We start from the raw sequence: 44,328 nt of genomic DNA, 5'->3' as shown, positions 1-44,328 counted from the left end.
ATGGCAAAAGGCAAGTTTGAACGGACCAAGCCGCACGTGAACGTCGGCACCATCGGTCACGTTGACCACGGCAAGACCACCCTGACCGCTGCAATCGCAACCGTTCTGTCGAAGAAGTTCGGCGGCGAAGCGAAGGCCTACGACCAGATCGACGCAGCGCCTGAAGAAAAGGCACGCGGCATCACCATCAACACCGCGCACGTCGAATACGAAACCGCAAACCGCCACTACGCGCACGTTGACTGCCCAGGCCACGCCGACTATGTGAAGAACATGATCACCGGCGCAGCCCAGATGGACGGCGCGATCCTGGTGTGCTCGGCCGCTGACGGCCCGATGCCCCAGACCCGCGAACACATCCTGCTGTCGCGTCAGGTTGGCGTTCCTTACATCATCGTCTTCCTGAACAAGGCTGACATGGTGGACGACGCTGAACTGCTGGAACTGGTGGAAATGGAAGTCCGCGAACTGCTGTCGAAGTACGAGTTCCCTGGCGACGACCTGCCCATCGTGAAGGGTTCGGCCAAGCTGGCGCTGGAAGGCGACACTGGTCCCCTGGGCGAGCAAGCGATCATGGCCCTGGCTGAAGCCCTGGACACCTACATCCCGACCCCGGAACGTGCCGTTGACGGTACCTTCCTGATGCCGGTGGAAGACGTGTTCTCGATCTCCGGCCGTGGCACCGTGGTGACCGGTCGCGTTGAGCGCGGCATCATCAAGGTCGGCGAAGAAATCGAAATCGTCGGTATCGCTGACACCCAGAAGACCACCTGCACCGGCGTGGAAATGTTCCGCAAGCTGCTGGACCAAGGTCAAGCTGGCGACAACGTTGGCGTGCTGCTGCGCGGCACCAAGCGTGAAGACGTCCAGCGTGGCCAGGTTCTGGCCAAGCCGGGTTCGATCAAGCCGCACAAGCACTTCACCGGCGAGATCTATGTTCTGTCGAAGGATGAAGGCGGCCGTCACACCCCGTTCTTCAACAACTACCGTCCGCAGTTCTACTTCCGTACCACCGACGTGACCGGTGCGATCGAACTGCCGAAGGACAAGGAAATGGTCATGCCGGGCGACAACGTGTCGATCACCGTGCAACTGATCAACCCGATCGCCATGGAAGAAGGTCTGCGCTTCGCTATCCGTGAAGGCGGCCGTACCGTCGGCGCCGGCGTGGTTGCCAAGATCTTCGACTAATCGTCGGATCAGCAGTAGCAGTACCCCAGTAACACTAGTCGCATTTTTAACATCGCCGGGGATGATCCCCATCCCCGGTTCGTTCTTTAAAGGAAAATCATGTCGGTTCCTAGCCAAAAAATCCGTATCCGTCTGAAAGCTTTCGACTATCGTCTGATCGACCAGTCCGCACTGGAAATCGTTGACACCGCCAAGCGCACCGGCGCTGTCGTCAAGGGCCCGGTTCCCCTGCCGACCCGCATCCAGCGCTTCGACGTCCTGCGTTCGCCGCACGTCAACAAGACCTCCCGCGATCAGTTCGAAATCCGTACCCATCAGCGCCTGATGGATATCGTCGATCCGACCGACAAGACGGTTGACGCATTGATGAAGCTGGACCTGCCCGCTGGCGTTGATGTTGAAATCAAGCTGCAGTAATCAGCTGGCATAGTGTTGGAAAAGCGCACAACCTCGGTTGTGCGCTTTTGTTTTACGGGCTATAATGCTCGGCTTCGATGTGGGTTTTGCGTTTGCAAAGCCCATAATTTATGGTAGTACGAACATCAGCCCCGCCCAATCGCAGGCGGGAATGGAGAAAACAATGAGCCTGGGCCTTGTTGGTCGCAAGGTTGGTATGATGCGCATCTTCACGGAAGATGGGGATTCGATCCCTGTGACCGTGCTGGACGTGTCCAACAACCGCGTGACTCAAATCAAAACGCCTGAAGTGGATGGTTATTCCGCTGTTCAGGTGACCTTCGGTCAACGCCGCGCTTCGCGCGTGGTGAAAGCCGCCGCCGGCCACTTCGCCAAAGCTGGCGTCGAGGCAGGTACTGTCCTCAAAGAATTCCGTGTTGACGCTTCCAAGGCTGCCGAACTGAAGGCTGGCGACGTCGTTGGCATCGGCATGTTTGAAGCTGGCCAGAAAGTCGACGTGCAAGGCGTGTCGATCGGTAAGGGCTACGCCGGTACCATCAAGCGTTACAACTTCTCGTCGGGTCGCGCGACCCACGGTAACTCCCGCTCGCACAACGTTCCTGGCTCCATCGGTATGGCGCAGGATCCGGGTCGCGTGTTCCCCGGCAAGCGCATGACCGGTCATCTGGGTGATGTCAAGACCACCGTCCAGAACCTGGAAATCGCCCGTGTGGACGCAGAGCGTCAGTTGCTGCTGGTGAAGGGTGCCGTTCCTGGCGCCAAGAACGGTCAAGTGATCGTTTCGCCGGCAGTCAAAGTCAAAGCGAAGAAGGGGGCTTAATAATGGAACTGAAGCTCCTGAATGACCAAGGTCAAGCTGCTTCGAACGTCGCCGCACCGGATACCATTTTCGGTCGTGACTACAACGAAGCCCTGATCCACCAGGTCGTGGTTGCCTACCAAGCCAACGCTCGTAGCGGCAACCGCAAGCAAAAGGATCGTGAAGAAGTCAGCCACACCACCAAGAAGCCTTGGCGTCAAAAGGGTACTGGCCGTGCACGTGCCGGTATGTCCTCGTCGCCTCTGTGGCGCGGTGGTGGCCGTATCTTCCCGAACTCGCCTGACGAAAACTTCACCCACAAGGTCAACAAGAAGATGTATCGCGCAGGTGTCTGCTCGATCCTGTCCCAGTTGGCTCGTGAAGGCCGCCTGTCGGTCGTCGAAGAGTTCGCCGTCGAAGCCCCGAAGACCAAGCTGCTGGCCCAGAAGTTGAAGGGTATGGGCATGGAATCGGTGCTGGTTATTACCGACAGCCTGGACGAAAAGCTGCTGCTGGCCTCGCGCAACCTGCCGGGCGTGCTGGTGGTCGAGCCGCGTCAAGCTGATCCCGTGTCGCTGGTGTACTTCAAGAATGTCTTGATCACCAAGCCGGCTCTGGCAAAGATTGAGGAGTTGCTGGCATGAACGCAATCGTGAAACATAGCGAAGAGCGCCTGATGAAGGTGCTGCTGGCACCGGTGATCTCCGAAAAGGCAACCTTTGTCGCCGAGAAGAACGAGCAAGTCGTCTTCCTGGTCGCCAAGGATGCTACCAAGCTGGAAGTCAAGGCCGCCGTCGAACTGCTGTTCAAGGTGGAAGTGGAATCGGTGCAAGTCGCCAACCGTCAGGGCAAGCAGAAGCGCTCGCGCAACGGTATGGGCCGCCGCAACCACACCCGCCGTGCTTTCGTCAGCCTGAAGCCGGGTCAAGAAATCAACTTCACCGAGGAGGCTAAATAATGGCACTCGTAAAAGTGAAGCCGACCTCGCCCGGTCGGCGCGGCATGGTCAAGGTCGTCAATCCCGACCTGTACAAGGGCCGTCCGCTGGCATCGCTGGTCGAAAAGAAGTCCAAGACCGCCGGCCGTAACAACAACGGCCACATCACCACCCGCCACATCGGCGGTGGTCACAAGCAGCACTACCGTGTTGTCGACTTCCGTCGCAACAAGGATGGTATTCCCGCCAAGGTTGAGCGTATCGAATACGACCCGAACCGTACCGCGCACATCGCACTGCTGTGCTACGCGGACGGTGAGCGCAAGTACATCATCGCTCCCAAGGGCGTGTCGGTTGGCGATCAGCTGATCAGCGGTTCTGAAGCTCCGATCAAGTCGGGCAACACTCTGCCGATCCGCAACATCCCCGTCGGTACCACCATCCACTGCGTGGAAATGCTGCCGGGCAAGGGCGCGCAAATCGCCCGTACCGCTGGTGCTGCTGTCGTGCTGATGGCACGCGAAGGCACCTACGCTCAGGTTCGTCTGCGTTCCGGTGAAGTGCGTCGCGTTCACATCGAATGCCGCGCCACCATCGGTGAAGTCGGTAACGGCGAGCACAACCTGCGCAAGATCGGTAAGGCCGGTGCAACCCGTTGGCGCGGTGTGCGTCCGACCGTTCGTGGCGTTGTCATGAACCCGGTGGATCACCCGCACGGTGGTGGTGAAGGCAAGACCGCCGCTGGCCGTCACCCGGTTTCCCCGTGGGGCCAGCAGACCAAGGGCAAGAAGACTCGTAGCAACAAGCGTACGACTTCGATGATTGTCTCGCGTCGCGGCAAGAAATAAAGGATAAAACATGACACGTTCATTGAAAAAAGGTCCTTTCTGCGACGCCCACCTGGTGAAAAAGGTTGAGGCTGCCCAGGCTACCAAGGACAAGAAGCCGATCAAGACCTGGTCGCGTCGTTCGACCATCATGCCGGACTTCATCGGCCTGACGATTGCCGTGCACAATGGCAAGGCACACGTGCCGGTCTATGTGTCGGAAAACATGGTTGGTCACAAGCTCGGCGAATTCGCGCTGACCCGTACTTTCAAGGGTCACGCTGCCGATAAGAAGGCTAAGAAATAAGGTCCTATGATGGAAACTAAAGCTACTCTGCGCGGTGTGCACCTGTCGGCCCAGAAAGGCCGCCTGGTTGCAGACCTGATCCGCGGTAAAAAAGTTGATCAGGCACTGAATATCTTGGCCTTCAGCCCCAAGAAGGGCGCGGTCATCATCAAGAAGGTTCTGGAGTCCGCTATCGCGAACGCCGAACACAACGATGGTGCCGACATTGACGAGCTGAAAGTCAAGACCATTTATGTGGAAAAGGGTGCGGTCCTCAAGCGCTTCACGGCGCGTGCTAAGGGCCGTGGTGATCGTATTTCCAAGCAGTCGTGTCACATTTACGTGACCGTCGGAAACTAAGGAGTCACGATGGGACAGAAGATTCATCCAACCGGTTTCCGTCTGGCGGTTACGCGTAACTGGGGCTCGCGTTGGTATGCAGGCAACAACAACTTTGCCGACATGCTCAACGAGGACCTGAAGGTCCGCGCTTACCTGAAGAAGAAGCTGAAGAACGCTTCGGTTGGCCGCGTGGTCATCGAGCGTCCGGCCAAGAACGCCCGCATCACCATTTACAGCTCCCGTCCGGGCGTTGTGATTGGCAAGAAGGGTGAAGACATCGAAGTGCTGAAGTCGGCACTGGCCAAGCTGATGGGCGTGCCCGTGCACGTCAACATCGAAGAAATCCGCAAGCCGGAAGCCGATGCTCAGCTGATCGCTGACTCGATCTGCCAGCAGCTGGAAAAGCGCATCATGTTCCGTCGCGCCATGAAGCGTGCGATGCAGAACGCAATGCGTCTGGGCGCTCAAGGCATCAAGATCATGTCGTCGGGTCGTCTGAACGGCATCGAAATCGCACGTACCGAATGGTACCGCGAAGGCCGTGTGCCTCTGCACACCCTGCGCGCCGATATCGACTATGGCTTCGGCGAAGCTGAAACCACCTACGGCATCATCGGTGTGAAGGTGTGGGTCTACAAGGGCGATCGCCTGGCAAACGGCGAATCGCCGGTGCTGGTCGGCGAACTGGAAGACGACAAGAAGCGTCGTGGTCCCCGTCGTGACGACGGCAAGCCGGGTGCACGTCCCCGCTCCAAGACTGGTGCTCCTGGCGCCGGTGCAAAGCGTGGCGGTGGTCGTCCTCAAGCTGCCGATGCCGGTGTATCGGCTGAGAAAGCAGGAGAATAATCATGCTGCAACCAGCACGTAGAAAATATCGTAAAGAACAAAAAGGTCGTAACACCGGCATTTCGCACACCCGCGGAACCGCCGTCTCGTTCGGCGATTTTGGTCTGAAGGCAACCGGCCGCGGCCGTATCACTGCCCGTCAGATCGAAGCAGCTCGTCGTGCGATGACCCGTCACATCAAGCGCGGTGGTCGTATCTGGATCCGCGTTTTCCCGGACAAGCCAATTTCCCAGAAGCCCGCAGAAGTGCGTATGGGTAACGGCAAGGGTAATCCGGAGTACTACGTGGCTGAAATCCAGCCGGGTAAGGTACTGTACGAGATGGACGGTGTGGACGAAGCCCTGGCGCGCGAGGCGTTCCGTTTGGCTGCTGCCAAATTGCCGCTGTCGACGACTTTCGTTGTTCGCCAAGTCGGTCAATAATTAGGAGCGGAACATGAAAGCATCTGAACTCCGCGGTAAGGACAAGGCAGGACTGGAAAAGGAACTGGGCGAGCTGTTGAAAGCTCAGTTCAGCCTGCGCATGCAAATTGCGACCCAGCAACTGAACAATACCGCACAGCTGAAGAAGGTACGTCGCGACATCGCACGTGTGAAAACTGTGATCAACTCGAAGGATGGCCAACAATGAACGATCAAGTGAAACAAGCGCTCAAGCGCACGCTGATTGGCAAAGTTGTGTCGGACAAGATGGATAAGACCGTCACTGTCGAAATCGAGCGTCAAATGAAGCACCCGCTGTACGGCAAGATCATCAAGCGCACCAAGAAGTACCACGCGCATGATGAGCAAAACACGGCGAAGGCCGGCGATGTGGTGGAAATCACCGAAAGCCGTCCGATCTCCAAGACGAAGGCGTGGACTGTGACCCGTGTGGTACAGGAAGCACAAATCGTTTAAGCAGTAAAGGTAGTACTTGCGTGCTCGATATTATGGTGCCATAATATCGAGCTCTTTCTTTGCAAACTAATGTGTGCAGAGGAAGACTCAAGAGTAGCTCTATTCGTCCCCTAACTAGCGAGTTCGCTTGCTAACAGGACCAAGACTGACCGCCAGCGCATCCTGCGAAGCGGATTAAGTTGGGAAAGAAAATATCATGATTCAAACTGAAAGCCGGCTCGAAGTGGCCGACAACACTGGTGCGCGCGAAGTTCTGTGCATCAAGGTCTTGGGTGGTTCCAAGCGCCGCTATGCGGGCATTGGCGATGTGATCAAGGTTACTGTCAAGAGCGCCGCACCGCGTGGTCGCGTCAAGAAGGGTGAAATTTATAACGCTGTCGTCGTTCGTACCGCCAAGGGCGTGCGTCGTCAGGATGGTTCGCTGGTCAAGTTCGATGGTAATGCTGCCGTCCTGCTGAACGCCAAGCTGGAGCCCATCGGCACCCGTATCTTTGGGCCGGTGACTCGTGAGCTGCGTACAGAGCGCTTCATGAAGATCGTCTCCCTGGCGCCTGAAGTTCTGTAAGGAGTAGTCATGGCAAAGATTCGTAAAAACGATGAAGTCATCGTGTTGACCGGCAAAGACAAGGGCAAGCGCGGTGTCGTGACTGCTCGTGTGGACGCCGATTATGTCATCGTGGAAGGCGTGAACGTCGCAAAGAAGGCGACCCGTCCGAACCCGATGACGGGTGCAACTGGCGGCATCGTCGATAAGCTGATGCCAATTCATGTGTCGAACGTCGCGTTGTTCAACGCTGCGACCGGCAAGGCAGATCGTGTGGCTTACAAGGAAGTGGACGGCAAGAAGGTCCGCGCTTACAAGTCCAACGGCGAAGTCGTTAAGGTTTAAACATCATGGCACGTCTTCAACAGTTTTATAAAGATAAGGTCGTCGCCGATCTGACTACGAAGTATTCGTACAAGTCGGTGATGGAAGTTCCGCGCATCCTGAAGATCACCCTGAACATGGGTCTGTCCGAAGCAGTTGCGGACAAGAAGATCATCGAGCACGCCGTTGGCGATCTGACCAAGATCGCTGGCCAGAAGCCGGTGGTGACCAAGGCTCGCAAGGCTATCGCAGGTTTCAAGATCCGCGAAGGCTACCCGATCGGTTGCATGGTGACCCTGCGTGGCGCCCGCATGTACGAATTCCTGGATCGTCTGATCACCGTGGCCCTGCCGCGCGTGCGTGACTTCCGTGGCGTGTCCGGTCGTGCGTTCGATGGTCGTGGCAACTACAACATCGGTGTGAAAGAGCAGATCATCTTCCCCGAAATTGAGTACGACAAGATCGATGCACTGCGTGGCATGAACATCAGCATCACCACGACTGCAAAGACCGACGACGAAGCGAAGGCGCTTCTCGCCGCATTTAAATTCCCGTTCAGAAACTGAGGATGCCATGGCAAAACTGGCACTGATTAACCGTGAACAGAAGCGCGCAGAAATGGTGAAGAAGTATGCTGCCAAGCGCGCCGAGTTGAAGGCTATTATCGACGACCAATCGAAGTCGGAAGAAGAGCGTTACGAAGCCCGCCTGAAGCTGCAGGCTCTGCCGCGTAACTCCGCTCCGACCCGCCAGCGCAACCGTTGCGCGCTGACTGGCCGTCCCCGTGGTACTTTCCGCAAGTTCGGATTGGGCCGTATCAAGGTCCGTGAAATCGCCATGCGCGGCGAAATCCCGGGTTTGACCAAAGCTAGCTGGTAATAGGAGAAGAAGCAATGAGTATGAGCGATCCTATCGCCGATATGCTGACCCGTATCCGCAATGCGCAAGGCGTGAACAAGACTACCGTCGTCATGCCGTCTTCCAAAGTGAAGGTCGCCATTGCCAACGTCCTCAAGGACGAGGGCTATATCGAAGATTTCGCCGTGGTTGCCGCTGATGGCAAGGCTGAATTGAAAATCGGTTTGAAGTATTACGCTGGCCGTCCGGTCATCGAGCGCCTTGAGCGCGTGTCCCGTCCGGGTCTGCGCATCTACAAGGGCAAGGACGATATCCCCAACGTCATGAACGGCCTGGGTGTGGCAATCGTGTCCACGCCGCGCGGCGTGATGACTGATCGCAAAGCACGCGCAACCGGTGTCGGTGGCGAAGTGATTTGCTACGTGGCCTAAGGAGTGCAAGATGTCTCGTGTAGGTAAAATGCCTGTTGCACTGCCGAATGGCGCGGAAGCGACCATCACTGCAGAGCAAATCACCGTCAAGGGCCCGCTGGGCTCCTTGACCCAACCGCTGACCAAGAAGGTCAAGGTGGTCAACAACAATGGCTCGCTGAGCTTCGAAGTGGCTGATGACAGCCGCGAAGCAAACGCGATGTCGGGCACCCTGCGTGCTCTGGTCAACAACATGGTCAACGGCGTCACCAAGGGCTTCGAAAAGAAGCTGAACCTGGTTGGCGTGGGTTTCCGTGCACAAGCACAAGGCGACAAGCTGAACCTGTCGCTGGGCTTCTCGCACCCCATCGTTCACCAGATGCCCGCCGGCATCAAGGTTGAGACCCCGACCCAGACCGAAATCCTGATCAAGGGTATCGATCGCCAGGTGGTTGGCCAGGTCGCCGCTGAAATTCGCGCGTACCGCGAACCCGAACCCTACAAGGGCAAGGGTGTGCGCTACGCTGACGAAGTGGTGACGCTCAAAGAAACCAAGAAGAAGTAATAGGGGTTGACGATGGACAAGAAACAATCTCGCCTGCGCCGTGCGACTCAGACTCGCGCCAAGATCGCAGAACTGAAGGTGAATCGTCTGGCTGTGCACCGTACCAACACGCACATCTACGCCAGCGTCATCGGCCCCGACGCCAACGTGCTGGCTTCCGCTTCCACCCTGGAAGCAGAAGTCCGCGCCCAGCTGGCAGGTCAGACCGGCAAGGGCGGCAATGCTGCCGCTGCTGCCCTGATCGGCAAGCGCGTGGCGGAGAAGGCTCTGAAGGCCGGTGTGACTGAAGTCGCATTCGACCGCTCCGGTTTCCGTTATCACGGTCGCGTCAAGGCGCTGGCTGAGGCTGCGCGTGAAGCCGGCCTGAAGTTCTAAGGATTATCGATCATGGCAAAAATGCAATCGAAAACGCAAAGCGACAAGCCAGATGACGGCATGCGCGAAAAAATGATCGCGGTCAACCGCGTCACCAAGGTGGTGAAGGGCGGCCGCATCATGGGTTTCGCAGCGCTGGCAGTGGTCGGTGACGGCGATGGCCGTATCGGCATGGGCAAGGGCAAGTCGAAGGAAGTGCCCGTTGCCGTGCAGAAGGCGATGGAAGAAGCTCGTCGCAAGCTGATCAAGGTGACCCTGAAGAACGGTACCGTGCAACACACCGTCATCGGCAAGCACGGCGCTTCGTCGGTGATGATCTCGCCGGCCAAGGACGGTACTGGCGTCATCGCCGGTGGTCCGATGCGCGCGATCTTCGAGGTGATGGGCGTGACCAACGTGGTGGCCAAGTCGACTGGTTCGACCAACCCCTACAACATGGTCCGTGCCACCCTGGACGGTCTGTCGAAGATGAACACTCCGGCTGAAATTGCTGCCAAGCGCGGCAAGTCGGTCGAAGAAATCCTGGGCTAAGGTGATCGAGATGGCTAACACAATCAAAGTCAAACTGGTCAAGGGTCTGATCGGTACTCGTCAGGACCACCGCGCTACCGTGCGCGGTCTGGGTCTGCGTCGCGTCAACTCGGTGTCCGAACTGGAAGACACTCCGTCGGTGCGCGGCATGATCAACAAAGTGTCCTATCTTGTGAAAGTTGTGTCGTAAGCCTCGGCTTGCGAACGGAGCGAATCATGCAATTAAACACTATCCAACCCGCAGACGGCGCCAAGCACGCTAAGCGTCGCGTCGGTCGTGGTATCGGCTCTGGCCTGGGCAAGACCGCTGGTCGCGGCCACAAGGGTCAGAAGTCGCGTTCGGGCGGTTTCCACAAGGTCGGCTTTGAAGGCGGCCAGATGCCCCTGCAACGTCGTCTGCCCAAGCGCGGTTTCAAGTCGCTGGCTACGCCTTACAAGGCTGAAGTGCGCCTGTCCGATCTGGAAAAGCTGCCCGTCGCCGAGATCGACGTGCTGGCACTGAAGCAAGCCGGCCTCGTGTCGGAACTGGCTCGTGTCGTGCGTATCATCAAGGCTGGCGAACTGACCAAGAAGGTAACCGTCAAGGGTCTGATCGCAACCGCTGGTGCCAAGGCCGCTATCGAAGCTGCCGGTGGTTCCATCGCTGAGTGATCCGGTCCCGGAGCATTAATTGGCAACTACTCCTCAATTAGCAAAAGGTGCCGCAAAAGGATTCCCCTGGGGTCGTTTGTGGTTCCTGCTGGGGGCGTTGATCGTTTATCGCATCGGTGCACATATCCCGGTTCCGGGTATTGATCCGACGCAGTTGGCGCAGCTGTTCAAGCAGAATCAGGGCGGCATTCTGGGCATGTTCAACATGTTCTCCGGTGGTGCCCTGTCGCGCTTTACGATCTTCGCACTGGGGATCATGCCGTATATCTCGGCATCGATCATCATGCAGCTGCTGTCGGTGGTTTCGCCGCAGCTGGAAGCATTGAAGAAAGAGGGTGAAGCCGGTCGTCGCAAGATCACGCAGTACACCCGTTACGGCACCCTGGTGCTGGCGACCTTCCAGGCGCTGGGCATCGCGGTGGCGCTGGAATCGCAAGCCGGCCTGGTGCTGGATCCGGGTCTGGCCTTCCGTCTGACCACGGTGGTGACCTTGATTACCGGTACGATGTTCCTGATGTGGCTGGGTGAACAGATCACTGAACGTGGTCTGGGCAATGGCATCTCGATCATCATCTTCGCCGGTATTGCGGCAGGTCTGCCGAATGCTCTGGGTGGCTTGTTCGAGCTGGTCCGTACCGGTTCGATGAACGCCCTGTCGGCAATCCTGATCTGCGTGATCGTGGCTCTGGTGACGTTCCTGGTGGTCTTCATCGAACGTGGCCAGCGCAAGATCCTGGTGAACTATGCGAAGCGTCAGGTCGGCAACAAGATCTACGGTGGCCAGAGCAGCCACTTGCCGCTGAAGCTGAACATGGCTGGCGTGATTCCGCCGATCTTTGCATCGTCGATCATTCTGTTCCCGGCCACGATCACCAGCTGGTTCACCTCCGGTGATACGTCGAATCCCTTCATTCGTTTCCTGAAGGATCTGGCGGCATCGATGGCACCAGGCGAACCGATCCATGCCTTGCTGTACGCGGTAGCTATCGTCTTCTTCTGCTTCTTCTACACCGCACTGGTGTTCAACAGCAAGGAAACGGCAGACAACCTGAAGAAGAGTGGTGCTTTTGTTCCGGGTATCCGTCCGGGTGACCAGACAGCGCGTTATATCGACAAGATCCTGATGCGCCTGACCCTGGCCGGCGCCGTGTACATCACCTTGGTGTGCCTGCTGCCAGAGTTCCTGATCGCACGCTGGAAGGTGCCGTTCTACTTCGGTGGCACATCGCTGCTGATCATTGTGGTCGTGACGATGGATTTCATGGCCCAAGTGCAGAACTATGTGATGTCTCAGCAGTATGAATCGTTGCTCCGCAAAGCTAATTTCAAGGGTGGCATGACACCGCGATAAGCGGGCTCATGCTCCAGGGAAGAAGACACGGAATGGCAAAAGACGACGTTATTCAGATGCAGGGCGAGATTCTTGAAAATCTGCCCAACGCGACATTCAGGGTTAAGTTGGAAAACGGTCACGTTGTACTCGGCCATATTTCCGGCAAGATGCGCATGAATTACATCCGTATCCTGCCCGGCGATAAGGTAACGGTGGAACTGACGCCTTACGATTTGAGCCGGGCACGTATCGTGTTCCGAACCAAGTAACAGTGAAACATTGAAAGAAAGAGGGCCACAATGAAAGTGCTCGCATCAGTCAAGCGGATCTGCCGCAACTGCAAAATCATCAAGCGCAATGGTATCGTTCGTGTGATCTGCACCGAACCTCGCCATAAGCAGCGCCAGGGTTAACTTAACGTTATTGATCGAGGAATAACGAATGGCACGTATTGCAGGGGTCAACATCCCCAACCATCAGCACACCGTAATCGGCCTGACCGCCATCTATGGTATTGGCCGTCCGCGCGCACAAGACATTTGCGCTGCTACCGGCGTTCCGACCAACAAGAAGGTCAAGGACCTGGACGATAACGAGCTGGAAAAGCTGCGTGACGAAATCGCCAAGTTCGTCGTGGAAGGCGATCTGCGCCGTGAGTTGTCCATGAACATCAAGCGTTTGATGGACCTGGGTTGCTACCGCGGCCTGCGTCACCGTCGTGGTCTGCCGGTTCGCGGTCAACGTACCCGCACCAACGCCCGTACTCGCAAGGGTCCGCGCAAGGCCGCTCAATCGCTGAAGAAATAATCCCGGCAGGCGCAAGCACTGGTCGGATTCAAGGAAGAAATTATGGCAAAGTCCCCCAACAACGCAGCAGCATCGCGTGTTCGTAAGAAAGTCAAGAAGAACGTTGCTGAAGGCATCGCGCACGTTCACGCTTCGTTCAACAACACCATCATCACGATCACCGACCGTCAGGGCAACGCTCTGTCGTGGGCAACTTCGGGTGGTGCTGGCTTCAAGGGTTCGCGCAAGTCGACTCCGTTCGCAGCCCAGGTCGCCGCTGAAAGCGCCGGCAAGGTTGCCATCGAATGCGGCATCAAGAACCTGGAAGTGCGTATCAAGGGCCCCGGCCCGGGCCGTGAATCCGCAGTGCGCGCTCTGAACAACCTGGGCATCAAGATCACCCAGATCCAGGACGTGACTCCGGTCCCGCACAACGGCTGCCGTCCGCCGAAGCGCCGTCGCATCTAAGTTGTAGTATAATCTTGCGCTTTCGCCTGTTCGTCAGGCAAAAGCGCAGGCAAATCACCCGCCAATCACCTTGGCGGGTTTTGTTCTTAAGACCACTGTCTGGTCGCATGCAGGTCAGACTAGCGTCCGGCAACATGGGACGTCATTGATAAAGGAAATACCGTGGCACGTTATATCGGACCGAAAGCAAAACTCTCCCGCCGCGAAGGCACCGACCTGTTCCTGAAGAGCGCACGCCGCTCGCTGGATTCCAAGTGCAAGCTGGATTCCAAGCCGGGTCAGCACGGCCGCACTTCGGGTGCCCGCACCTCCGACTACGGCAACCAGCTGCGCGAAAAGCAGAAGGTCAAGCGCATGTACGGCGTCCTCGAGCGCCAGTTCCGCCGCTACTTCGCTGAAGCCGACCGCCGCAAGGGCAACACCGGCGAAACCCTGCTGAAGCTGCTGGAATCGCGCCTGGACAACGTCGTCTACCGCATGGGCTTCGGCTCGACCCGCGCTGAAGCGCGTCAGCTGGTGTCCCACAAGGCCCTGACCGTGAACGGTCAAGTCGTGAACATCGCTTCCTACTCCGTCAAGGCTGGCGACGTTATCGCCATCCGTGAAAAGGCCAAGAAGCAAGTGCGTATCGCCGAAGCCCTGTCGCTGGCCGAGTCCAACGGTTTCCCGCAGTGGGTTTCCGTGGATTCGAAGAAGCTGGAAGGCACCTTCAAGTCGTCGCCGGACCGTAGCGAAATCGCTGCCGACGTCAACGAATCGCTGATCGTCGAACTGTACTCGCGTTAATTCGTAGTACCGCCGTACCCCTGTGCCCACCTCATGGTGGGCATTTTTCCGAACTGCCATCAGCCTTATCGGTGTAACGAGCCGAGGGTATTGAAAAGGACAATTCATGCAAAACAGTTTGTTGAAGCCCCGCATCATCGAAGTGGAAACCCTGGCCCCCGGTCACGCAAAGGTCGTGATGGAGCCGTTCGAGCGTGGTTACGGTCACACCCTGGGCAACGCACTGCGTCGCGTCCTGCTGTCGACCATGAGCGGATACGCTCCCACCGAAGTCACCATCGCTGGCGTCGTGCACGAGTACTCCTCGCTGGACGGTGTGCAGGAAGACGTCGTCGACATTCTGCTGAACCTGAAGGGCGTGGTCTTCAAGCTGCACAACCGTGACGAAGTCACCCTGACCCTGAAGAAGGAAGGCGAAGGCGCCGTCCTGGCTTCCGATATCGATCTGCCGCACGACGTCGAACTGATCAATCCGGATCACGTCATCGCCAACTTGACCGGTGGCGGCAAGCTGGACATGCAGATCAAGGTCGAAAAGGGCCGTGGCTACGTGCCGGGTAACGTGCGTCGCCTGTCCGAAGACACCAACAAGACCATCGGCCGCATCATCCTGGATGCGTCGTTCTCGCCGGTTCGCCGCGTGTCTTACGCCGTCGAATCCGCTCGTGTGGAACAGCGTACCGACCTGGACAAGCTGGTCATGAACATCGAGACCAACGGCGTCATCACCCCGGAAGAAGCGATCCGCCAATCGGCCCGCGTGCTGGTTGATCAACTCAACGTGTTCGCTGCCCTGGAAGGCACCGAAGCGACTGCAGAAGCACCGTCGCGCGCACCGCAGGTCGATCCTATCCTGTTGCGTCCGGTCGACGACCTGGAACTGACCGTCCGTTCGGCAAACTGCCTGAAGGCCGAGAACATCTACTACATCGGCGACCTGATCCAGCGCAGCGAAAACGAACTGCTGAAGACCCCGAACCTGGGTCGCAAGTCGTTGAACGAAATCAAGGAAGTCCTGGCTTCGCGTGGCCTGACCCTGGGCATGAAGCTGGAAAACTGGCCGCCGGCTGGTCTGGAAAAGTAATTCACGTCACCTGGCGGGCTGCGGTGCGAGCCGCGCCGCCAGGCTGACAGGAAGCAGTACCTGAAGTATTCGTCGTATCCGTAGCAAAGAACTTTTATCCGATATTTACCGGTCCGCGGTCAGGACAGCCCAACTGGCCTGCCGATAGAAGAACTGGATCAAAACTGTAACCTGAAAGGAAATTACCATGCGTCACCGTCACGGTCTCCGCAAACTGAATCGTACTTCGTCCCACCGCCTGGCCATGCTGCGCAACATGACTGTTTCGCTGCTGCGTCATGAAGCCATCAAGACCACCCTGCCGAAGGCCAAGGAACTGCGCCGCGTCGTCGAGCCGATCCTGACCCTGGGCAAGACCGACACCCTGGCCAACAAGCGCCTGGCCTTCAACCGCCTGCGCGATCGCGAAATCGTCGGCAAGCTGTTCTCCGAACTGGGCCCGCGCTACGCTGCCCGTAACGGCGGCTACCTGCGCATCCTGAAGATGGGCTTCCGTCAAGGCGACAACGCACCGATGGCCTTCGTTGAGCTGGTCGATCGTCCGGAAGTCACCGACGCTGCTGACGCACCGACCGCTGAATAATTCACCGGACGCTGCTTCACAAAGAAAAAGCCAGGCTCTGCCTGGCTTTTTTGTTTTGCGCGGCTGCATTTTCTTTCATCCGGCTGATGTGCGCCGTCACGCCTGGCCTCCGGATGTGGTTGAATACGGACTCTGCAAGGAGACCTTCTCATGTCCGCATCCCTGTTGAACCAGCCTTTGCTGGTACTGGCCAATGTGCCCGACCAGGCCTTGGCTGAACGCTTGTCCAATACTCTCGTGGAACAAGGTGTGGCCGCCTGCGTCAACATTCTGTCGCCTGTGCAGTCGGTCTATCGCTGGCAGGGCAAGATCCAGCGCGATACCGAGATCCCCTTGTTGATCAAGACGACCCAGGCGCGCTATCAGGAACTGGAGCAGGCGATTGTCCAACTCCATCCCTACGACGTGCCCGAGATCATCGCCCTGCCCATCACGGCGGGTCTGCCCGCGTATCTGGCCTGGATGCAGGACGAGACCGCACGTCCCCTGCGCGTATAAGCTCAGAGCACTCCCATCGAACGAGGAACACCGTTGAACCGCATCAACCGGCGCACGCGCCTGACAAGATATCCCCTGCTGATCGTATTGGCCCTGCTGGCCCTGCTCGGCCTGCTGGTGGCCAACGCCGCCAAGGCGGCTGAGGATTACCTGCCGCCCGAACAGGCCTTCCAGCTCACCGGCCGCATGGTCGACGCCCAGACGCTGGAGCTGAGCTATCGGATTGCAGATGGCTACTACATGTATCGAGACCGCTTCCACTTCAGCGCCGAAGGCGCGACGCTGGGCGAGCCGCAATTCCCGGCGGGTAAACGCAAGTATGACGAAAACTTCCAGAAGGAAGTTGAAACCTACCATCAGTCGGTGACTGCCCGGATTCCGGTCAGCGGCGCAGTGAAGGATTTTGTCATTTCGGCAGTATCGCAAGGCTGTGCCGACAAGGGATTGTGTTATCCACCGATGACCTTGAAGCTGGCGATGTCGGCCCAGGATATTGGCAAGAGCGTCACCCCGGGGGGCGTCAATGCTGATGCGCCGGGCGCGGGCGGCAGCGATATCGATGGCATTGCCGCCGTGCTCAAGGGCGGCAAGCTGTGGAGCATCCTCTCGCTGTTCTTCCTGCTGGGCATCGGATTGTCTTTTACGCCCTGCGTGTTGCCGATGCTGCCCATCCTGTCCTCCATCATCGTCGGACAGCAGCCGGGCGCCGGCGGCGGACGCGCGCGCTGCTTCCTGCTGTCGGTCGATTATTCACTGGGCATGGCGCTGGTCTACACGGCACTGGGCGTGGCCGCCGGGATGCTGGGAGAGGGCTTGTCGGCCTATCTCCAGAACCCTTGGGTGCTGGGTGCGTTTGCCGTGTTGATGGCCGGCCTGGCGTTGTCGATGTTCGACCTCTACACCCTGCAAGTCCCCGCTTCGCTGCAATCCAAATTATCCACAGCCTCCGGCGGAGGCAGTGGCAAATGGATCGGCGTCTTCCTGATGGGCGCGATTTCGGCGCTGATCGTGGGCCCGTGCGTGGCGGCTCCCCTGGCCGGGGCTCTGCTGTACATCAGCCAGACCGGCAATGTGGTGCTGGGGGGCAGTGCCCTGTTTTCCATGGCACTGGGCATGAGCGTGCCGCTGCTGCTGGTCGGCGCCTCGGCCGGTGCCCTGCTGCCGCGCGCCGGCGCCTGGATGGATGCGGTCAAGCGCTTCTTTGGCGTATTGATGCTGGGCACGGCCTTGTGGATGGTCTCGCCGGTGATCCCTTCATGGTTGCAGGTGGCTGGCTGGGCGGCGCTGGGGGTCGGCTATGGCGCTTTCCTCCTGTGGACGCGTCCGGCTGGATGGATGTCCCGGGCGCTCGGCCTGGTGGTGGTCACGCTGGGCTTGCTGCAACTGGTCAGCGTGGCCACCGGCGGGCGAGATCCGCTGGCGCCGCTCTCGCATCTGCGCGGCCAGTCAGCCGCCGCGCAGGCCACCGACTTCGTGCGCATCCGCTCCAGCGCCGAACTGGATGCAGCGCTGAAGGAAAACGCAGCTGGCGAGCGCCGCCCGGTCATGCTGGATTTCTATGCCGACTGGTGCGTTTCCTGCAAGGAAATGGAACGCTTCACCTTCACCGATGCGCGTGTGAAGGAACGTTTCGGCCAGATGCTGCTGCTGCAGATCGACGTGACCGCCAACAATGCCGACGACCGCGCCATGTTGAAGCGCTTCAATCTCTTCGGTCCGCCGGGCATCATGTTTTTCGATGCCGATGGCCGGGAACTGGCACAGCGCCGCGTGATCGGTTATCAGGATGCCGACAGGTTCATCTCTACGCTGCAAAATCTGTAGTTCCACATGTCGCAAGGTAATTTGAAAAGCACTTTATAGTCGTTGGCCTGAGGCTGGCCTCGCGTTATAGTCAGCCCTCTGTTTTCATTCTGTCCACCAAGGAGACCACCATGACGCTGCGCCTGGGCGATACCGCACCGGATTTCGAGCAAGAATCCTCGATCGGCAAGATCAAATTCCACGACTGGGCGGGTGACTCCTGGGTCGTGCTGTTCTCGCACCCGGCCGACTTCACGCCGGTCTGCACCACCGAGCTGGGCCTGACGGCCAAGCTCAAGCCCGAATTCGACAAGCGCAACGTCAAGGCCATCGCGCTGTCGGTGGATGGTGCCGAGGCCCACAACCAGTGGATCAAGGACATCGAGGAAACCCAGCAGACCGTGGTCGGCTTCCCCATCGTGGCCGATGTCGACAAGAAGGTCGCGGGCCTGTACGACATGATCCATCCGAACCAGTCCGAAACGGCGACCGTGCGTTCGCTCTTCGTGATTGACCCGAAGAAGAAGGTGCGCCTCATCATCACCTACCCGATGAGCACCGGCCGCAACTTCGACGAGGTGCTGCGCGTCATCGATGCGCTGCAACTGACCGACGGTTACACCGTGGCCACCCCGGGCAACTGGAAGGATGGCGACGACGTCATCATCCCGTTGTCGGTCAAGGATGAGGAAGTCATCAAGCAGAAGTATCCGAAGGGCTACAAGTCGCCGCGTCCGTACCTGCGTATTACGCCGCAGCCGAACAAGTAAGCCTGACCCGCTGTACGGCCCGAAAGCGCTTCTGAAGGTGCGCTTTCCGATGACGCATGAAGAACCCCGTGTTTGCGAACACGGGGTTTTTTTATGCGCAGAGGAAGCGCACGTAGCTGGCCGAAGGTGCAATAGCCAAGCGTTCTGGCGAAGACTTGATAGAACGATTTCTAGCAGGTTTTTCGAGGGCCGTAGACCTTTTCGCCGTTTCGGCTCCGCCTGCTGTCCTGAGCCTTATCGAGCGCAAACGATCTTGATAACGTATTCCGTTTCGCCAACTTGGAGACGGTATGGGATGCAGGTCCATTTGCTGTGCAGTCGGCACGACTGCAAACGCTGACGCGGGAGTCGGCGCTGGCAAAAACGATGGCGCTTGCCGCCAATGCTGAACGTCGAGCAAGCTGCGGCCCTCCCTGATTTGCTGGCGACGACCGCTGAAAAACTCACTGACCGCCATACGGATCAGTTGGCCTTCGGATGGCGTCGCCGGCCTGATCGCCTGGCCAACCCGGCATTGGACTTCGCCGATCTTGCCGCTTACGACGACCGCATGCAGGCGTCGTTGAAGGCGCTGGTTCACCTGGGAGAGCCAGCACGGCAACATTTCCACAAACTCCTTGAGGAACCTGTGCGCAGCGCCGAGCTGTTTGCGGTGACTTGTTACGCGCTGGCCACGCAAGACGCCGAGCTCTTCAGCGCCGCCAGTGCACTGACCACGGCGATCGCTGACCTGATGCCGGCGAAGGTGGCTGCGTTGCAGTGGGCACCGGACTCTGTGCTTCGCTTATCGGCCATCGATTCGCTGTCCATGGTGCAGCAACTCAGACTGGTGGGTCTGCGCTACCGCCAATGGCCTGACCTGGATGAACGCGTATTGGCTTGCCTGCGAGCGCAGCAATCTGATGCAGAGCGCGTCAGCGCGGCATTCCAACTGATCCGCAATCTCGGCCGAACCGACTTGGCACACACGGGCCTGCGCCACCTCGACGACGATCATCCTGCAGGACGCCTGGCGGCGGCACAGACCTTGCTGATGCTCGGATCACCCGATCACCATGGTCCTGCCTGCGCCACCTTGCAACCCCTGGCAGTGAGCGAGCAGGACTCAACTGCAACCGCCGCATTACGCGCCCTCGCTTTGCACGCGCCGGCATACACCGAACCGGTATTGGCCCGCCTGGCCGCTATGCCGCAGCACCGCCGACGCTACCTGCTGGCGCTCGGTTGGATGGGGCGGGCGGACGCCATTCCCGGTCTGATGGCGGCCATGGAGGATCGCCACCATGGCCGCGCCGCTGCCGCCTCGCTGGCACTCATCACCGGCTCCGATCCCGGTCGCGACGGCTGGTCAGGTCCCAAGCCTGAGCGTCGCCAACGTCCCCCAGAGCCGGGCGATCAACTTTCCGCACACCCCGATGACCACGAATTGACTTGGCCGGACCCACCCGCCTTCGCTGCCTGGTGGCGCAAGCACAGCGAACGATTTGCCGCAGACCAGCGCTATTTCGCCGGGCGGCCGCTCACGCCCGCCTGGCTTGCGACGGTCCTGCGCACTGGTCCGCTGCCTTGGCGCCCCTTGGCTGCCGAGCACCGCCAGCGCTTGCTCCATGCGCCCTTGTTTGCCACGGACTTGCCCGCCGACGTGCAGCGTCAGCGGCTTCATGAACTGAATTGAAGAGAGGAATGAAATCGCATGGAACAGGAACTCGAACTGTTGTTATCCAAACCAGAAGCCGACGCTGCAACCTCGGTTGCACCCACGTGTGAACCTCCCGCTCCGATGGCCGAAGAGCTGGTCCTCGAAGCCAGGCGGCAAATCACCTTGCGTTGCGGGAAGTCCAGCATCACGCTCTATCCCAACGGAAAAATCGCGCTGCGCGGCGAATACATCCTGAGCGACGCGGAAGGTCTCAACCGCATCGTCGGCGGTCAGGTGGAGCTGAACTGATCCATGTGGGCGCTCGACAACCGCACCCCCTTCGCGGCCGACAGCGGTTGGATTCGTGACAATGACGGTGCCGAAGTCTGGATCGTCGCCGTCAAGGCCACGTATGACATTCTGCCCGACGGCGACACGCGCATCGCCTCCGATCAGGTGCCGGTGCACAGCGGCCCCGTGCCCCACGATGATTTGCGCAGTCTGCGCTACGACATCGACCTCGGCCCGCCCAAGCCCGCCACCGACATCCTCCTCAATGGCCACGCCTATGCACAAGGCACGCAGCCCGTGGAAGAACTCCATGTGGGCTTTCGCGTGGGCAGCATGAAGCGCTTGGCCAAGGTATCGGGAGATCGTTACTGGCGGCGCGGCATGCTGTTCACTTCGGCGAGCAAGCCTGTTCCTTTCATGCGCATGCCGCTGGTGTATGAGCGCGCTTTCGGCGGCGATGCGCCGGATGCCGAACATGGCAGCACAAATCCCCTGGGCCGTGGTGTCACGCCAGACGCCGATGGGCGGGTCTGGTTGCCCAATGTCGAGCTGCTCACTCATCCCATCCACAAGCCAGTCGACAGGCCTGCACCCATGAGCTTTGGCCCGCTCCCCTGCCACTGGCCTGAGCGGCAGCAGTACGCTGGCACCTGTGATGAAGCCTGGCTGGAGCAACGCTTTCCCCTGCCGCCGAAAGATCTTGATCCACGGCACTGGCAGCTGGCTCCGGCCGCGCAGCAGGTAGACGGTCATCTGCGAGGTGGCGAGGAGGTGGTGCTGGTGAACCTCACCCCGCCCGGCTTTGCGGCTGACGGCAGGTTGTCGTTCAAGCTGCCCAAGCTCACCCTGGCCTTCCAGACCTACTTCACCGACGGCCACTCAGTGACCAGTCGCTCCAAGATCCACACCGTGATCCTGGAGCCCGATCATCCACGCGTGAGCATCGTGCACCACATGGCCTTGCCTTGCCATGAGCACATCAACCGGCTGGACAAGACACGCATCCTCCAAAAACGGCGTCCCCTCGATCGTCCGTTCAGTCCTGTTCACGCAGATCTGGAGTGGCCTGCCGGTGACGATCAGCAAGGAGCGAATCAATGAGCAACGCGGTGTTTATCCTGGCGGCTTCCTGCGTCTTTCCCTCCGGCCCCAGCCTCCCGCTTGCCGATGCAGCGCTACGCAGCCAGCTCTCGCTGCTGCAATACCACCCGCAGTACCTGGACAGCGCGGGTGCTGCGCCGCGCATCAGTTGCTTCCCCGACGCGCCCTCCTTCGATGCGGCCCGTTGGGGCTGGCTAGCGCGCCACGCCCTGGCCCAACTCACGCAAAGCCTCACGCCGCAATGGCCGGCACTGCAAGCGTCGCCCCGCCTGCTCTGGCTGGTGCTTCCCGACGCGGCCCGGCCATACATGCCAAGCGGCCTGGTGGCGCAAGTCAGCGCCGCCGTCGAGCACGAACAATGGCCGTGGCAGCGTACGCACCTGGTCTGCGGCGGGCACGCCGCCGGCATGGCCGCACTGGTCGAAGCCAGGCTGGCACTGGACGCCCAGCCCGACGCCCTGGTCGTGGTGCTGGCCGTGGAAGCGGGCCTGGGTCGCGAAGCCATGTACTGGCTCGACATGCAAGGGCTGCTGCACGGTGCCAGCGTGCCGCACCACGGCCAGCTGCGCCGCAACGCCTACGGGCGTGTGCCGGGCGAGGGAGCCGCCGCCGTCGCCCTCAGTACCTCGCCGCAGCACGCCTCGTCAAGCTGGGGGCGCTTGCTGGGCTGCGCGACCGCCATTGAACACGTGACTCATGCGTCGTCCCAGCCCTGTACAGGCCAGGGACTCGCCCAGGCGGCACGACAGGCGATCGAACAGGTGCACCAGCATGGCCCGGCCCGGATCGGCCATCTGTTCGCTGATCTGAACGGCGAACCCTACCGCGCCGACGAGTTCGGTTTCACCGCCTTGCGCCTGGGCCGCTTGCTCACTCCGGACTGGCAGCGCAGCGTACCGGCGCTCGCCAGCGGCGACCTGCACTGCGCCAGCGCCGTAGCCCATGTCGCGCTGGCCGCCTACGGCCAGCTGATGCGGCCACAGGCCAACCCGACCCTGGTGCTCGCCAGTTCGGACGACACCCTGCGCGGCGCTGCCGTGCTGGCCGCCAATCCACCCATTGAGAACCTTCCGGAGATTCGCGCATGGCGATCACCATCAACGTCAACGGCCTGAGCCTGTGCCATCGCGGCAGTGGCGGCGTCAGCCACAACACGCTGCCCAATGTGTGCAAGACGCCCGACAAGGGCATCCCGCTGCCCTATCAGAACGAGGCCTACTCGCGCGACCTTACCAAGGGGACCTTCAGCGTGTTCGCCGACGGCGGCAACTGCATAGCCAAGGATGGCAGCCAATTTGCCAGGAGTGTGTTCGACGAAGCCGGTTCGATGGGGGGCATTGTCTCCGGCACCCATTCAGCCGAGACCGACTGGATCAGCCACTCTTTCGACGTATTTCTCGAGGGCAAGCCGGCCTGCAGGCTCACCGACAAGCTGTTCATGAACCATCGCAACACGGTGAACATGGCCGGGCTGAAGCAGCGTGATCTGCCCAAGCCGGATCAGGACTTTTTTGACGAGATTTGCGAGCTGGCCTGCGAGTGTTGGAATACCCACAAAATTGGCGGGCCGCAGCCGCTGCCAAAGGGGCATACGTTTCAGGAATGCATGCGCAAAAAAATCGATGACAAGTACTACGGCGGTCCGGCCAATGCCCGCAACGGTCGTTATCCCAAGCCCGATGCCCGCATGTGGCGTGAAGTATCCTTCGACCGCGGCAACAACTGGGAGATGATCGGCAGCAAGTCCAACCCGGGCCTGCCCAGCTCGCAATACCCGTGGGCCAATTCGCGCCGTCTGGACGTCGGGCGCGTCGGAGCAGATGGCAAGTTGAGCAAAGTCTTCGATGTGAAGTTTCCGGGGGATACGCTCGCAGAAAGAGCGGCCGATGACTACCGCAGTATTGCCGCGAGGCACACGGGTAGTGAAGAGAACTTCGAGAAGTTTGAAGTCGATAAACGCTGTAACTGCGACGACGAGCATCCCCCGCAACATCCTGCACCGGTCACGGCGGCTGAGCCCAAGAAGAGTCTCATCGACAAGTTCGGCGACGTGATCCACTCGACCACCGGTGTGCAGTTGACAGGAGGGCTATTGGTGCTCGCGGTGATCATTTCTGAAGCTACGCGGCTCTTCCCGCCTCGCAATGCCATCCCCATCCCTTGACTTCGTCCCCAACTTTCAACCAGGAGAATGACATCCCATGGACATCCACCAAGCCATCACTGAACTCGTACAGCGCGAAGGCGGCCTTTGCATTTTCGATAAGATAGCTTTCCCTGTTCCCTACAACACCGATGCCGTCGCCTGCAAATTCGGTCTCGGTGCCGAGCTGTTCATGTCGCCGACTGATCAGCCCCTGCTACTCCATCGCGCACTTGAGTTCTTGGTGGATTACTGGAAGACCTTTCCAGACAAGGTCGACCGCTTCCTGGCCGACGAAACGACTCGCACGGTCAAGTTCTCTGGCGACCCTCGTGTCCGTATTCAAACCGATATGGACCGTCAGCCGCAATATGGTTACAGCGCGGCGCTGATGGGCATGGTCGACATTGGCATGAAGATTGACAATGTGAATCCGTACCGTTCTGACGTGCTGGTCCGCCGCGCAGAAGAGAACAATCTTTCCTTCGTAAACGCCCATTTTCAAATCTGCAATGATCAGGGCGAGCCAAACTTCGAGGTGCTGCTGGCTGCCACATTGCGCTGGTGCGCTATTTGCCAGCCGCTACATGGCAGTGCCGGGTTTGTCTTTATATTTGAGAACGACCAAGAGAGTGAGTACACCCAACAACTGTTCAAACGTTTTCCGGGGTTCGATTTCCAAGATACGGGGGCGTTCTCGTTTCAGGCCCGAGACATTCACAACCGCATCAAATGTGTGAACTGGCTGACCGTGCTGTGTGATGCGCTGGTTGATGAATTGGGAGGAAGCGACAGGATGCGTGCGGTGCTGGAGCCGGTGTGCAAGGTGCACGACTACCCAGGCGGAGTGGTGATCCAGGCTGGAGCCTTTCCACAGATCGGTGACACCTGGCGTGATGAGGTTCCGGAAGCCTACAGGTTGGTGGCCCGCTATACCAAAGCGATCCGGTTCGAGACATATCGCAGCGGTCTGTTCCGTGTCCCGCAGGGTCTGGACAAGAAAGAAGAAACCCTCGCGTGGATTCGGCGCTTCGATTGACTCGGCTGAGTCAGCCCGGCGCCGCCACTGCACGCGCAAATCCATCCACGAACAGCCGCGCTACCGGCGACAGGAGCGTACCGCGCCGCGTCACCAGCTGATAGGGTTCGCTGCGCGTATGCAGCTTCAGCGGCAGGATGCGCGTCATGCCGAAGCGCGTGCAGAACTGCGCCACATCCACCGACAGCAGCGCCACGAAGTGCGGATTCTTCTGCAGCAGCGACAAGGTGGTGAAGGCCGAGGTGGTTTCCATCAGGTGCAGCGGGAAGCGCAGGTCGGCATCATGGAATTCACGCTCCAGCGTCAGCCGCATCGGCATGTTGGCCGAATAGACCACCCAGCGTGAATCGGCCAGGTCTGCCAGTTGCAGGCTGCACGCTTCAGCCAGCGGATGCTGCACGCTGGCCACCACGGCCAGCTCTTCCTCGTGGATGTTGAACGCGTCATACAGGTCCGGGCGCTGGCTGATGCTGGTGCGGCAGATCGCCAGGTCCAGCCGCCCCTGGTCCAGCAGGCGCAGCAGGCGGGCGCTGGTGTCTTCCACGATCTCCACGGACAGGGTGGGGTGCGCCCCCAGCAATTGCGTGAGCGCATCCGTCAAGAGCGGCACCGCGCCCATGATGGTGCCCACCGCCAGCCGTCCACCATGGCCTTGCATGATGGATAACATTTCTTCACGCAGGTGGGTCAGGTCGGTCTGGATCAGCCGCGCATAGCGGATCACGCAATGGCCCAGCTCGGTGGCCTCGAGCCCGCGATTGGTACGGGTGAACAATTGCGCACCGAGCGTGCTTTCGATTTCCTGCAAAGCCTTGCTGGCCCCCGGCTGGGTCAGCGCCACCTGCTCGGCCGCCTTGAGCAGGGAACCATGGTCGGACAGTGCAATGAGCAGCCGCAACTGCCGCAGGTGCAGGCGCGAAGTGATGGAGGCCAGCGAGGGCAAGGTGGTGTGCATGGAAGTGATCCCCAAAGAAGCCGCTAGTATGAGCGCTGGTTATACCCATATCAACAGCTCTCATTAGCCAAGCGCCCCTTGATGGCTTAGAGTCTGGCTTTCCAAAGCCGGACCCCATTGGGAAGCACCGGCTTCTGCAGGGTTTCGGAGCAAGCCCGCCGATGGCGGACCCGGTGGAGACATCTATAAATCAAGGCTATGTAATGGCACTCATCAACTACATTACCCAGGTCCAGTTCGACTACGGCGCGCTGGCGCTGCTGCAGCAGGAATGCGACCGCCTGGGCATCAAGAAGCCGCTGGTGGTGACCGACCCGGGCATCCGCAACGCCGGCCTGCTGGACAAGGTCCTGGCCCAGTTGAAGGACGGTGGCGCCACCGTGGTCTATGACCAGACCCCGCCCAACCCCAATGAGGGTGCGGTGCGCGCTGCCGTGGCATTGTTCCGCAAGCATGGCTGCGATGGCATCGTGGCTGTTGGCGGCGGTTCTTCGATTGACCTGGCCAAGGGTGTGGCCGTCTGCGGCACCCACGAAGGCCCGCTGAAATCCTTTGCGCTCATCGAAGGCGGCCTGGCCAACATCACGGCCAAGACCGCCCCGGTCATCGCCATCCCGACCACCGCCGGCACCGGCAGCGAAGTCGGCCGTGGCGCCATCCTGATCCTCGACGATGGCCGCAAGGTCGGCATCATCTCGCCGCACCTGGTGCCCAAGCTGGCCCTCTGCGACCCTGAACTGACCCTGGGCCTGCCGCCGCTGATGACGGCCGCCACCGGCATGGATGCCATCGCGCACTGCCTGGAAACCTTCATGGCCCCGGCCTTCAACCCGCCCGCCGACGGCATTGCGCTGGACGGCCTGTGGCGCGCCTGGGCGCACATCGAGCGCGCTACCCGTGAACCGGGTGACCGCGAAGCGCGGCTGAACATGATGAGCGCCTCCATGCAGGGTGCCATGGCCTTCCAGAAGGGGCTGGGTTGCGTGCACAGCCTGTCGCACTCGCTGGGCGGCATCAATCCCAAGCTGCACCATGGCACCCTGAACGCGATCTTCCTGCCGGCCATCATGGCCTTCAACGAAAGCGCGCCCAGCATGGTCAAGGACAACAAGATGGCGCGCATGGCCCATGCCATGGGCCTGGCCAGCGGTGCCGGGATCGGCCCGGCAATCCGCGACATGAGCCGCCGCCTGGGCTTGCCGGCCGGGCTGCGCGAGCTGGGCGTGAGCGAATCCCTGTTCCCGCAGATCATCAAGGGTGCCCTGGCCGACCACAGCCACAAGACCAATCCGCGCGAAGCCTCGGAACAGGATTACCTGAACATGCTGCAGCAATCCATGTGATGGCCGACAATGAACAGTGCGGGCAGGCCACCAAGGGTCTGCTGCGCATTTCCCCCTCAGCTGCTCCTGCCTCGCGCGGGCGCAGCTTTCTTGCCTGACCCGGCCCCGGGCGGCATCAACGACACCAGCAGGAGCACAACGTGAGCGACAAGATCCTAGGACACAACTACATCGGCGGCCAGCGCAGCGGCCAGGGCGACGTCGCCCTGCACAGCGTGGACGCGGCCACCGGCGCGCTTTTTGAAACCCCTTTCCTGACCGCCACCGAGCACGAAGTCGCCGCCGCCGTGGATGCGGCCGAGAAGGCCTATCCGCTGTACCGTGCCGTTCCGGCTGAACAGCGCGCGCTGTTCCTGGAAGCCATCGCCGACGAGATCGATGCCCTGGGCGACGATTTCCTGGCCGCCGTGGCCCGTGAAACCGCCCTGCCGGCCACCCCGCGCCTGGCCGGCGAACGCGCCCGCACCAGCGGCCAGATGCGCCTGTTCGCCAAGGTCCTGCGCCGTGGGGACTTCTACGGTGCCCGCATCGATACCGCCCTGCCGCAACGCCAGCCGCTGCCGCGCCCGGACATCCGCCAGTACAAGATCGGCGTGGGTCCGGTGGCCGTATTCGGTGCCAGCAACTTCCCGCTGGCCTTCTCGGTGGCCGGTGGCGATACCGCTGCCGCCCTGGCTGCCGGCTGCCCGGTGGTGTTCAAGGCCCACAGCGGTCACCTCGTCACCTCCGAACTGGTGGCCAACGCCATCGAGCGCGCCGTCAAGAAGACCGGCATGCCGGCCGGTACCTTCAACATGATCTACGGCGATCGCGTCGGTGCCCAGCTGGTCAAGAGCGCTGGCATCCAGGCGGTCGGCTTCACCGGCTCGCTGCGTGGTGGCCGCGCCCTGTGCGACATGGCCGCCGCCCGTCCGCAGCCGATCCCGGTGTTTGCCGAGATGTCCAGCATCAATCCCATCATCCTGATGTCCGAAGCCCTGAAGCTGCGCGGTGACGCCATCGCCAAGGACCTGGCCGGTTCCGTCACGGTCGGCGTGGGCCAGCTGTGCACCAGCCCGGGCCTGCTGCTGGGCGTGCGTTCGCCGGAACTGACCGCCTTCATCGAGAAGCTGTCGGCCGCCTTCGGTGGCACCAACCCGGCTACCATGCTCAACAGCGGCGGCCTGACCCACTACAACGGCGGCGTGGCACGCCTGACCCAGCTGCCGGGCGTGAAGGTCATCGCCACCGGCGGCACCAGCTATACCCAGGCCGTGCCGCACCTGTTCAAGGCCGACGCTGCCCTGCTGTTCTCCAAGGAAGCGCCGCTGGAAGAAGAAGTCTTCGGCCCCTCCACCGTGATCGTCGAGCTGGAAAGCCGTGAGCAACTGCTGGACTTCGCCGCCAAGATGAACGGCCAGCTGACCGCCACCCTGCAAGCCGAAATCGGTGACCTGCAAGGCAACCAGGACCTCATCGCGATCCTTGAGCAGAAGGCCGGCCGCTTGCTGTTGAATGGCTTCCCGACCGGCGTCGAGGTGTGCGATGCGATGGTCCACGGCGGTCCCTATCCGGCCACCTCGGATGCCCGCGGCACTTCGGTGGGCACGCTGGCCATCGAGCGCTTCCTGCGCCCGGTGTGCTACCAGAACTATCCGGACGCGATGCTGCCGGCCGCGCTGCAGAACGCCAACCCGCTGGGCCTGATGCGCCTGGTCGATGGTGAACAGACGCGCGCTACCGTCGGCTGATCATCCACACGCAGGACCGGACCGGCGAGACACTGCCGGTCCCGCAAGACCTTCCCCGCACTCGATTGCGGGGTCGCAACAAGAATCACATTCCAGGACCCCCAAAGGAGGAGACCCCATGACCGCATTCATCCGGCGCGCCGCGCTGTCGGCCGCCTGTGCCCTGCTGGGCGCAGCCACCCTGCCATCCGCCCAGGCGGCGGGCGACACCATCAAGATCGGCTTCATCACCGACATGTCCGGCACCTATGCCGACTTCGACGGCCAGGGCGGCGTCGAAGCCATCCGCATGGCCATTGCCGATGCCGGCGGCACCATCAATGGCAAGAAAGTGGAACTGGTCTTTGCCGACCACCAGAACAAGGCCGACATCGCCGCCAACAAGGCTCGCGAATGGTTCGACCGCGATGGCGTGGACATGCTGGTCGGCGGCGTGAACTCGGCTGCCAGCCTGGCCATGGGCAAGGTGGCGGGCGAGAAGAAGAAGGTCTTCATCTCGGTCGGCGCCGGCACCACCCGCCAGACCAATGAGGAGTGCAATGCCTACACCGTCCAGTACGCCTACGACACCACGGCCCTGGCGCGCGGCACGGGCGCGGCCATCACGCGCCAGGGCGGCAAGTCCTGGTATTTCCTGACGGCGGACTATGCCTTCGGCACCTCGCTGGAGAAGGACACCAGCGAGGTCGTCAAGAGCAATGGCGGCAATGTCATCGGCGCGACCCGCGTGCCGCTGGCGACGTCGGACTTCTCGTCCTTCCTGTTGCAGGCGCAGTCCTCCAAGGCGCAGATCCTGGGGCTGGCCGTGGCCGGGGGCGATGTCATCAATGCCATCAAGGCTGCCAATGAATTCGGCGTGAACAAGACCATGAAACTGGCCGGCCTGCTGATCTTCATCAACGATACCCATTCGCTGGGTCTGCAGATGACGCAAGGGATGTACCTCACCGATGGCTGGTATTGGGACCTCAACGACGAGAGCCGTGCCTGGGCCAATCGCTACTTCCTGAAAATGAAGAAGATGCCGTCCATGTTCCAGGCCGGTGACGCGTCGGCCGTGGGCCAGTACCTGAAGGCGGTCAAGGCCGTGGGCAGTACCGATGCCGACCAGGTCATGGACTACCTGCGCAAGAACCGCATCAAGGATTTCTTCACCAGCAATGGCGTGGTGCGCCCGGACGGCCGCATGGTGCACGACATGTACCTGATGGAAGTGAAGAAACCTTCCGAATCCAAGCGCCCATGGGATTACTACAAGCTGGTGCAGACCATCCCCGGCGAGCAAGCCTACATGACCAAGGCGGAATCCAAGTGCGCACTGTGGAAGTGAGCGCACCGGCGCCATGAAGCATCAATCCGGGTGGCGCTGGTAAAGCCGCCGCCCGCCAGGTTTTGAGCAAGAAGTCTGATGTGGATCGGACCATGTTCAACGCATCCCGGGTGACCGGGGTGCGTTTTTTTTCACCTGTGTGAGAGGTGCCGGTGGGCCGATCAGGCGCGGCGCGGAGCCTGCGGGCGCATGGCCACGCCCAGGCGGTTCCAGGCGTTGATGATGGCAACCGCGAAGGTCAGGTTGGCGATCTCGGTATCGTTGAAGTGCTGCTGCAGCAGGGCGAAGGCGGCGTCTTCCTTCTCGGCATCCGGCTGGTGCAGGTGGGTGAAGCGCTCGGCCCAGTTCAGCGCGGCGCGTTCGGCCTCGGTGAAGAAGGCGATCTCGCGCCAGGCCGCCAGGGTGTTCAAGCGCTGCTGGTCTTCGCCCTTCTGCAGCAGATCATGCGAATGCATGTCGGTGCAGAAGGCGCAGCCGTTCAGTTGCGACACGCGCAGGAACACCAGTTCCAGCAGCTTGGGATCGACACCGCTCTGGTGCACCACTTCGCTGGCCTTGAGCAGGGCATTGAAGGCCGGGGCGGCGAGCTTGGCGTGGGGCAGGCGTTGCTTGAAGTCGGACATGAGGATTCTCCATCGGGGATAAGGTGACAACGACGCCAATCGTCGCTGTTCCTCTTCCAGACGGAGTGGGCTCGCCCCTTGTGACAGATTCGATGAAAAATAAATGAAGAAATCTGAAAAATCTCAGAGTGCCGTGTTCTGCTGCGCGATGGCGGCCAGCTTGTCGGGGTTGCGCACCACATAGATGGCGTGGATGCGCAGGCCATCCGATTCCAGTACCTGGGCCGATTCCAGCGCACCATCGACGTAGCGCAGCAAGCCCGGGCTGCCGTTGATCCAGGCCGCGCGATAGACGATGCGCTGGGCGAAGCGCCGCACATTGGCGTAGTACAGCCAGGAGATGCGCTCGCCACCGGCCAGCGGGTGCGGGAACGAGGCCACCTTGCCGCCACCGTCGCCGATCAGGCGCGCATCCTCGGCCAGCAGGCCCAGCATGGCCTCGCGCTGGCCGCTTTGCACGGCCTGCATGAATTTCTCCAGCAGCAGGGCGTGGGTTTCGCGCGTGACCGGGCTGGAAGCGGCGCGCACGGCGGTGCGGGCGACGCCATCGGCCTCCTGCCGCGTCAGGCGTTCGCGGGCGCGATGCACCAACTGGCGGCAACTGGCTTCGGACTTCTGCAGGATCGCGGCGATGTCGGGGTAGTCGTTGTCAAATACTTCACGTAGCAGGAAGGCCGCGCGTTCCTCGGGCTTGAGGCGCTCCAGCAGCAGGAGGTAGGCGAAGGAAACGTCACTTTGCTGCTCCAGCAGGGCTTCCGGCGAGGGAGCCAGGCGGGCCGCGCCGAACAGGTCGATCTCCGGCGCCGGTTCGGCCAGGCCCACCAGCGGCTCCGGCAGCCAGTGGCCGACGTAATGCTGGCGCTCCTGCTGCAGCTGGCGCAGGCGATCGATGCACAGGCGGGTCACCACCGTCACCAGCCAGGCTTCGGCCGAATGCAGGACCGACTTGTCCTGGGCATGCCAGCGCAGCCAGGCGTCCTGCAGGACGTCGTCGGCTTCGCTGCGCGAGGCCAGCATGCGGTAGGCCACGCCGAACAAACGGGGGCGCAGCTGCGTGAACTGCGCGAGCGCGGGGTCGTCGGTCATTGGCCGGGCCTGGAGTGGGAGAGGGGTCAGCCCTGCTTGAGCTTGCGCGCGATGTCCAGCGCGAAGTAGGTCAGCACGCCATCGGCACCGGCGCGCTTGAAGGCCATCATGGCTTCCATCATGGTCTTGTCATGGTCCAGCCAGCCGTTCTGGGCGGCCGCCTTGATCATGGCGTATTCGCCGCTGACCTGGTAGGCGAAGGTGGGTACGCGGAATTCATCCTTCACGCGGCGCACGATGTCCAGGTAGGGCATGCCAGGCTTGACCATCACCATGTCGGCGCCTTCCTGCAGGTCCAGCGCCACTTCGCGCAGGGCTTCGTCGCTGTTGGCCGGATCCATCTGGTAGGTGGCCTTGCTGCCTTTGCCCAGATTGGCGGCCGAGCCGACGGCGTCGCGGAAGGGGCCGTAGAAGGCCGAGGCGTACTTGGCCGAGTAGGCCATGATGCGGGTGTAGATGTGGCCTTGGGCTTCCAGCATGGCGCGAATGGCGGCGATGCGGCCGTCCATCATGTCCGAGGGCGCCACCACGTCCACGCCGGCATCGGCCTGGGTTTGCGCCTGCTTGACCAGCAGCGCGATGGTTTCATCGTTGAGGATGTAGCCGGTTTCGTCGAGCACGCCGTCCTGGCCGTGGCTGGTGTAGGGGTCCAGCGCCACGTCGCACAGCACGCCCAGTTCGGGGAAGCGGTCTTTCAGGGCGCGCACCACGCGCGGCACCAGGCCGTCGGGGTTGGTGGCTTCGATGCCGTCGGGCGTCTTCAGGGCCGGATCGATCACCGGGAACAGCGCCAGCACCGGCACACCCAGCTTGACGCATTCCTCGGCCACCGGCAGCAGCGTGTCCAGCGACAGGCGCTCCACGCCCGGCAGCGACGCCACGGGCGTGCGCAGGTTCTGCCCTTCCTGCACGAATACGGGGTAGATCAGGTCGGCGCTGGTGATCACGTTTTCGGCCATCAGGGCGCGTGAGAAAGCGTCGCGGCGCATGCGGCGCATGCGCAGGGCAGGGTAGCCGGCGTTGGAACTGAAATCGGTCAAGGACATAGGTCAGCTTTCAAAAATTAGATGTTATTTGAGGCTATCTTGGAATTATTTCGAGGCAAATATCGCTATCTTCGGAGATTTGATTCCTTTGATTACAGATCTGCTCCAATTTCCGAGACTTGCATTATCTTGGCGGCAGGTGATTTTTTCACCTCCCGCTTCCCCTTCCCTCCCTGAGCGGGGCTGATCGCGCAAGCGAAAGGCGTTCTTCCCCGGAGAATTTCCCTGTTCTCCGGGGTTTTTTTATTCATGCGTTGTACTCCGTCTGGAAAGATCTTGCCTTGTCGGCGATCAGGCTTGCGGTGTGTTGGTGTCGGCGCTGCCAGCACCTTCATTTGCCAGCGCAGCCGGGGCCATCGGTTCGGCCGTCTCAACTGGCTGGTTCAGGCCGGCCAGTTCCAGGATCTTGTCGTTGGCTTCGTCCAGACCGATGCGCTTCAGCGCCGAGAACAGTTGGGCCGTGAACGGGAAGGGCTGGCCATCCGCATCGACATAGCTTTGCAGGAAGGTCTGGGCCTGGCGCAGGGCATTGGTGGATTCGTTGCGGTTGAGCTTGTCGGCTTTGCTCAGGATGCAATGGATGGGTTTGCCGGTGGGGGCGAACCACTCGATCATCTGGATATCCAGGTCGGTGAAGGGACGGCGCGAATCGACGATCATCACCAGCGCCGCCAGCTGCTCGCGCTGGCGCACGTAATCGCCCAGCAGGGCTTGCCAGTGATGCTTGGCCGACCCGGAGACCTCGGCGTAGCCATAGCCGGGCAAGTCCACCAGCATGGCGCGGATCTCGTCGGGGCGCGCCTCGTCATTGCGGTGCTGGCCGACGTGGGCGCCGCCCAGCGAGAAATAGTTGATGTGCTGGGTGCGTCCCGGTGTCTTGGAGGCGAAGGCCAGGCGCTTCTGGTTGCACAGCACGTTGATGGCACTGGATTTGCCGGCGTTGGAACGGCCGGCGAAGGCGATTTCCGGCACACTGGTCTTGGGCAGGTCCCGCAGGTGATTGACGGTGGTGAAGAAACGGGCTTGCCAAAGTTGCGACATGGTGGGGGGAAATCCGAAAGAGGAGGGAAAAACGCGGAGAAGCTATTGTACAATGGCCCGAAACCCAGCGCCTCGTTGACGCCAAGCAAGCAAAAAATATGGCGGCCATTGGAGACAGGTCAAACAACAGGCATTTGGGCAGGGGGCAGCCAGCCGCCGAACGGGCAAAATCTCTCAATTCCACAATAAGTATTAGGGTGACGAATGAACCGTGCCTTTTCCCCACTGTTGTATACCGTTCTTGCTGCCGTGCTGGCAGTGTCCTCGGCGGCCCATGCGGCCGATGACAAGAAAGCCCCGATCAAGGCCGATCCGGCCAAGGGGGAAGCCCTCTACACCAATGGCGACAATGCCCGCAACATCGTGGCCTGCGTGTCCTGCCACGGCGCAGCCGGCAATTCGACCATCACCCAGAATCCCAAGCTGTCCGGCCAGCATGAGGCCTACATCGCCAAGCAGCTGCTCAACTTCCGTACCCCTGACCGCAACAACCCGGTGATGTCGCCGCTGGCCAAGGCGCTCTCGGATGAAGACATCCATAACGTCGCGGCCTACCTGGCTGCCCAGGCGCCCAAGCCGGGTGCCGCCAAGAACAAGGACACCATCGAGCTGGGCAAGCACATCTGGCGCGGCGGCATCGCCTCCAAGAACGTGCCGGCCTGTGCCGGCTGCCACAGCCCCAATGGTGCCGGCATCCCGGCCCAGTATCCGCGCCTGGCCGGCCAGCACCAGGATTACACGGTGGCCCAGCTGACCAACTTCCGTGGCGGTGCGCGCACCAACAGCGCCCAGATGACCGCCATCGCCGATCGCCTGTCGGACAAGGAGATCAAGGCCGTGGCCGACTACATCGCCGGCCTGAAGTAATCAGCCTGCCGCCACACGGCGCGGGCAGGAAAGAGGCGGCCGGCGTGCCGCCTTTTTTCATGCAGCTTGACGCACGTCGTGGTGAAACATCGTCCAACACGGCATGATCCCTCCCCGCCGGACCAGATAATCGCCCCGGCATACCCGGGCTACGCAGGCGCGTATCACGGAGTTTTCCCCGGAGCGGTAAAATCCGGGTTCGCATCGCTTTGCCGACCGGCAAGGAGATCCCCCCAGGTAAGCGGAACCGGCAGGCCCGGTCCGGTAAGGCAGGAATATGACGACGGGCAGCAGTACCCAAGGAATCCAGATCAAGACTCGCCAGCGCTGGCTCGGCGAGGCCGTCGAAGTGGTCTCATCGATGCGCTTTGCGATCAGCCTGCTGACGCTGATTGCCATCGCCTCGGTGATCGGCACGGTGATGAAGCAGAACGAACCGATGCCCAACTACGTGAACCAGTTCGGTCCGTTCTGGTTCGAGATCTTCGGCAAGGCCGGTTTGTATGCGGTGTACTCGGCCTGGTGGTTCCTGCTGATCATGGGTTTCCTGGTGCTGTCGACCTCGCTGTGCATCGCCCGCAATGCGCCCAAGATGCTGCGCGATGTGAAGAGCTGGCGCGACAACGTGCGCGAGCAGTCGCTGCGCAATTTCCATCACAAGCATGAATGGACGACTGCCGAAGCCCCGGCCGAGGCTGCGGCGCGGCTGCAGCGCCAGGTCGGCGCGCGCGGCTACAAGACCAAGCTCGCCGACAAGGAAGGCGGCACGCTGCTGGCGGCCAAGCAGGGGGCGGCCAACAAGTGGGGCTACATTTTCGCGCACGCGGCCATCGTCATCATCTGCCTGGGCGGCCTGCTCGATTCGGATCTGCCGATCCGCTTCCAGCAATGGTTCTACGGCAAGTCGGCCTTTGCCGGCAATGGCATCATTTCCGAGATCCCCGAACGCTATCGCCTGGGCCTGAACAACCCGACCTTCCGCGGCAACACTCTCATTCCTGAAGGCTCCAGCAGCAGCACCGCCATCATCCCGCAGAAGGATGGCGTGATGATCCAGGACTTGCCCTTCACCATCCAGTTGAAGCGTTTCATCATCGACTTCTACTCGACCGGCATGCCCAAGCTCTTCGCCAGCGAAGTGGTGGTGCGCGACCATGAAACCGGCAAGGAAACCGCCGCCACCATCAAGGTCAATGAGCCGTTGATCTACAAGGGTGTTGCCATTTACCAGTCCAGCTTCGAGGACGGCGGCAGCAAGCTCAAGCTGGTCGCCTATCCGATGCGGGGCGGCAGCAACAGCCACTTCGACCTGGCCGGCGAAGTCAACGGCACCACGCCGCTGTCCTCCAGCAGCGGTGACTACACCATCGAGTGGAGCGGCTTCCGTCCCTTCAACGTCGAGAACATGCAGGCCGCCGCCTCCGGCCAGGCCTCCGGTTCGACCTCGGGCGATGCGCGCGCGGTCAATGTCGGCAAGAACGTCAATCGCGGCTTCATGGACGGCCTGGACAAGCACCTCGGCTCCAGTGCCAAGAATGCCAACAGCAAGGACTTCAAGAATGTCGGCCCGAGCGTACAGTACAAGCTGCGCGACAAGACCGGGCAGGCGCGTGAGTACTTCAACTACATGCAGTCGTTGCCCATCGATGGTGCCGACGTCTTCCTGGCAGGCATGCGCGAGCAGCCCGACCAGCCCTTCCGTTACCTGCGCATTCCCGCCGATGACAACGACAGCGTAGCCGAGTGGATGCGCCTGCGCGCGGCCCTGGCCAATCCGACTTTGCGCCAGGAAGCGGCACGCCGCTATGCGCGGCAGGCCATCAGCAGCGGGCGCGAAGCCTCGCCCGTGTTGCGCGAGCAACTGGAACAATCGGCCCTGCGCGGGCTGACCATTTTTGCCGGCGACGGCAAGGTCTCCGGCTACATCGCCGTGACGCGCTTCCTGGAACAACTGCCTGCGGCCGAACAGGAAAAGGCCGCCGACATCTTCATGAAGATTCTCAACGGCAGCATGTGGGAGCTGTGGCAAGCCGCGCGCGCCCAAGAGGGTCTCGCTCCGGTAGCCAGCGACGAGAAGCATGGCCGCTACCTGCAACTGGCCATCAATGCCCTGGCCGACGCGGCCTTCTATCCGGCGCCGGTGTTCCTGCAGCTCACGAGTTTCCAGGAGATCAAGGCCTCGGTACTGCAGGTGACGCGCTCGCCGGGCAAGAAGGTGGTCTACCTGGGCTGCCTGTTCCTGGTACTGGGCGTGTTCGCGATGCTGTACATTCGTGAACGGCGCCTGTGGATCTGGATCAAGCCCGGTCCCGATGGCCAGGGCAGCCAGGCCCTGCTGGCCATGAGCACGCAGCGCCGCACGCTGGACTTCGACAAGGAATTCGAACAGATGAAAGGCCGTCTGACCGGCGCGGGCCAGCCCGCCCCCGGTCCCTCGGTCTGAACCCTTCATGCCGCCGGTAATGGCGGCGATCCCCCGGGCCATGGTCCGGGACAGCAGCAGTGGAGAACGCAATGCAACTGACCCAAGCAAACCAGGCCTACGAGCAAGAGCAAGGCTTTTTCCGGCGGCTCAGTCTCGTCGACTGGATCTACGCCGCCGCGCTGGTGGCCGGATCGCTGTACGCCTTCGGGCGCTTCGGCAGCTATATGGATTACTACGAGAAGGCCGTGCTGCTGCTGGCCGCACCGACCTTCGCCTGGCTGGGCTGGCACTGGAAGCCGGTTCGCCTGCTGATGCTGGTGATTGCCGTGCTCTCTCTGGGAGCCATCGCCATGTATGGCGGTGCGCTGGAACTGGCCGACAAGAAATTCTTCCTCAAGTACATGCTCTCCAGCCAGTCCGCGATCCTGTGGATGAGCGCGCTGTTCTGCCTCTCCACGCTGTTCTACTGGGGCGGCCTGGCCACCACTGCCGGTACCGGCAGCGCGATCGGCTCGCGCCTGTGCTGGGCGGCCGTGGTGCTGGGCTTCACCGGCATGATGGTGCGCTGGTACGAGTCCTACCTGATCGGCGCGGACGTCGGCCACATCCCCATTTCCAATTTATATGAAGTTTTCGTCCTGTTCTGCCTGATTACGGCCCTTTTCTACCTGTACTACGAAGAACGTTACGCCACGCGTCAGCTGGGTGCTTTTGTGCTGACCGTCATCACGGCGGCGGTCGCTTTCCTGATGTGGTATACCGTCTCGCGGGATGCAGCCGAGATCCAGCCGCTGGTGCCGGCGCTGCAGAGCTGGTGGATGAAGATCCACGTACCGGCCAACTTCATCGGCTACGGCACCTTCGCCCTGGCGGCGATGGTGGCGGTGGCCTACCTGCTGCGCGAGCGCGGGATCCTGGCCGATCGCCTGCCCACGCTGGAAGTGCTGGATGACGTGATGTACAAGGCCATCGCCGTCGGCTTTGCCTTCTTCACCATCGCCACCATCCTGGGCGCGCTGTGGGCCGCTGAAGCCTGGGGCGGTTACTGGTCGTGGGATCCCAAGGAAACCTGGGCCCTGATCGTCTGGCTCAACTATGCTGCCTGGCTGCACATGCGCCTCATGAAGGGCCTGCGTGGCCGTACCGCCGCCTGGTGGGCGCTGGTGGGCCTGCTGGTGACGACGTTTGCCTTCCTGGGAGTGAACATGTTCCTTTCGGGCCTGCATTCCTACGGCGAACTTTGATGGGATTGGCGGCTCCTTGAAGAGGGCGGCCAACGCCCCCGAACAACAAGGAGCAATGATGAAGCAGCCCAATGCCGCGCCCGAACTGGTCATCTTCGACTGTGACGGCACCCTGGTCGACAGCGAAGTAGTGGCCGCCCGGGCCTGGTCCGAGTACGTGGCCACTTACGGCGTCAGCCTCAGCCCCGACGAGGCGCTGGCGCGTTTTCGCGGCGTGAGCATGAAGTGGTGCATCTCGCACATCGAGCAATTGCATGGCCAGACCCTGCCGGACCACTTCGAGCAAGAGCTGCGCGCCCTCATGGGCGGCATGCTGGAGCAGCATCTGCAACCCATCAGCGGTGCCGCCGAGATGGTGGAGCAGCTGCATCTGCCCTTTGCCCTGGCGTCCAACGCCCCGCATCACAAGATCGAACTATGCCTGCGCGTGACCGGCCTGCTGCCGCATTTTGCCGGTCGCATCTTCAGCGCCTACGACGTGCAACGCTGGAAACCCGATCCCGCCCTGTTCCTGTTCGCAGCAGAACGCCTGGGCGTCCCGCCCCGGCGCTGCGCCGTGGTGGAAGACAGCCTGCCGGGCGTGCAAGCCGGGCTGGCAGCGGGCATGCGTGTGATCGCCTTGCAGGAGCACGGCGTGCATCCGGAGCTGCCCGCGGAAGTGGCGGTCATCACCCATCTGGCGCAATTGCGGGCGCAACTGGGCTGACCGCAGGGACAGTTCCGGTACCGTCCAATTTCGGTAAGATCTGCAAGAAACTTCATCCACGGATCCCATGCTCCGCTCCATCGACCGCGAACGGCAAATCATCTACTGCGACCGCGCCATCGAAGTGCGCCCGCTCGGCCTGCGCGAGGCCCCGGCGCTGTATGACGCGGTGCGCCAGTCGCGCGATGCCATCGGCCAGTGGGAAGCCTGGTGCACGCCTGATTACGGCCTGCTGGATGCCAAGCTGTTCCTGCAGCGCGCCATCGAGCAATGGCATGTGCACGCGGCCTACGATTTCAACATCATCGATCGCAGCAACGGCTTGGTGATCGGCTCGGTGGCCATCAATCAGGTCAGCCAGCTGAACCAGATGGCCAACCTGGGCTATTGGGTGCGTGAGGGCTACACCGGCCGCGGCATCGCCGCCCTGGCCGCGCGGGCGGCGGCATCTTTCGCCTTCTCCCGGACCGGGCTCACCCGCCTGGAAATCGTGGCCCAGGCCGGCAACCTGCGCAGCCAGCGGGTGGCGGAGAAGGCGGGTGCGACGCTGGAATGCCTGGCGCGCAATCGCCTGGTCTTTCATGGTGAACCGCGCGATGCGAAGGTTTTTTCACTCGTCCCGGCGGACCTGGGGCTGCCCGTGCCGGTGCACGGATGAGCTCTCGCAGCGGGCGATAAACATTCTTTGTGGCAAGCTTTTCGTCGTATTTTTGATGCGGGACATGAAGGAAGATACGTTTCGCAACACTTTTTTTTCTCTTTTTTTGTTCAGCAAAAGTGCACAATCCGGCGCATTCTGACAGCGCTGTCAGCCTTGATGGCAGCGGGTTTGCGCCATTTTTTGCGTAGCCGCACGACTTTGCCGGCGCGCAGAAATTTCAATTTGGCTGACAAAATACTGACTTTTCGCGTATTCCAAAACGCCGCTCGGGCGTTACATACCTAAAGCACTGTCAAGAAAAGCAGTGCTTGTGTATCTGGAGCAGTCTCCCGGAATCAAGGCAGCAGGCAACATCTTCCGGGGCGCTGCGTGTTCTTCCGAACAACAACTCAGGATGGAAGAACGTTGAGCGTCAGCGACGTAAGAGGAAATATGATGCAAGCCATACAACGCAACAAGACCACGAACAATAACCACGCCGGCCGCGCCGCCCAGCAATACGTCATGGGCGGGGAAGCGCGCAGTACCCGTCTGGCCAAGCGCCTGAAGGGCGCAGAAGCCGTCCCTCAGGACGATGACTGCAGCGCGCGCTACGACAAGATCTCCAAGCAGATGGATGACGCGCTCGAAGGCGGTTCGCCGCAACGCTTCAAGCGTCCCAAGATGGAAAGCGACATCATCGCACGTTGAAGCAGGGTGGATTCAGGCAGCATCCCGCCTGAATCCTCTCCAGATTCTCGGACGATAAAAAACAGCCGGAGGCATTTCTGCTCCGGCTGTCATTTTCTCCGCTTCACTTTCAGGTGAGGTTTGGTGAATCTCCCGTCCCAGTGTGCGAGCGGGAGTGGCTGTCTTACAGGCTTTCTTCGCGCGGATCCCGCGCCAGCAGCCGGGCCACCATGTCCTGCACCGACACGCCGTCGAACAAGGCTGCCGCCACCGCATCGGTGATCGGCATTTCGATGCCTTTTTCGCGCGCCAGCGCCCGCACGGCCTGTGCGCAGCGCACGCCTTCGGCCACGTGGCCGAGTTCGGCGACGATATCGTCCAGTTTCTTGTTTTGAGCCAGTCCCAGACCGACGCGCCGGTTGCGCGAGAGGTCGCCGGTGCAGGTCAGGATGAGGTCGCCCACCCCTGAGAGTCCCATGAAGGTTTCTGCACGTCCGCCCAGCGCCACGCCCAAGCGCGTGATCTCCGCCAGGCCGCGCGTGATCAATGCTGCACGGGCGTTCAAGCCCAGTTGCAGGCCATCGGCCACGCCAGTGGCGATGGCCAGGATATTCTTGACCGCGCCGCCGATCTCCACCCCCACCAGGTCATCGCTGGAATAGATGCGGATGTTGTTGCCATGCACCGCCGCGACCACACGCTCGCACAGGGCCGCATCGGCACCGGCGATGGTCAGCGCGCAGGGCAGGCCGCGCGCCACTTCCTGGGCAAACGAGGGGCCGGAGAGCACCCCGGCAGCCACGCCTGAACCCAGCACTTCCTGCACCACCTGGTGCGGCAGCAGGCGCGTGCCTTCTTCCAGGCCCTTGCACAGCCACACCAGGTTGGGAATGGCATAGGCGCGCAAATGCCCCGCCAGCTCACGCAGGCCCGACACCGATGAGGCTGCAATGAGCAGCGAATCGGAGGGGTCGTCGCAGACGTGGCGCACGGCGGCATCGAAGTCCGAACTCACCGCCAGTTCGGGCGGCAGCGCGAATCCGGGCAGGTAGAGGCTGTTTTCGCGTTGTTCGCTGGCGGCCTGCATGGCCTGGGCATTGCGCCCCCACAGCACGACCTGGTGCTTGCGCGCCAGGGGAATGGCCAGCGCGGTACCCCATGCGCCAGCGCCCAGAATGGTGATTTTCATTTCAGGCCGCTCTTCGCTCAATCGCCCCAGACATCGCCGGCCTTCACGAAGCCGCTCTGGCCGTCGCGATGGCGGACCTTTACCCAGCCATTGTTGGGGCTTTCCAGCATCTCCAGCAGGACCGACTTGTCGGCCGTGAAGACCACCGGGCTGCTTTCATCGGCAGCATTGAAGATGCGCGCATTGGCCACCGACACCACCAGCATGCGCTTGGGCGTCAAGGCCTTGGAGGAGATCCAGGACAGCGTGCCGGCGGCATCCCTGACCTTGCTCCAGTCGCCATAGGTCAGCACCACCTCGACCGGCATGCCGCGCGGCGCGACATAGACGCGGCGGCCCTTTTCGGACGGGGCGTCATACATGATGGCGGGCGAGGCGCCGACCGACTTGAAGTCCAGGGCCAGGGCATCCTTGGCCATGAAGGCGCCGAGCAGGGTTGCGCAAAGAATCAGGGGCAGGCGTTTCATCGTGAAGGTCTCCGCAGAAGGGAAAGCGCCGCAGCACAGGCTGCGGCGGCTCGTTGTCGTGCCGGGCTGCCGCAGAGGATGCGGCCGGCCCGGCAGGCGGACAGGGGGTGAAACCCGATCAGTTGACGGCGGTGGAGCCGTTGTTGACCAGAGTCGCGCCTTGTTGCTCGGCCAGAGCCTGCAGGCGCTGCTGGTAGAACACCTCGAAGTTGATCTCGGCCAGGTGCACCGGCGGGAAACCGGCGCGGGTGATGGCGTCGGCGATGTTGGCGCGCAGGTACGGGTAGATGATGTTGGGGCAGCCGATGCCCAGCAGCGGGTCCAGCTGTTCGGCCGGCACGTTGCGGATCTCGAAGATGCCGGCTTGCTTGCCCTCGACCAGGAAGGCGACCTTGTCCTTGACCTTGGCGGTCACGGTGATGGTCACGGTCGATTCGAACACGCCTTCAGCCAGCGCTTCGGCACCGACGTCCACCGACACTTCGATCGAAGGGGCTTCCTGTTCCAGGAAGATGGCCGGGGAATTCGGCTGTTCCAGCGACAGATCCTTCAGGTAGACGCGCTGGATCTGGAAAACGGGTTGCTGTTGGGCTTCTTGGTTCTGTTCCGACATGGATCTCTTTCAGGTTCGGTGAATCGATAGGGGGGAGTGTGCTGCCCTGGCGTCAGGCTTGCAGCAGCGGGTCCAGCTTGCCGGCACGGTCCAGTGCGCTCAGGTCATCGAAGCCACCGACATGGGTGTCGCCGACATAGATCTGGGGCACGGTACGGCGGCCGGTCTTTTGCATCATCAGCTCACGCTGCTGAGGTTCGAGATCCACGCGGATCTTCTCGATCTGCGTGATTCCCTTGCTGGCCAGCAAACGCTCGGCCATCATGCAATACGGGCACACGGCGGTGCAGTACATGGTCACGGGAGCGCTCATTTTGCCTCCTTGGTGGTCAGCGGCAGGCCCTGGCCCTGCCAGGCGGCGATGCCGCCGTTCAAGCCGTAGACTTCGGTGAAGCCGGCTTTCTTCAGCGACGCTTCGGCACGGTTGGCCTGGGTGCCGGTCTGGCACACCACGATGACCGGGCGGCCCTTGAGCTTGTCGAGCTCGCCGATGCGCTGCGGCAACTCTTTCAAGGGGATGTTGCGGGCGTCGCGCAGGTGGCCGGCGGCGAATTGCTCGGCATCACGCACATCCAGCACCAGCACCTTGCCCTGGTTGAGCATCTGCGTGGCCTGCAAGAGGCTCAGCTTGTTGCCGCGCTGCTGCAGGTAGGGAACCAGCAGCGCACCGCCCGAGACCAAGGCCAGGGCGATCAGGAAAATATTGTCGATGATGAATTTCACGGCAGTCCAATGAGTTTACTGAATCCCGGCATTATAAAATAGAAGCATTCGCGGTTTGCATCCGGACCGAACAGTCTAGTTTAAGGTGTGCACCCGGTCTCGCGTAGTCGATCTTTGGGGCAGCCGCAGCGGTTTATCCATCATCAATACAAGTCCTGCTATGTACAAAATCGTATTCATGCGCCACGGCGAATCGACCTGGAACCTGGCCAACCGCTTCACCGGCTGGGTCGACGTCGACCTGACCGAAAAGGGCGTGGCTGAAGCCCGCCAGGCCGGCAAGCTGCTCAAGGAAGCCGGTTTCTCCTTCGACCTGGCCTACACCTCGGTGTTGAAGCGCGCCATCCGCACCCTCTGGACCACGCTGGACGAAATGGACCAGATGTACATCCCGATCAAGAACGACTGGCGCCTCAACGAACGCCACTACGGCGCCCTGCAAGGTCTGAACAAGGCCGAAACCGCCGCCCAGTACGGCGACGAG

At 61.3% G+C, this 44,328-nt stretch carries 59 protein-coding genes; 49 read left to right on the top strand and 10 right to left on the bottom strand.

All coding sequences use genetic code 11. The features are described from left to right. The 39 genes from tuf to B3873_RS18365 all read left to right on the top strand — a co-directional run bounded on the left by tuf (position 1) and on the right by B3873_RS18365 (position 25,126). A complete protein-coding gene (tuf, locus tag B3873_RS18555) occupies positions 1–1,191 on the top strand; it encodes an elongation factor Tu (RefSeq protein ID WP_008334097.1) in 1,191 nt (396 codons plus the stop codon). Between the two features lie 99 nt (positions 1,192–1,290). Next, positions 1,291–1,608, top strand: a complete 318-nt coding sequence (rpsJ, locus tag B3873_RS18550; protein WP_006464935.1) for a 30S ribosomal protein S10 — start codon at positions 1,291–1,293, stop codon at positions 1,606–1,608. 151 nt (positions 1,609–1,759) lie between these two features. After that, entirely contained in the window at positions 1,760–2,428 is a 669-nt protein-coding gene (gene rplC, locus B3873_RS18545) for a 50S ribosomal protein L3 (RefSeq protein ID WP_013232185.1), read from the top strand. Between the two features lie 2 nt (positions 2,429–2,430). Then, positions 2,431–3,051 carry a 50S ribosomal protein L4 gene (gene rplD, locus B3873_RS18540; protein ID WP_006464933.1) on the top strand — a complete coding sequence of 207 codons (621 nt, stop codon included), beginning with the start codon at positions 2,431–2,433 and terminating at the stop codon, positions 3,049–3,051. Beyond that, positions 3,048–3,365 (top strand): 50S ribosomal protein L23, encoded by a 318-nt coding sequence (rplW, locus tag B3873_RS18535; RefSeq protein ID WP_006464932.1) that lies wholly within the window; start codon positions 3,048–3,050, stop codon positions 3,363–3,365. Before rplD ends, rplW begins: the two co-directional genes overlap by 4 nt. Next, positions 3,365–4,192 carry a 50S ribosomal protein L2 gene (rplB, locus tag B3873_RS18530; RefSeq protein WP_006464931.1) on the top strand — a complete coding sequence of 276 codons (828 nt, stop codon included), beginning with the start codon at positions 3,365–3,367 and terminating at the stop codon, positions 4,190–4,192. Before rplW ends, rplB begins: the two co-directional genes overlap by 1 nt. A gap of 10 nt (positions 4,193–4,202) precedes the next feature. Then, the gene (gene rpsS, locus B3873_RS18525) at positions 4,203–4,478 is read left to right on the top strand and encodes a 30S ribosomal protein S19 (RefSeq protein ID WP_006464930.1); all 276 of its coding nucleotides are present in this window, start codon (positions 4,203–4,205) and stop codon (positions 4,476–4,478) included. Positions 4,479–4,484: 6 nt separating this feature from the next. Beyond that, positions 4,485–4,817 carry a 50S ribosomal protein L22 gene (rplV, locus tag B3873_RS18520; protein ID WP_008334132.1) on the top strand — a complete coding sequence of 111 codons (333 nt, stop codon included), beginning with the start codon at positions 4,485–4,487 and terminating at the stop codon, positions 4,815–4,817. Positions 4,818–4,826: 9 nt separating this feature from the next. Further along, positions 4,827–5,645, top strand: coding sequence for a 30S ribosomal protein S3 (gene rpsC, locus B3873_RS18515; protein WP_008334135.1), 819 nt, complete (start codon positions 4,827–4,829; stop codon positions 5,643–5,645). A gap of 2 nt (positions 5,646–5,647) precedes the next feature. Further along, positions 5,648–6,067: a 50S ribosomal protein L16 gene (gene rplP, locus B3873_RS18510; RefSeq protein WP_008334136.1), complete on the top strand. Its 420-nt coding sequence runs from the start codon at positions 5,648–5,650 to the stop codon at positions 6,065–6,067. Positions 6,068–6,080: 13 nt separating this feature from the next. Further along, a complete protein-coding gene (gene rpmC, locus B3873_RS18505) occupies positions 6,081–6,275 on the top strand; it encodes a 50S ribosomal protein L29 (protein ID WP_006464926.1) in 195 nt (64 codons plus the stop codon). Then, the gene (gene rpsQ / locus B3873_RS18500) at positions 6,272–6,544 is read left to right on the top strand and encodes a 30S ribosomal protein S17 (RefSeq protein ID WP_034333526.1); all 273 of its coding nucleotides are present in this window, start codon (positions 6,272–6,274) and stop codon (positions 6,542–6,544) included. Before rpmC ends, rpsQ begins: the two co-directional genes overlap by 4 nt. Positions 6,545–6,740: 196 nt before the next feature. Beyond that, complete coding sequence (gene rplN / locus B3873_RS18495; RefSeq protein ID WP_006464924.1) at positions 6,741–7,109, top strand: 50S ribosomal protein L14; 369 nt, start codon at positions 6,741–6,743, stop codon at positions 7,107–7,109. 9 nt (positions 7,110–7,118) lie between these two features. Then, the gene (rplX, locus tag B3873_RS18490) at positions 7,119–7,433 is read left to right on the top strand and encodes a 50S ribosomal protein L24 (RefSeq protein ID WP_034339785.1); all 315 of its coding nucleotides are present in this window, start codon (positions 7,119–7,121) and stop codon (positions 7,431–7,433) included. A gap of 5 nt (positions 7,434–7,438) precedes the next feature. Further along, positions 7,439–7,978, top strand: a complete 540-nt coding sequence (gene rplE, locus B3873_RS18485; protein WP_006464922.1) for a 50S ribosomal protein L5 — start codon at positions 7,439–7,441, stop codon at positions 7,976–7,978. A 7-nt stretch (positions 7,979–7,985) separates the two neighbouring features. Then, positions 7,986–8,291, top strand: coding sequence for a 30S ribosomal protein S14 (gene rpsN / locus B3873_RS18480; RefSeq protein WP_008334139.1), 306 nt, complete (start codon positions 7,986–7,988; stop codon positions 8,289–8,291). A gap of 14 nt (positions 8,292–8,305) precedes the next feature. Next, the gene (rpsH, locus tag B3873_RS18475) at positions 8,306–8,701 is read left to right on the top strand and encodes a 30S ribosomal protein S8 (RefSeq protein WP_006464920.1); all 396 of its coding nucleotides are present in this window, start codon (positions 8,306–8,308) and stop codon (positions 8,699–8,701) included. Positions 8,702–8,711: 10 nt separating this feature from the next. Then, positions 8,712–9,245, top strand: coding sequence for a 50S ribosomal protein L6 (rplF, locus tag B3873_RS18470; protein ID WP_008334141.1), 534 nt, complete (start codon positions 8,712–8,714; stop codon positions 9,243–9,245). Positions 9,246–9,257: 12 nt separating this feature from the next. Continuing rightward, positions 9,258–9,620, top strand: a complete 363-nt coding sequence (gene rplR, locus B3873_RS18465; protein ID WP_008334143.1) for a 50S ribosomal protein L18 — start codon at positions 9,258–9,260, stop codon at positions 9,618–9,620. A gap of 12 nt (positions 9,621–9,632) precedes the next feature. Then, entirely contained in the window at positions 9,633–10,151 is a 519-nt protein-coding gene (gene rpsE, locus B3873_RS18460) for a 30S ribosomal protein S5 (protein ID WP_006464917.1), read from the top strand. Positions 10,152–10,161: 10 nt separating this feature from the next. Then, positions 10,162–10,341, top strand: coding sequence for a 50S ribosomal protein L30 (gene rpmD / locus B3873_RS18455; RefSeq protein WP_006464916.1), 180 nt, complete (start codon positions 10,162–10,164; stop codon positions 10,339–10,341). Positions 10,342–10,367: 26 nt separating this feature from the next. Beyond that, on the top strand, positions 10,368–10,802 hold the full coding sequence (rplO, locus tag B3873_RS18450) for a 50S ribosomal protein L15 (RefSeq protein ID WP_008334147.1): 435 nt from the start codon (positions 10,368–10,370) through the stop codon (positions 10,800–10,802). A 19-nt stretch (positions 10,803–10,821) separates the two neighbouring features. Further along, positions 10,822–12,153, top strand: a complete 1,332-nt coding sequence (gene secY, locus B3873_RS18445) for a preprotein translocase subunit SecY (protein ID WP_013232188.1) — start codon at positions 10,822–10,824, stop codon at positions 12,151–12,153. 32 nt (positions 12,154–12,185) lie between these two features. Continuing rightward, the gene (gene infA, locus B3873_RS18440; protein ID WP_005663428.1) at positions 12,186–12,404 is read left to right on the top strand and encodes a translation initiation factor IF-1; all 219 of its coding nucleotides are present in this window, start codon (positions 12,186–12,188) and stop codon (positions 12,402–12,404) included. 30 nt (positions 12,405–12,434) lie between these two features. Next, the gene (gene rpmJ / locus B3873_RS18435; protein ID WP_013232189.1) at positions 12,435–12,548 is read left to right on the top strand and encodes a 50S ribosomal protein L36; all 114 of its coding nucleotides are present in this window, start codon (positions 12,435–12,437) and stop codon (positions 12,546–12,548) included. A 28-nt stretch (positions 12,549–12,576) separates the two neighbouring features. Then, positions 12,577–12,942: a 30S ribosomal protein S13 gene (gene rpsM, locus B3873_RS18430; protein WP_006464912.1), complete on the top strand. Its 366-nt coding sequence runs from the start codon at positions 12,577–12,579 to the stop codon at positions 12,940–12,942. Positions 12,943–12,984: 42 nt separating this feature from the next. Further along, entirely contained in the window at positions 12,985–13,389 is a 405-nt protein-coding gene (rpsK, locus tag B3873_RS18425) for a 30S ribosomal protein S11 (RefSeq protein WP_006464911.1), read from the top strand. Positions 13,390–13,551: 162 nt separating this feature from the next. Further along, positions 13,552–14,175 (top strand): 30S ribosomal protein S4, encoded by a 624-nt coding sequence (gene rpsD / locus B3873_RS18420; protein ID WP_008334157.1) that lies wholly within the window; start codon positions 13,552–13,554, stop codon positions 14,173–14,175. Between the two features lie 106 nt (positions 14,176–14,281). After that, a complete protein-coding gene (locus B3873_RS18415; protein WP_006464909.1) occupies positions 14,282–15,259 on the top strand; it encodes a DNA-directed RNA polymerase subunit alpha in 978 nt (325 codons plus the stop codon). Positions 15,260–15,446: 187 nt separating this feature from the next. Beyond that, on the top strand, positions 15,447–15,842 hold the full coding sequence (gene rplQ, locus B3873_RS18410; protein ID WP_008334167.1) for a 50S ribosomal protein L17: 396 nt from the start codon (positions 15,447–15,449) through the stop codon (positions 15,840–15,842). A gap of 150 nt (positions 15,843–15,992) precedes the next feature. After that, positions 15,993–16,340, top strand: a complete 348-nt coding sequence (gene cutA / locus B3873_RS18405) for a divalent-cation tolerance protein CutA (protein ID WP_286867862.1) — start codon at positions 15,993–15,995, stop codon at positions 16,338–16,340. Positions 16,341–16,373: 33 nt separating this feature from the next. After that, on the top strand, positions 16,374–18,164 hold the full coding sequence (gene dsbD / locus B3873_RS18400) for a protein-disulfide reductase DsbD (protein ID WP_286867860.1): 1,791 nt from the start codon (positions 16,374–16,376) through the stop codon (positions 18,162–18,164). 110 nt (positions 18,165–18,274) lie between these two features. Then, positions 18,275–18,913: a peroxiredoxin gene (locus tag B3873_RS18395; RefSeq protein ID WP_006464905.1), complete on the top strand. Its 639-nt coding sequence runs from the start codon at positions 18,275–18,277 to the stop codon at positions 18,911–18,913. Between the two features lie 382 nt (positions 18,914–19,295). After that, positions 19,296–20,588, top strand: a complete 1,293-nt coding sequence (locus B3873_RS18390) for a hypothetical protein (protein ID WP_286867857.1) — start codon at positions 19,296–19,298, stop codon at positions 20,586–20,588. A gap of 18 nt (positions 20,589–20,606) precedes the next feature. Further along, positions 20,607–20,861, top strand: coding sequence for a hypothetical protein (locus tag B3873_RS18385; RefSeq protein ID WP_286867856.1), 255 nt, complete (start codon positions 20,607–20,609; stop codon positions 20,859–20,861). 3 nt (positions 20,862–20,864) lie between these two features. Further along, positions 20,865–21,944, top strand: a complete 1,080-nt coding sequence (locus B3873_RS18380; RefSeq protein WP_286867854.1) for a DUF2169 family type VI secretion system accessory protein — start codon at positions 20,865–20,867, stop codon at positions 21,942–21,944. Then, the gene (locus B3873_RS18375) at positions 21,941–23,059 is read left to right on the top strand and encodes a beta-ketoacyl synthase (RefSeq protein WP_286867852.1); all 1,119 of its coding nucleotides are present in this window, start codon (positions 21,941–21,943) and stop codon (positions 23,057–23,059) included. The genes B3873_RS18380 and B3873_RS18375 overlap by 4 nt, the downstream gene beginning before the upstream one ends. Beyond that, positions 23,029–24,108 (top strand): DUF4150 domain-containing protein, encoded by a 1,080-nt coding sequence (locus tag B3873_RS18370; protein WP_286867850.1) that lies wholly within the window; start codon positions 23,029–23,031, stop codon positions 24,106–24,108. The genes B3873_RS18375 and B3873_RS18370 overlap by 31 nt, the downstream gene beginning before the upstream one ends. 37 nt (positions 24,109–24,145) lie before the next feature. After that, on the top strand, positions 24,146–25,126 hold the full coding sequence (locus B3873_RS18365; RefSeq protein WP_286867849.1) for a type VI immunity family protein: 981 nt from the start codon (positions 24,146–24,148) through the stop codon (positions 25,124–25,126). Between the two features lie 10 nt (positions 25,127–25,136). Here the strand turns inward: B3873_RS18365 and B3873_RS18360 are convergent, their stop codons facing one another. Beyond that, on the bottom strand, positions 25,137–26,081 hold the full coding sequence (locus tag B3873_RS18360) for a LysR family transcriptional regulator (RefSeq protein ID WP_286867847.1): 945 nt from the start codon (positions 26,079–26,081) through the stop codon (positions 25,137–25,139). 203 nt (positions 26,082–26,284) lie between these two features. Between B3873_RS18360 and B3873_RS18355 the strand changes: the two genes are divergently transcribed. From B3873_RS18355 to B3873_RS18345, 3 genes are all read left to right on the top strand, one after another. After that, positions 26,285–27,424 (top strand): iron-containing alcohol dehydrogenase, encoded by a 1,140-nt coding sequence (locus B3873_RS18355; protein WP_286867845.1) that lies wholly within the window; start codon positions 26,285–26,287, stop codon positions 27,422–27,424. A 140-nt stretch (positions 27,425–27,564) separates the two neighbouring features. Then, positions 27,565–29,154 (top strand): aldehyde dehydrogenase (NADP(+)), encoded by a 1,590-nt coding sequence (locus B3873_RS18350; RefSeq protein ID WP_134221057.1) that lies wholly within the window; start codon positions 27,565–27,567, stop codon positions 29,152–29,154. 118 nt (positions 29,155–29,272) lie between these two features. After that, entirely contained in the window at positions 29,273–30,484 is a 1,212-nt protein-coding gene (locus B3873_RS18345; RefSeq protein ID WP_204726241.1) for an ABC transporter substrate-binding protein, read from the top strand. Positions 30,485–30,645: 161 nt separating this feature from the next. On the opposite strand, the gene B3873_RS18340 is transcribed toward B3873_RS18345, so the two are convergent. The 4 genes from B3873_RS18340 to yihA form a co-directional block, all read right to left on the bottom strand. Then, on the bottom strand, positions 30,646–31,107 hold the full coding sequence (locus B3873_RS18340) for a carboxymuconolactone decarboxylase family protein (protein WP_039789618.1): 462 nt from the start codon (positions 31,105–31,107) through the stop codon (positions 30,646–30,648). 123 nt (positions 31,108–31,230) lie between these two features. Continuing rightward, a complete protein-coding gene (gene sigJ / locus B3873_RS18335) occupies positions 31,231–32,193 on the bottom strand; it encodes an RNA polymerase sigma factor SigJ (RefSeq protein ID WP_286867842.1) in 963 nt (320 codons plus the stop codon). A 26-nt stretch (positions 32,194–32,219) separates the two neighbouring features. Continuing rightward, complete coding sequence (hemB, locus tag B3873_RS18330) at positions 32,220–33,239, bottom strand: porphobilinogen synthase (RefSeq protein WP_039789615.1); 1,020 nt, start codon at positions 33,237–33,239, stop codon at positions 32,220–32,222. Between the two features lie 291 nt (positions 33,240–33,530). After that, positions 33,531–34,280, bottom strand: coding sequence for a ribosome biogenesis GTP-binding protein YihA/YsxC (gene yihA / locus B3873_RS18325; protein ID WP_286867840.1), 750 nt, complete (start codon positions 34,278–34,280; stop codon positions 33,531–33,533). Positions 34,281–34,484: 204 nt separating this feature from the next. Here yihA and B3873_RS18320 point away from each other — a divergent pair, with 204 nt between their 5' ends. The 6 genes from B3873_RS18320 to B3873_RS18295 all read left to right on the top strand — a co-directional run bounded on the left by B3873_RS18320 (position 34,485) and on the right by B3873_RS18295 (position 40,873). Next, on the top strand, positions 34,485–35,147 hold the full coding sequence (locus B3873_RS18320) for a c-type cytochrome (protein ID WP_039789612.1): 663 nt from the start codon (positions 34,485–34,487) through the stop codon (positions 35,145–35,147). A 277-nt stretch (positions 35,148–35,424) separates the two neighbouring features. Next, on the top strand, positions 35,425–37,590 hold the full coding sequence (locus B3873_RS18315) for a cytochrome c biogenesis protein ResB (RefSeq protein ID WP_286867837.1): 2,166 nt from the start codon (positions 35,425–35,427) through the stop codon (positions 37,588–37,590). Positions 37,591–37,661: 71 nt separating this feature from the next. Next, positions 37,662–38,816 (top strand): c-type cytochrome biogenesis protein CcsB, encoded by a 1,155-nt coding sequence (gene ccsB, locus B3873_RS18310; protein WP_039789609.1) that lies wholly within the window; start codon positions 37,662–37,664, stop codon positions 38,814–38,816. 58 nt (positions 38,817–38,874) lie between these two features. Continuing rightward, positions 38,875–39,522, top strand: coding sequence for an HAD family hydrolase (locus tag B3873_RS18305; protein ID WP_286867834.1), 648 nt, complete (start codon positions 38,875–38,877; stop codon positions 39,520–39,522). Between the two features lie 67 nt (positions 39,523–39,589). Beyond that, complete coding sequence (locus tag B3873_RS18300) at positions 39,590–40,180, top strand: GNAT family N-acetyltransferase (RefSeq protein ID WP_034340524.1); 591 nt, start codon at positions 39,590–39,592, stop codon at positions 40,178–40,180. Positions 40,181–40,618: 438 nt separating this feature from the next. Further along, entirely contained in the window at positions 40,619–40,873 is a 255-nt protein-coding gene (locus tag B3873_RS18295) for a hypothetical protein (protein ID WP_034340521.1), read from the top strand. A 163-nt stretch (positions 40,874–41,036) separates the two neighbouring features. Here the strand turns inward: B3873_RS18295 and B3873_RS18290 are convergent, their stop codons facing one another. From B3873_RS18290 to B3873_RS18270, 5 genes are all read right to left on the bottom strand, one after another. Beyond that, positions 41,037–42,041, bottom strand: coding sequence for an NAD(P)H-dependent glycerol-3-phosphate dehydrogenase (locus tag B3873_RS18290; RefSeq protein WP_286867831.1), 1,005 nt, complete (start codon positions 42,039–42,041; stop codon positions 41,037–41,039). Positions 42,042–42,058: 17 nt separating this feature from the next. Continuing rightward, positions 42,059–42,508, bottom strand: a complete 450-nt coding sequence (locus B3873_RS18285; RefSeq protein WP_034340513.1) for an SH3 domain-containing protein — start codon at positions 42,506–42,508, stop codon at positions 42,059–42,061. 118 nt (positions 42,509–42,626) lie between these two features. Beyond that, positions 42,627–43,121, bottom strand: a complete 495-nt coding sequence (secB, locus tag B3873_RS18280) for a protein-export chaperone SecB (protein WP_013232209.1) — start codon at positions 43,119–43,121, stop codon at positions 42,627–42,629. Between the two features lie 52 nt (positions 43,122–43,173). Continuing rightward, positions 43,174–43,434, bottom strand: a complete 261-nt coding sequence (gene grxC, locus B3873_RS18275; protein WP_034340510.1) for a glutaredoxin 3 — start codon at positions 43,432–43,434, stop codon at positions 43,174–43,176. Further along, the gene (locus B3873_RS18270) at positions 43,431–43,844 is read right to left on the bottom strand and encodes a rhodanese-like domain-containing protein (RefSeq protein ID WP_088757369.1); all 414 of its coding nucleotides are present in this window, start codon (positions 43,842–43,844) and stop codon (positions 43,431–43,433) included. The genes grxC and B3873_RS18270 overlap by 4 nt, the downstream gene beginning before the upstream one ends. A 160-nt stretch (positions 43,845–44,004) precedes the next feature. Between B3873_RS18270 and B3873_RS18265 the strand changes: the two genes are divergently transcribed. After that, on the top strand, positions 44,005–44,328 hold a 324-nt coding region (locus tag B3873_RS18265), incomplete at its 3' end, for a 2,3-bisphosphoglycerate-dependent phosphoglycerate mutase (protein ID WP_286867823.1).

The organism is Herbaspirillum sp. UBA812 (assembly GCF_002296545.1).
In the GTDB taxonomy this organism is placed as follows: Bacteria; Pseudomonadota; Gammaproteobacteria; order Burkholderiales; family Burkholderiaceae_D; genus Herbaspirillum; species Herbaspirillum huttiense.
This window is presented reverse-complemented; position numbering and strand designations above follow the sequence as displayed.

Bases quoted from the DNA above. Each gene is read 5' to 3' on its own strand.
- tuf (WP_008334097.1), top strand. From the start codon at position 1: ATGGCAAAAGGCAAGTTTGAACGGACCAAGCCGCACGTGAACGTCGGC.
- rpsJ (WP_006464935.1), top strand. From the start codon at position 1,291: ATGTCGGTTCCTAGCCAAAAAATCCGTATCCGTCTGAAAGCTTTCGAC.
- rplC (WP_013232185.1), top strand. From the start codon at position 1,760: ATGGAGAAAACAATGAGCCTGGGCCTTGTTGGTCGCAAGGTTGGTATG.
- rplD (WP_006464933.1), top strand. From the start codon at position 2,431: ATGGAACTGAAGCTCCTGAATGACCAAGGTCAAGCTGCTTCGAACGTC.
- rplW (WP_006464932.1), top strand. From the start codon at position 3,048: ATGAACGCAATCGTGAAACATAGCGAAGAGCGCCTGATGAAGGTGCTG.
- rplB (WP_006464931.1), top strand. From the start codon at position 3,365: ATGGCACTCGTAAAAGTGAAGCCGACCTCGCCCGGTCGGCGCGGCATG.
- rpsS (WP_006464930.1), top strand. From the start codon at position 4,203: ATGACACGTTCATTGAAAAAAGGTCCTTTCTGCGACGCCCACCTGGTG.
- rplV (WP_008334132.1), top strand. From the start codon at position 4,485: ATGATGGAAACTAAAGCTACTCTGCGCGGTGTGCACCTGTCGGCCCAG.
- rpsC (WP_008334135.1), top strand. From the start codon at position 4,827: ATGGGACAGAAGATTCATCCAACCGGTTTCCGTCTGGCGGTTACGCGT.
- rplP (WP_008334136.1), top strand. From the start codon at position 5,648: ATGCTGCAACCAGCACGTAGAAAATATCGTAAAGAACAAAAAGGTCGT.
- rpmC (WP_006464926.1), top strand. From the start codon at position 6,081: ATGAAAGCATCTGAACTCCGCGGTAAGGACAAGGCAGGACTGGAAAAG.
- rpsQ (WP_034333526.1), top strand. From the start codon at position 6,272: ATGAACGATCAAGTGAAACAAGCGCTCAAGCGCACGCTGATTGGCAAA.
- rplN (WP_006464924.1), top strand. From the start codon at position 6,741: ATGATTCAAACTGAAAGCCGGCTCGAAGTGGCCGACAACACTGGTGCG.
- rplX (WP_034339785.1), top strand. From the start codon at position 7,119: ATGGCAAAGATTCGTAAAAACGATGAAGTCATCGTGTTGACCGGCAAA.
- rplE (WP_006464922.1), top strand. From the start codon at position 7,439: ATGGCACGTCTTCAACAGTTTTATAAAGATAAGGTCGTCGCCGATCTG.
- rpsN (WP_008334139.1), top strand. From the start codon at position 7,986: ATGGCAAAACTGGCACTGATTAACCGTGAACAGAAGCGCGCAGAAATG.
- rpsH (WP_006464920.1), top strand. From the start codon at position 8,306: ATGAGTATGAGCGATCCTATCGCCGATATGCTGACCCGTATCCGCAAT.
- rplF (WP_008334141.1), top strand. From the start codon at position 8,712: ATGTCTCGTGTAGGTAAAATGCCTGTTGCACTGCCGAATGGCGCGGAA.
- rplR (WP_008334143.1), top strand. From the start codon at position 9,258: ATGGACAAGAAACAATCTCGCCTGCGCCGTGCGACTCAGACTCGCGCC.
- rpsE (WP_006464917.1), top strand. From the start codon at position 9,633: ATGGCAAAAATGCAATCGAAAACGCAAAGCGACAAGCCAGATGACGGC.
- rpmD (WP_006464916.1), top strand. From the start codon at position 10,162: ATGGCTAACACAATCAAAGTCAAACTGGTCAAGGGTCTGATCGGTACT.
- rplO (WP_008334147.1), top strand. From the start codon at position 10,368: ATGCAATTAAACACTATCCAACCCGCAGACGGCGCCAAGCACGCTAAG.
- infA (WP_005663428.1), top strand. From the start codon at position 12,186: ATGGCAAAAGACGACGTTATTCAGATGCAGGGCGAGATTCTTGAAAAT.
- rpmJ (WP_013232189.1), top strand. From the start codon at position 12,435: ATGAAAGTGCTCGCATCAGTCAAGCGGATCTGCCGCAACTGCAAAATC.
- rpsM (WP_006464912.1), top strand. From the start codon at position 12,577: ATGGCACGTATTGCAGGGGTCAACATCCCCAACCATCAGCACACCGTA.
- rpsK (WP_006464911.1), top strand. From the start codon at position 12,985: ATGGCAAAGTCCCCCAACAACGCAGCAGCATCGCGTGTTCGTAAGAAA.
- B3873_RS18415 (WP_006464909.1), top strand. From the start codon at position 14,282: ATGCAAAACAGTTTGTTGAAGCCCCGCATCATCGAAGTGGAAACCCTG.
- rplQ (WP_008334167.1), top strand. From the start codon at position 15,447: ATGCGTCACCGTCACGGTCTCCGCAAACTGAATCGTACTTCGTCCCAC.
- cutA (WP_286867862.1), top strand. From the start codon at position 15,993: ATGTCCGCATCCCTGTTGAACCAGCCTTTGCTGGTACTGGCCAATGTG.
- B3873_RS18395 (WP_006464905.1), top strand. From the start codon at position 18,275: ATGACGCTGCGCCTGGGCGATACCGCACCGGATTTCGAGCAAGAATCC.
- B3873_RS18390 (WP_286867857.1), top strand. From the start codon at position 19,296: ATGCTGAACGTCGAGCAAGCTGCGGCCCTCCCTGATTTGCTGGCGACG.
- B3873_RS18385 (WP_286867856.1), top strand. From the start codon at position 20,607: ATGGAACAGGAACTCGAACTGTTGTTATCCAAACCAGAAGCCGACGCT.
- B3873_RS18380 (WP_286867854.1), top strand. From the start codon at position 20,865: ATGTGGGCGCTCGACAACCGCACCCCCTTCGCGGCCGACAGCGGTTGG.
- B3873_RS18375 (WP_286867852.1), top strand. From the start codon at position 21,941: ATGAGCAACGCGGTGTTTATCCTGGCGGCTTCCTGCGTCTTTCCCTCC.
- B3873_RS18370 (WP_286867850.1), top strand. From the start codon at position 23,029: ATGGCGATCACCATCAACGTCAACGGCCTGAGCCTGTGCCATCGCGGC.
- B3873_RS18365 (WP_286867849.1), top strand. From the start codon at position 24,146: ATGGACATCCACCAAGCCATCACTGAACTCGTACAGCGCGAAGGCGGC.
- B3873_RS18360 (WP_286867847.1), bottom strand. From the start codon at position 26,081: ATGCACACCACCTTGCCCTCGCTGGCCTCCATCACTTCGCGCCTGCAC.
- B3873_RS18355 (WP_286867845.1), top strand. From the start codon at position 26,285: ATGGCACTCATCAACTACATTACCCAGGTCCAGTTCGACTACGGCGCG.
- B3873_RS18345 (WP_204726241.1), top strand. From the start codon at position 29,273: ATGACCGCATTCATCCGGCGCGCCGCGCTGTCGGCCGCCTGTGCCCTG.
- B3873_RS18340 (WP_039789618.1), bottom strand. From the start codon at position 31,107: ATGTCCGACTTCAAGCAACGCCTGCCCCACGCCAAGCTCGCCGCCCCG.
- sigJ (WP_286867842.1), bottom strand. From the start codon at position 32,193: ATGACCGACGACCCCGCGCTCGCGCAGTTCACGCAGCTGCGCCCCCGT.
- hemB (WP_039789615.1), bottom strand. From the start codon at position 33,239: ATGTCCTTGACCGATTTCAGTTCCAACGCCGGCTACCCTGCCCTGCGC.
- yihA (WP_286867840.1), bottom strand. From the start codon at position 34,280: ATGTCGCAACTTTGGCAAGCCCGTTTCTTCACCACCGTCAATCACCTG.
- B3873_RS18320 (WP_039789612.1), top strand. From the start codon at position 34,485: ATGAACCGTGCCTTTTCCCCACTGTTGTATACCGTTCTTGCTGCCGTG.
- B3873_RS18315 (WP_286867837.1), top strand. From the start codon at position 35,425: ATGACGACGGGCAGCAGTACCCAAGGAATCCAGATCAAGACTCGCCAG.
- ccsB (WP_039789609.1), top strand. From the start codon at position 37,662: ATGCAACTGACCCAAGCAAACCAGGCCTACGAGCAAGAGCAAGGCTTT.
- B3873_RS18305 (WP_286867834.1), top strand. From the start codon at position 38,875: ATGAAGCAGCCCAATGCCGCGCCCGAACTGGTCATCTTCGACTGTGAC.
- B3873_RS18300 (WP_034340524.1), top strand. From the start codon at position 39,590: ATGCTCCGCTCCATCGACCGCGAACGGCAAATCATCTACTGCGACCGC.
- B3873_RS18295 (WP_034340521.1), top strand. From the start codon at position 40,619: ATGCAAGCCATACAACGCAACAAGACCACGAACAATAACCACGCCGGC.
- B3873_RS18290 (WP_286867831.1), bottom strand. From the start codon at position 42,041: ATGAAAATCACCATTCTGGGCGCTGGCGCATGGGGTACCGCGCTGGCC.
- B3873_RS18285 (WP_034340513.1), bottom strand. From the start codon at position 42,508: ATGAAACGCCTGCCCCTGATTCTTTGCGCAACCCTGCTCGGCGCCTTC.
- secB (WP_013232209.1), bottom strand. From the start codon at position 43,121: ATGTCGGAACAGAACCAAGAAGCCCAACAGCAACCCGTTTTCCAGATC.
- grxC (WP_034340510.1), bottom strand. From the start codon at position 43,434: ATGAGCGCTCCCGTGACCATGTACTGCACCGCCGTGTGCCCGTATTGC.